This is a genomic window from Streptomyces sp. NPDC126503, from assembly GCF_040302405.1.
Classification (GTDB): domain Bacteria; phylum Actinomycetota; class Actinomycetes; order Streptomycetales; family Streptomycetaceae; genus Streptomyces; species Streptomyces gulbargensis.
Genome location: NZ_JBEORS010000010.1, coordinates 162896 through 220566, shown reverse-complemented (window position 1 = coordinate 220566; position 57671 = coordinate 162896). Strand labels below are relative to the sequence as shown.

General features: G+C 74.6%; 30 protein-coding genes (2 of these 30 running past the window's edge). 14 read left to right on the top strand and 16 right to left on the bottom strand.

Annotated elements, in window-relative coordinates; all coding sequences use genetic code 11:
* The 4 genes from ABTY40_RS16425 to ABTY40_RS16410 all read right to left on the bottom strand — a co-directional run.
* A protein-coding gene (locus ABTY40_RS16425; RefSeq protein WP_352060115.1) for a hydroxymethylglutaryl-CoA synthase family protein crosses the window boundary here: on the bottom strand, positions 1 to 803 show its 5' portion. Its footprint begins 448 nt before the window's first position; 803 of the gene's 1251 nt are visible here — the first part of the coding sequence; it begins with the start codon at positions 801 to 803; its stop codon lies beyond the left edge, outside the window.
* The gene (locus tag ABTY40_RS16420; protein WP_352060114.1) at positions 800 to 23044 is read right to left on the bottom strand and encodes an SDR family NAD(P)-dependent oxidoreductase; all 22245 of its coding nucleotides are present in this window, start codon (positions 23042 to 23044) and stop codon (positions 800 to 802) included. Before ABTY40_RS16420 ends, ABTY40_RS16425 begins: the two co-directional genes overlap by 4 nt.
* A gap of 94 nt (positions 23045 to 23138) precedes the next feature.
* On the bottom strand, positions 23139 to 24680 hold the full coding sequence (locus ABTY40_RS16415; protein WP_352060113.1) for an amino acid adenylation domain-containing protein: 1542 nt from the start codon (positions 24678 to 24680) through the stop codon (positions 23139 to 23141).
* A gap of 6 nt (positions 24681 to 24686) precedes the next feature.
* Positions 24687 to 24932, bottom strand: a complete 246-nt coding sequence (locus ABTY40_RS16410; protein ID WP_345278192.1) for a phosphopantetheine-binding protein — start codon at positions 24930 to 24932, stop codon at positions 24687 to 24689.
* Between the two features lie 135 nt (positions 24933 to 25067).
* Here ABTY40_RS16410 and ABTY40_RS16405 point away from each other — a divergent pair, with 135 nt between their 5' ends.
* A complete protein-coding gene (locus ABTY40_RS16405) occupies positions 25068 to 26378 on the top strand; it encodes an alpha/beta fold hydrolase (RefSeq protein WP_352060112.1) in 1311 nt (436 codons plus the stop codon).
* Positions 26379 to 26414: 36 nt separating this feature from the next.
* A complete protein-coding gene (locus ABTY40_RS16400) occupies positions 26415 to 27164 on the top strand; it encodes a class I SAM-dependent methyltransferase (RefSeq protein ID WP_352060111.1) in 750 nt (249 codons plus the stop codon).
* Positions 27165 to 27207: 43 nt separating this feature from the next.
* Here the strand turns inward: ABTY40_RS16400 and ABTY40_RS16395 are convergent, their stop codons facing one another.
* Positions 27208 to 27918: a PIG-L deacetylase family protein gene (locus tag ABTY40_RS16395; RefSeq protein ID WP_352060110.1), complete on the bottom strand. Its 711-nt coding sequence runs from the start codon at positions 27916 to 27918 to the stop codon at positions 27208 to 27210.
* A gap of 167 nt (positions 27919 to 28085) precedes the next feature.
* Between ABTY40_RS16395 and ABTY40_RS16390 the strand changes: the two genes are divergently transcribed.
* Positions 28086 to 28448 carry a VOC family protein gene (locus ABTY40_RS16390; protein ID WP_345278184.1) on the top strand — a complete coding sequence of 121 codons (363 nt, stop codon included), beginning with the start codon at positions 28086 to 28088 and terminating at the stop codon, positions 28446 to 28448.
* Between the two features lie 71 nt (positions 28449 to 28519).
* Here the strand turns inward: ABTY40_RS16390 and ABTY40_RS16385 are convergent, their stop codons facing one another.
* The 8 genes from ABTY40_RS16385 to ABTY40_RS16350 all read right to left on the bottom strand — a co-directional run bounded on the left by ABTY40_RS16385 (position 28520) and on the right by ABTY40_RS16350 (position 43819).
* The gene (locus tag ABTY40_RS16385) at positions 28520 to 29428 is read right to left on the bottom strand and encodes a DUF6039 family protein (RefSeq protein ID WP_352060109.1); all 909 of its coding nucleotides are present in this window, start codon (positions 29426 to 29428) and stop codon (positions 28520 to 28522) included.
* 16 nt (positions 29429 to 29444) lie between these two features.
* A complete protein-coding gene (fabD, locus tag ABTY40_RS16380; RefSeq protein ID WP_352060108.1) occupies positions 29445 to 31856 on the bottom strand; it encodes an ACP S-malonyltransferase in 2412 nt (803 codons plus the stop codon).
* 4 nt (positions 31857 to 31860) lie between these two features.
* Positions 31861 to 32721: a DUF6039 family protein gene (locus ABTY40_RS16375; protein ID WP_345278178.1), complete on the bottom strand. Its 861-nt coding sequence runs from the start codon at positions 32719 to 32721 to the stop codon at positions 31861 to 31863.
* A gap of 87 nt (positions 32722 to 32808) precedes the next feature.
* Positions 32809 to 34377 carry an MDR family MFS transporter gene (locus ABTY40_RS16370; RefSeq protein WP_352060107.1) on the bottom strand — a complete coding sequence of 523 codons (1569 nt, stop codon included), beginning with the start codon at positions 34375 to 34377 and terminating at the stop codon, positions 32809 to 32811.
* Positions 34378 to 34655: 278 nt separating this feature from the next.
* Entirely contained in the window at positions 34656 to 40877 is a 6222-nt protein-coding gene (locus ABTY40_RS16365) for a beta-ketoacyl synthase N-terminal-like domain-containing protein (RefSeq protein WP_352060106.1), read from the bottom strand.
* A gap of 68 nt (positions 40878 to 40945) precedes the next feature.
* Positions 40946 to 41818: an ACP S-malonyltransferase gene (locus tag ABTY40_RS16360; RefSeq protein ID WP_352060105.1), complete on the bottom strand. Its 873-nt coding sequence runs from the start codon at positions 41816 to 41818 to the stop codon at positions 40946 to 40948.
* 4 nt (positions 41819 to 41822) lie between these two features.
* Positions 41823 to 42590, bottom strand: a complete 768-nt coding sequence (locus ABTY40_RS16355) for an enoyl-CoA hydratase-related protein (RefSeq protein ID WP_352060104.1) — start codon at positions 42588 to 42590, stop codon at positions 41823 to 41825.
* A complete protein-coding gene (locus ABTY40_RS16350; protein WP_352060103.1) occupies positions 42590 to 43819 on the bottom strand; it encodes a hydroxymethylglutaryl-CoA synthase family protein in 1230 nt (409 codons plus the stop codon). The genes ABTY40_RS16355 and ABTY40_RS16350 overlap by 1 nt, the downstream gene beginning before the upstream one ends.
* Positions 43820 to 44043: 224 nt before the next feature.
* Here ABTY40_RS16350 and ABTY40_RS16345 point away from each other — a divergent pair, with 224 nt between their 5' ends.
* The 3 genes from ABTY40_RS16345 (at position 44044) to ABTY40_RS16335 (ending at position 46216) form a co-directional block, all read left to right on the top strand.
* The gene (locus ABTY40_RS16345; protein WP_352060102.1) at positions 44044 to 44841 is read left to right on the top strand and encodes a 4'-phosphopantetheinyl transferase family protein; all 798 of its coding nucleotides are present in this window, start codon (positions 44044 to 44046) and stop codon (positions 44839 to 44841) included.
* A gap of 12 nt (positions 44842 to 44853) precedes the next feature.
* The gene (locus ABTY40_RS16340; protein ID WP_352060101.1) at positions 44854 to 45423 is read left to right on the top strand and encodes a YdeI/OmpD-associated family protein; all 570 of its coding nucleotides are present in this window, start codon (positions 44854 to 44856) and stop codon (positions 45421 to 45423) included.
* 136 nt (positions 45424 to 45559) lie between these two features.
* Positions 45560 to 46216: a Crp/Fnr family transcriptional regulator gene (locus ABTY40_RS16335; RefSeq protein ID WP_352060100.1), complete on the top strand. Its 657-nt coding sequence runs from the start codon at positions 45560 to 45562 to the stop codon at positions 46214 to 46216.
* Between the two features lie 267 nt (positions 46217 to 46483).
* On the opposite strand, the gene ABTY40_RS16330 is transcribed toward ABTY40_RS16335, so the two are convergent.
* Entirely contained in the window at positions 46484 to 47587 is a 1104-nt protein-coding gene (locus ABTY40_RS16330; protein WP_352060099.1) for a M20 family metallopeptidase, read from the bottom strand.
* A 173-nt stretch (positions 47588 to 47760) separates the two neighbouring features.
* Positions 47761 to 48615, bottom strand: a complete 855-nt coding sequence (locus ABTY40_RS16325; protein WP_352060098.1) for an MBL fold metallo-hydrolase — start codon at positions 48613 to 48615, stop codon at positions 47761 to 47763.
* A 373-nt stretch (positions 48616 to 48988) separates the two neighbouring features.
* On the opposite strand from ABTY40_RS16325, the gene ABTY40_RS16320 reads away from it, so the two are divergent.
* Both ABTY40_RS16320 and ABTY40_RS16315 read left to right on the top strand, forming a co-directional pair.
* On the top strand, positions 48989 to 49825 hold the full coding sequence (locus tag ABTY40_RS16320; protein WP_352060097.1) for a hypothetical protein: 837 nt from the start codon (positions 48989 to 48991) through the stop codon (positions 49823 to 49825).
* A gap of 168 nt (positions 49826 to 49993) precedes the next feature.
* Complete coding sequence (locus ABTY40_RS16315) at positions 49994 to 50842, top strand: DUF1206 domain-containing protein (protein ID WP_352060096.1); 849 nt, start codon at positions 49994 to 49996, stop codon at positions 50840 to 50842.
* 106 nt (positions 50843 to 50948) lie between these two features.
* Here ABTY40_RS16315 and ABTY40_RS16310 read toward each other — a convergent pair whose 3' ends face one another.
* Positions 50949 to 51254, bottom strand: a complete 306-nt coding sequence (locus tag ABTY40_RS16310) for a VOC family protein (RefSeq protein WP_352060095.1) — start codon at positions 51252 to 51254, stop codon at positions 50949 to 50951.
* A 498-nt stretch (positions 51255 to 51752) separates the two neighbouring features.
* Here ABTY40_RS16310 and ABTY40_RS16305 point away from each other — a divergent pair, with 498 nt between their 5' ends.
* From ABTY40_RS16305 to ABTY40_RS16280, 6 genes are all read left to right on the top strand, one after another.
* Positions 51753 to 52733: an acyl-ACP desaturase gene (locus tag ABTY40_RS16305; RefSeq protein ID WP_352060094.1), complete on the top strand. Its 981-nt coding sequence runs from the start codon at positions 51753 to 51755 to the stop codon at positions 52731 to 52733.
* Entirely contained in the window at positions 52730 to 52996 is a 267-nt protein-coding gene (locus ABTY40_RS16300; RefSeq protein WP_352060093.1) for a phosphopantetheine-binding protein, read from the top strand. The genes ABTY40_RS16305 and ABTY40_RS16300 overlap by 4 nt, the downstream gene beginning before the upstream one ends.
* Positions 52986 to 54230, top strand: coding sequence for a beta-ketoacyl-[acyl-carrier-protein] synthase family protein (locus ABTY40_RS16295; RefSeq protein WP_352060092.1), 1245 nt, complete (start codon positions 52986 to 52988; stop codon positions 54228 to 54230). Before ABTY40_RS16300 ends, ABTY40_RS16295 begins: the two co-directional genes overlap by 11 nt.
* Positions 54231 to 54477: 247 nt before the next feature.
* Positions 54478 to 55500, top strand: a complete 1023-nt coding sequence (locus ABTY40_RS16290; RefSeq protein WP_502990595.1) for a type III polyketide synthase — start codon at positions 54478 to 54480, stop codon at positions 55498 to 55500.
* Positions 55501 to 55528: 28 nt separating this feature from the next.
* Positions 55529 to 57085, top strand: coding sequence for an MFS transporter (locus tag ABTY40_RS16285; protein ID WP_352060090.1), 1557 nt, complete (start codon positions 55529 to 55531; stop codon positions 57083 to 57085).
* A gap of 110 nt (positions 57086 to 57195) precedes the next feature.
* A protein-coding gene (locus tag ABTY40_RS16280) for an isoprenylcysteine carboxyl methyltransferase family protein (protein WP_352060089.1) crosses the window boundary here: on the top strand, positions 57196 to 57671 show its 5' portion. It continues 61 nt past the right edge of the window; 476 of the gene's 537 nt are visible here — the first part of the coding sequence; the start codon lies at positions 57196 to 57198; the stop codon falls past the right edge of the window.

Genomic DNA, 57671 nt, shown 5'->3' with positions numbered 1-57671 from the left:
AGGTCGGTGAACTCCCGCATGGCCCGGCGGTGCGCGGCCCTGACCATACCGGCGAACGGGGTGTGGAACACGAGGTGGGCGAACGTGCCGTCCAGGGTGACGCCGGCCACCCGGCGCCGGTAGTCGGCGAAACTGCGGACGGTGCATTCCAGGTAGGCGACGAGGGACTGGTCGGCGTCGGCCAGTTCGATGTCGGGGCCGGGCCGGGCGGTGTCCATGGTCTCGAAGCTGTGCAGGCCGAACGCGCCGAGGTCGAGGGTGAGGACGTCGGGCTGTTCGCTGAGCAGCAGGGCGACGGCGCCGCTGCCGGTGGCCAGTTCGGCGTACTCGGCCCGCTCGTCGGCGAGCCCCACGTCGGTGGCGATGAGCAGGACGCGGGCACCCGGTGAGGCTCCCGAGGCGAGGTGGCCGGCGGCCAGCTGGAGCGCCGCCGTCGCCGCGTAACAGGCCTGCTTGACCTCCAGCAGGCGGCAGTGTGCGGGGAGTTGGAGATAACGATGGACGTACGATGCGATCGACTTGCTGTAGTCGACCCCGGACTCGGTGGCCACCAGGACGAGTTCGATCCGGTCGCGGACGGCCGGGTCGAGGTCGTCGAGCATGCCCTTGGCGGCGTTCACGGCGTGGGTGACGGGGTCCTCGAAGGGCAGCGCGACGGAGCGTCCGGTCAGCATCAGGTTGGTGACCCGGCCGGGGTCCAGGCCGCGGCCGGCGGCCAGGTCGTCGGCGGTGATCCAGGCGCTGCCGCCGTACACGTCGAGCGCCTCGATGCCCACGGTCGGGGGACGCGGGTCGGCGGTCATGCGGTCTCCTCTTCGGGTTCCGGCGCGGACCGGTCGGGGGCGCCGGTGGTGGACGCGCGGGTGGTTCCGGTGCCGGAGGGGGTCGGGGTGTCGGAGGCGGCTTCGGTCGCGGCGGTGCCGGGGCCTTCGGCGGGAGCGGGGGCGCGGTCCGGTGTCCGGCCGGTCGCGGCCGAGACCGTCTCCCGCAGGATGCGGTTGACCTCGTCCGCGTGGGTCACGCACGGGAAATGACCGGCGTCGGCCAGTTCCTCGTACCGCGCGCCGGGAATGGCGTCCGCGAGCCGGCGGGCGGTCTCCACCGGCACCACGGAATCCAGCCGGCCCTGGACCACCGCCGCCGGCAGGTCCAGTTCGGGCAGCCTGCGCAGCAGGTCCGGTTCCCCGGCGAACAGGTCCAGGTAGGACAGTCCGACGTAGGCGTCCATGCTCTCGCACCGCAGGAGTCGCGCCGCGAGGTCCGGCAGCCGGGTGCCGTCACCGGTGGCGGCGGCCACGGCCGCCATGTCCTCCGCCACGACGACCTCGAGCCGGTTGACCTCGCCGACGCGGTTGGCGTACCGGTAGGAGCCGCCGATGGTGGTCAGCGAGGCCGCCCGGGCGGGGTGCCGCAGGGCGAAGGTCTGGGCGAGCAGCGCGCCCCAGGAGGCGCCGACCAGGTGCAGGGGCCCGTCGACGCCCAGCCGGTCCAGGGCGTCCGTGAACAGGTCGACGATGTGGTCGAGGGACATCCTGCCGTTGGTACGGGTGGCTCCGACCCCGGGATGGTGCAGGACCACGAGGCGGTGGTCGCCGCCCAGGCCGGAGAACTGCGGGGCGAACATTCCCGCCCCGATGTTGAAGGGATGCATCAGGAGCAGGGTGGGGCCGTCCGTGCCGTGCACGAACGCCTCGACGGTGGCACCGTCCAGGCCGACCAGGTGGCGTCGCACGTCCGGGGTGTGTTCGGTGAGCACGGCCAGGTTGTCCCCGGCCCGCTCGTAGCCGCCGGCGACCGCCTCGCGGACGTCGTCGGGGATCCGGTCGGCCGGTTCGAACCGTGCCCGGGCCAGGGCCATCGGCGTGGCCACGGGCACGGTGGGGTGCAGGTCCACCACGCCGGCGCGATGGCCGAAGCAGTCGGCCAGCCGGTCGGTGAGCGTCCGGGCGTCGGAGTCGGCCAGGCCGATCGGCACCGCGAGCCGCAGCAGCCCGGCCGGGTCGTCGCCGACGTGCGGTCCGCCGCGCACCCCGGTGGTGCGGTACAGCCAGGCGAGCAGGGCGGCTCCGGGCTGCGTCAGCGTACGGAAGGCGTCGTCGCGTCGCGGGTCGAGCAGGACGCAGTGGGTGCCCGGCCCGCCGTGTACGGGAGCGCCGGCCTCGACGAGCCGTCGGTGCAGCTCGCGTACGTGGACGGCGCGGCGGCGCACCAGGTCCCCGGCCACGTCGGTGTCGGCGAGGGCGGCCGCGAGGACGGCCTGCTGCTGCGCGCCGAGGTTCCGGCCGTAGGTGTCCTCGTCCTCGGCCAGGCGCTCGGCCAGGTCGGCGCGGCGGGTGGCGATCAGTCCGCCCATGCCGACGGCGAAGTCCTTCGACAGGCTCAGGGTCACCGCGTCGGCGGTGTCCAGCAGGGCCCGCACGGTTCCCCAGAGGTCGCCCCCTGCCTCCTCCTCGGTGATCGCAAGGGCGTTGTCCACGACCCGGGTGGCGTCCAGGACCAGCGGGACGCCGCGTGCGCGCAGGGTGCGCGCGGTCTCGCGCAGTGCCCCGAGGGAGAGCGGCACGCCGCCCGCGGCGTTGGTGCTCAGCTCCAGGCAGACGAACGTGACGTCGGTGCCGTGTTCGTCCAGCGCGGCGGCGAGCCCGGCGAGCCGTCCGTCGCCGCCCAGGGGGCCGCCGTCCGGCCGGGGGATGCGGACCGGCCGCAGACCGGCCTCGGCCAGCGCGAACTGCCAGGTCGGGAAGAGGTCGTTGTGCAGCACCACTCCCCTGCGGCCCGGCCAGGCACGGCACATCCGCAGTTCGGCGGCCCGTCCCGACGGCGCCCACGACACGTGGGGCAGCGCCAGCCAGTCCGGCGGCGCGGTCGCGGCCCGCAGCGGGTCCGCGACGCGGGCGGCCAGGGCGGCCATCCGGTCGGTGACGAAGGAGTCGGTGCGCTCGAACCACGAGTCGGTGAGGAGGTCGTGCTCCACCTGGTCGTGGCTCAGCAGTACGGGGTTGTGTCCGGACCCGGCCAGGGCGGCGACGCGGTCGCTCGCGGACTCCGCGCCCCGGTCGCCGTCTGCGGAGCCCGCGTGCCGGTCGCTCGTGGAACCCGCGTCCGGGCCGTTGACGGAGCCGGGGTTCGGGCCGCTTCCGGGACCGGGGGTGGGGCCGCTCCCGGGACCGGGGGTCGGGGAGCCGTCACCGTCGCCGTCCCCGCCCGGTCCGTCCTCGGCCGAGTTGGCGATCATCATGATCAGATCGACGGCGTCGGTGCGGCCCGTGACGGGCTGGCAGAGGTAGAGCGGCACCTCGACGGGTCCGAACTTCTTCTTGAACCGGTAGTTTCCCTCGTCGAAGATCGCGACGGAGCGCAGCTCGGCGAGGGCCTGGCGCACGTCCTGCGCCGGGTTGGTCGTGGTGGTCACCTCGACGCCGAAGCTGCCGCCGAAGCTGAGCACTTCGGCACCCTCCGCCGCGAGCCGCCGGACGATCTCGACCAGGCTGAACTCCAGTCCGCCGAGCGGCAGATCGCGGGGGTAGAACTCGACGTCCAGGAGGTAGCCGTTCTCGGCCGGCAGCGCGGCGAGGACGATGGCGCTCAGGAGCCGGTCGTCACGGTAGGTGAGGAAGATCCGGTGCCGCTCGGGCAGTTTTCCTGCCCTGATCAGCTCGCGGGCCTCCGCGACGTAGGCGTTCACCATCTGCTTGCCCTCGGCCCAGCGGTCCACGAGGTCGGCGACGGCCGTGTCCGTCTCCGGGTCCGTACCGCTGACGTACTCCTCGACCCGGTTGTCGCCGTGCCGGCCGAACTTGTTGACGAGGTAGCGCAGTTTGCTCCGCCGGCCGCCGGACAGCGAGAACGAGCCGAGGTCCTCGAGCCGTTGGACGACCCCGAAGGCGGTGGCCAGCATCGGGGTGCCCGCGAGCTCGGTGAGTGGTTCGGTGGACAGCAGGTTCAGCCGGAGTCCGGTGCGCTCGCAGTGGGCGAGCAGTTCGCCGGCCGCGCCGGTGAACCGCTCCGGCGCTCCGGTGTACCGCCACACCAGCACCGAGTCACCGCGCCGGCCGATCGCCAGATAGCCGTCACGGGTGGAGGGGAAGAACAGCAGCGGTGCGATGCTCACTCCGGCGAGTCCCGCCTCCATGCCGTACCGCTGCTCCACCTCGCGCACCAGGCGCGCCAGTTCGGGATGGGCGGCCAGCCCGGCGCGCGCCACGACGAGCGCGGCCGGTCCGGCGGGGGTGGGAGCGGGCGCGGGATCCGCGACCCCGGTGGCGGCGGCCCGGGCGCTGTCGGCGGTGGGGTCCCACGGGGCTTCGGCGAGCCTCGCCACGGCCGCCGCGCCGAACCGCTCGACGAGGTGACCGGCCAGGGCCGCACAGTCGGGGTGGTCGAACAGGAGGGTCTTGGGCAGCGTGCCCAGCGCCGTTTCCAGGGCGCGCACCGAGCGCAGCATGTCCAGCGAGGTGAGCGCCCCGTCGGTGAACCGGCCGTCGGGGCCGAGTTCGGCGCCCACGGCACGTTCGACGGCCGCGCGGACGACGGCGACGGGATCGGGCTCCGGCGCCCCGGCGGGCGCGGGCGGCCCCTCCGCCACGGTGGGCGGCCCGGGCGCGGGCGATGTCTCCGGTACGGTCCGGGACTCGGGCACGGGCGACGCCTCCGGGTCGGGGTCGGGTGCGGGCACGAACGTCGCCTCGGGCCGGGTCGACGACCGGGCCGGCGGCACTGGTTCGGGCGTGGGCGCGGTTGCCGGCGGGACCGGTGCGGGCGCGGGCGCGGTTCCCTCCGCGGGCCGGGCGGGGGCCGCGGAGAGCGGCTCGGGGGCCGGCGCCGCCGCGGTACCCACGTACGCCGCGAGGCCGGCCAGCGTGTCGTGCTCGTAGAGCTCGCTCGTCGGCACGGTGATGCCGTGCCGGTCGTGCAGCCAGCGCACGAGTTCGACGCGCATGATCGAGTCCAGGCCCAGTGCGGTCAGCGAGTCGTGGTCGCCGATCTCGGCGGCCGGCAGGCCCAGCGCGGCGGCCACCCGTTCGCGCAGGGTGCCGGCGCCCGGACCGGTTCGCGGAACGGGGGGCGCCTCGGGTTCAGGCACCGCGACCGGTGCGGACGGGCTCGGGTGCGGGGTCTCCGCGCCCAGTGGCGTCAGCAGGACCCTGCCGTCCGCCGTCCGGCGCGGCCCGGCGTGCACCGGACCGGCGGCGGCACCTTCCGGAGCCCGGTGCGCCGCCGCGGGGAACCAGTGAGCCGTCCGGACGAAGCCCGGTACCGGCAGGGGCACGCGGCCGGGCGGGGCGGGCCAGAGGGCGTCCCAGTCGACCGCGTGACCGGTGCACCAGGCAGCTGCGAGGTCCGCCGGGCCGGTGTCCGTGGGAGCGCCGGAAGCCCTGTCGGTCACGATGCCCCGGTGCACGCCGTGCGACGTGGTGTCGCGCAGCGCGGCGATCAGACCGGCACGGTCGAAGGCCACGACGGCCAGGCGGTACGGCAGTTCCTCCCGTCCGACCTGGAGGGTGTACGCGACCTGGTCCAGAGGGAGGTCCGGCTCCCGGTCCAGGGCGTCGGCGAGCCGGGTGCGGTAGTCCGTGAGCGTGCGCTCGTCACGGGCCGACACGGGCACCACGAGCGGGCCGTCCAGGGGGGCAGGTGGGGCCGTACGGACCGGCAGGCCGCCGGTCTGCAGCACCACATGGGCGTTGGATCCGCCGAAACCGAACGAGCTGACCCCGGCACGGCGGACCGGACGGCCGGTCTCGTCGGGCACCGGCTCCCACGGACGGGCCGCGCCGTCGGCGAGGGCCAGCGGCGTTCCCGCCAGCCTCAGGTGGCGGTTGGGCTGCCGGAGGTGCGGGTTCGGGGGGACCAGGCCGTGGTCCATGGCCAGCACGGTGGTGAGGAGGCCGGCGATGCCGGCCGCCGCCTCCAGGTGCCCGATGTTGGTCTTCACGGACCCGACCGCGAGGTGCGGCGCGGCGGGGGCGGGCAGGTTCCGGTCCTCGTAGAGCCGGGCGTAGGCCTGCTTGAGCCCCTCGATCTCGACGGGGTCGCCCAGGGTGGTGCCGGTGCCGTGGGCCTGGACGTAGCCGATGGTGCGGGGGTCGACGCCGGCGGCGCGCACCGCGTCGACGACGACCTGCGCCTGGGACTGCGGGTTCGGGGCGGTGAGCGAGGGCGAGCGGCCCCCGTGGTTCACGGCGCTGCCGAGGATCACCGCCCGGACCGGGTCGCCGTCCTCCAGGGCGCGGTGCAGCGGCTTGAGGACGACGGCTCCGACGCCCTCGCCGCGGACGTAGCCGTCGGCGGAGTCGTCGAAGGAGGCGCACCGGCCCCGCGCGCTGAGCATGCCGGCCCGGGTGAAGGTGTCGTAGAGCGCCGGGCTCAGGGTCAGGTTGACGCCTCCGGCGACGGCCAGGTCGCAGTCGCCGTCCCGCAGCGCCCGTACCGCGTGGTGCACGGCGACGAGCGAACTGGAGCACGCGGTGTCCACGGCTTCGCTGGGGCCGCGCAGGTCGAGCAGGTGGGAGACGCGGTTGGCGAGGACCGCGTGGGCGACCCCGGTGGCCATGTGGGGCTCCGAGGCAGCTCCCCGGGACGCCATCAGTTCGTTGTAGTCGCCGGTGGCGACGCCCACGAAGACCCCGGTGGCCGTGCCGGCCAGCTCCCCCGGGCGGCGGCCCGCGTCCTGGAGGGCCTCCCAGGTGACTTCCAGGAAGTGGCGCTGCTGCGGGTCCATGAACCCGGCCTCGCGCGGCGAGATCCCGAACGCGGCCGCGTCGAACTCCGCGACGCCGTCCAGGAATCCGGCCCGTACGCCGCGCATCCGCGGGTCCGCGCGCAGCTCGGGGCGGTCGGCCGGGACGGGGCCGATCCGGTCCTGTCCGGCCGCGACGATCTCCCACAGCGCGGTCAGGTCGCCGGCGCCGGGGAAACGGCCGGCCATGCCGATGACGGCGATGGGGACTCCGGTGGTGCGGTCGAGGGCGGACGGCGGTTGCCCGGGTACGGGCGCGGACCGCGGCGCCTGCCGCTCGGGGGCCCGGGGAGACCCGGTGCCGTGGCCGGGATCGACGCCGGTGTCCGGTTCGGCCGGAGCCAGCGGGGCGGCCGGCGCACGGCCGACGTGGGGGTGGTCGTGTACCAGGCGGTCGGCCAGGGCCTCCAGGGTGGGTGCCTCGAAGAGGACGGTGGGCAGCAGGTCGAGGCCGTAGCGGTCGTTGACGCGGGTGATCAGCTCGGTGAGGGAGATCGAGTCGAAGCCCAGCTCCATCAGGTTGGTGGAGAGGTCCACGTCGTCGTCCGACACCATCAGGAAACCGGCGGCGAGGGAGCGCAGCTCCTGTTCGACGGTGCCGGTCCGCGCGGTGTCCGTCCCGGCCGGGGCCTCGGTGGCGGCCGGAACCGCCGCCGGGGCGGGGACGGCCTCTTCCCTCGCTTCCGTCCCCTGGCCCTGCCGTGCTCCGGCCTTCCGGGCTTCCGCCTGCCGCCGGAGGCCCGGTGCGTAGGCAACCACGCCGGGGCGTGGCTCGTCCCCGGCGAGGAAGGCGTCGAAGGCGCGCAGGGCGTCCGGGGACGGCAGGGGGACCATGCCGGAGTGCTGGGCCATCAGGGTGCGGCTGGCCTCGCGGACCGCCAGGCCGCCGTCCGCCCACAGCGGCCACGCCATGGAAACCGTGCGGCCGGAGCACAGCCCGGCGGCGTGCCGGGCGGTCCGTTCCTCCGCGAAGGCGTCGAGGAAGGCGTTGGCGAAGGTGTAGTCGGCCTGCCCCAGATTGCCGGTGGACGCCGCCACGGAGGAGAACAGGACGAGGAAGTCGAGCGGTTCGTCGCGGGTGGCCTCGTCGAGGTGCACCGCGCCCCACACCTTGGGGGCGAGCACCTCGGCCGCCTGCGCCGGGGTCTTGCGCACCGCGAGGGCGTCGCGGGTGACCCCGGCCGCGTGGACGACGCCGTGCAGGGCGCCGAACCGTTCCCGGATCGCGGTGACGAGCTCCCGCACCTGGTGCCGGTCGCCGACGTCGGCCGGGTGGTACATCGCCTCGACGCCGGTCGCGGTCAGCTCCCGCAGCGTCTCCTGGACGGCGGCGTCGGCCGGGCGGCGTCCGCACAGCACGATGTTGGCGCCGTGGCTCGCGGCGAGGTGCCGGGCGACCGTGGCGCCGATCCGTCCGGCGCCGCCGGTGATCAGGTAGGTGCGGGCCGGGCCCGTCGCGGTGGGCGGCGCGGCCGGCGCCGGTGTGTACTCCTCGTACTCCACGGTCTCCCGGCGGGTACCGGTGAGCCGGATCTCCCCTTCGTCGGCGCCGAGGAGTTCGTCCACCAGCAGACGGGCACGGTCCGCCGGGTCGGTGTCGGCCCCGAGGTGCGCGGTGAGGCCGGAGAAGCCGCTGTGTTCCAGGGCGAGCGTGCGCAGCAGGGCGGTGATCGCGGCGTAGGCGGGGCGGGCCCGGCCGGTCGCCGGGTCGCCGGCGTGGGCCACGAGGACGCGCAGGGGTGCCGCCGGGCGGGCCGCCAGGTGCGGTGTGACGAGTGGAAGGACGGTCTCGAAGCCCTTTCGGAGCTGCTCCGTCAGGTCGTCGGCCCCGGTGGGGCAGACGTGGAGGACGGCATCGGCCGGGCTCTCGTCCTGGGCGAGTCCCCAGGTGATCGAGCGGCGGCCGAGTTCCGCAGCCAGCTCGGCGCGCAGTCGCTGGTCGGGGCAGTTGAGCACCACGTGGCGCACGGGACGGCCGGGCCCGGGCGGGCCGGCCGGGACGGGGCGGGGACGCCGGTGGCGGATGTCGACGGCGTCCGGTCCGACGGGGCCGGTCGTGCCGGTGTTCCGCGTGCTGTCCGTGTCGTGGGTGGCGGGTGGGGCGGTGGTGTCGTGGCGGACGGCGGTCAGGCGCAGGCCCCGCAGCGCGAGGACGTGTTCCCGGCCGTCGAAGAGGTCGAGGTCGACGGTGCGTGAGCCGGTGGTGCCGTGCGGGGTCACGTCGCGGGCGTGGACACGGCACCGGGCCGGGAGCGGCCGGACGCAGGTCAGTTCGGTGAATCCCGTGGGCAGGTATCCGGTGGTGCCGTCGAGTACGGCGAGGGCCTGGAGCGCGCCGTCGAGGACGGCCGGGGCGAACCATTGGCCGGGGGACGGGGAGGTGGCGAGATCGGCCAGGCACTCCCCCGGCCCCGCCCACAGGGCCTGGAGCACCTGCAGGCCGGCGCCGTGGTGTACGCCGCCGGCGGCCAGCCGGGCGTAGACGACGGCGGGAGCGACCGGCGGGCCGACCTCCTGAGGGGTCGGGGCGGTCACCTCGGACGGCGGCGGGTCGGGCAGGTGCTCCACGCCGCCGGTGACGTACGCGGCGCCGTCGGGGCCGGTGATCGTGAACGGGACCGTGGGCGCGGGCCCGTGTCCGGCCGTGACCACACGGACCTCGTCGGTGGCGTCGAGGTCGAGGGGCCGCAGCCAGGTCAGGTCGGTGAGACGGATCCCGCCGGACAGCTCGGGCAGTGCCGCACGGACGAGTTCGGGCACGGCGGCGCCGGGCAGGATCCTGCGGTTCCCGACGTGGTGCTCGCGAACCGCGTCGTCGAGGACGCGCAGGGAGACGGTCGCGGTCACGGCCTCGGGCACGGCCCGGGCGGCCGGCGGTGCGGCGGAGGCGGTCTCGTGCGACGCGTGCGCGGCGGGCGGGTTCCGCGGAGTCCACCAGATCCTGCGGCGCTGCTGGGGGTGGCCCGGGAAGGCGGCCACCCGTGGTGGCACGGGCCAGCGGGCGGACCAGTCGACGTGTTCGCCGTCGACCCACCTCCGGGCGAGCTCCGCCCAGCTCCCGGTGCCCGTGCCGGCGGACGTCCCCCGGCCGGGGGCGGCCGTACCGCGCCAGGTGCCGGGGCCCGTCTCCCCCTTGGCGATCTCGGTGAGGCGGGCGACCAGCGCGGGCACGTCGGTGCACAGGACGGCGACGCGTTCGCGGAACGCCGGACGGCCCACCTGACTGGTGTGGGCGAGTTCGCGCAGGCCGGTCCCGGCGGGCAGGCGGGTGGCGAGGGCGGCGGCGACGTCACCGGCGTACTGGGCCAGCAGCTCGGGCGAGCGCGCGGACAGGACGAACAGCTGCTCGGCGTCGTCCGGCGCGGCCGGCTCCCGGGCGGCGACGGCCGGGCGGTATTCCTCCAGGACGACGTGCGCGTTGGCGCCTCCGGCACCGAAGGAGCTCACCCCGGCCCTGCGCGGAGCAGGTCCGGCCGGCCACGGGCGCAGTTCGCGCGGCAGTTCCAGGCGGTCGCCGAGATCGATGCGGGGGTTGACGCTGTCCAGGTTGGCGCAGGGGGCGATGGCACCGTGGCGCAGTTGCAGCAGTACCTTGGTGAGCCCGGCGATGCCGGCCGCCGCCTCCAGGTGGCCGATGTTGGCCTTCACCGAGCCGACCGCGACCGGGCCGGTCTCCCCGGTGGCCGTGGCGGACGCGGGCCGGTCGAACACCCGGCGCAGGCCGGCCATCTCGATGGGGTCGCCGAGGGCGGTGCCGGTGCCGTGCGCCTCGACGTAGCCGATGGTGGACGGGCCGACCCCGGCCCGGCTGAGGGCCTCGGTGATGACCTCGGCCTGCGCGTTGGGGTTCGGCACGGTGTAACCGGAGGTCCGGCCGCCGGCGTTGACGGCGCTGCCCTTCACCACGGCCCAGATGTCGTCGCCGTCGGCGACGGCGCGCCGCAGGGGCTTCAGGAGGACGGCTCCGACTCCCTCGCCGGGGACGAAACCGTCCGCGCCGGCGTCGAACACCCGGCACGTGCCCTGCGGGGACAGCATGCTCAGGGAGCACAGCGAGACGAAGTGCGCGGGATGGATGATCACGTTGACACCTCCGGCGACGGCCGTGTCGCATTCGCCGCGCCGCAGGCTCTCGCACGCCAGGTGCAGGGCGGTGAGGGAGGAGGAGCAGGCGGAGTCGACCGCGTAGCTGGGCCCGGACAGGTCCAGCAGGTACGACACGCGGTTGGCGACGGACCAGTACGAGGAGTGCGCCCCGGTCAGTTCGCCCCGCGGCCACGCGGTGGCGCCGAGCTGGCCGTAGGTGCCGTACATGACGCCCGCGAAGACACCGGTGCGTCCGGTCGCGCGGTCGCCGAGGTTGCCGGTCTGTTCGAGCAGGTCCCAGCAGGTTTCGAGGAACAGCCGCTCCTGCGGGTCGATCGCGACGGAGTCGCGGGCCAGGATGCCGAAGAAGGCGGGGTCGAAGCGGTCGACGCCGTCGATGAAGCCGCCGTTGGCGGTGTAGAGGCGGTTGGGGGTGCCGGGCCGCGGGTCGTAGTGCTCGCGCCACGCGAACCGGTCGGCCGGCACTTCGGTGACGGCGTGCTCGCCGGACGCGAGCAGTCGCCAGAACGCGTCCAGGTCCGGTGCGCCGGGGTAGCGTCCGCTGACACCGATGACGGCGATGTCGTCGGGCCGTACGGAGGGTTCGCCGTCCGGGCGCGGGGCCGAGGGGGCGGCCTGCGGTGAGGCCGTCCCGTCGGTGCCGGTGCGGGCCGCCGTGCCGGGGCGTACCGGGGGCGCGGGCCGTTCGGTGGGCGCGGCCGGTGCCGGTGGCCGCGCGGTGCCGGTGGCCGCGGCCAGCCGGTCCGCCCGTTCCGTGCGCAGGTGGTCGGCGAGGGCGGCGATGGTCAGGTGCTCGAAGAGCAGGGTCGAGGGCAGAGGGCCGAGGTCGGCCTCGAAACGGTCCACGAGGGTGAGGCTGACCAGGGAGTCGACGCCGAACTCGTCGAACGCGGTGTGGTCGCCGAGGTTCTCCGGGTCGTGGCGCAGGACGTCGGCGAAGACGGACCGCACGTACGCGCGGGCCGTCTCCCGGGGGACGGTGACCGCCGGGTCCGGCTGTCCGGCCGGTCCGGTACGCCGGGCGGTGAGCAGGCACGGTGTCGCGGAACCGCCTCCGGCGCCGCCTGTGCCGTCGAGAGCTTCGGCGCTGCCGGTGGCTCCGGTGCGGACCTCGACGTCGTCGAGTCCGGCGGCCCCGGCGGCGGTCCGCCAGGTGTCGGGGGCGAGCAGCGGGGAGTGCGCCAGGCGCAGGTGCGGGTCCTGGTAGCGCCACCAGCCCTGGGTCAGGCCGAACGTGAGGGTGAGGAAGTCGGAATGGCCGGTGGTCTCGTGGACGAGGAGCAGTCCGCCGGGGCGCAGCAGCCGGACGGCGTGGCGCAGAGCGGCCGTGACGTCCGTGGTGGCGTGCAGCACTCCCGCGACGACCACCACGTCGTGGTCGGCGCCGAAGCCCTGGGCGGCGGGGTCCTGCTCCACGTCGAACCGGGTGAACTCCAGGGTGACGGACGGCGGGGCGTCCGCCCGCAGGGTCTCCTCGCCCTGCCGGAGGAACGTGGGCGACAGGTCGGTGAAGGAGTAGGTGAGGGGTGCGGCGCCGGCGAGGGCGTCCAGGACGACGCGGGTGGTGGCCCCGGTGCCCGCGCCGATCTCGAGGACGCGGGCGCCCGGTCCCGTCGCGTCGACGTGGCGGCGGACCCGGGCGGCGAGGTCCCGGTTCACGGCGCGTTCGGCGGGCCCTCCGCCGTAGAAACGGGCGAGCCGGTCGGTGGAGCCGCCGGGGAACAGGACCTCGAGCGGGTTGCGCCGCCCGGCGAGGACGTCCGGCAGCGCGGCCACGCATCGCCGCAGCAGGTCCTCCTCGGCCTCGGGCACGGTGACCGCCGGGACCGGCACCGGGCCGGTGCCCACGAGGTCGGTGCCCTCCCGGCGGACGGCCCCGGCACGTTCGAGGATGGGCAACAGCGCCTCGAACAGGCGGTGGTGGGCGGGCCGCACGCCGAGCCGCGACGCCGTCGTGGCCGCGGGGCACCGTTCACCGGGTGCGGGAAGCGCCCCCGCGGCGGTCAGTTCGGCGGCCAGCAGGGCGCCCGCGAGGACGTCCAGGGGGTCGCGTCCGGTGGCGGATTCCTCGACGACCAGACCGAGGTCGCGGAGGGCTCGCGGTGTCGCCCGGGCGACCAGGGCCTGAGGTGCGCGGGCGGTGAGGATCCGCTCCAGGGCGGCGAATCCGTCGGCGGGCTCGATGGAGCCCACCCCGCTCTCGGCCATCTCGCGGGCCCGGCGCGGGTCGGCGACGGCGCCGACGCTGCCCCAGTAACCCCAGTTGACGACGGTCACGGGCACCGGGCCCGTGGCGTCCAGGGTGTGCCCGAGGGCGTCCTCGACGGTGCTGGCGGCCCCGTAGGCGGCCTGGCCGGGCGAGTCGATGGCGGACACCGCCGAGGAGAACAGCACGAAGTGGTCGAGGGGTTCGTCCCGCAGGACCTCGTGCAGCACCCGGACGCCCCGGTCCTTGGCGCGCATCGCGGCCCGCAGGTCCTCCGCCTCCGCGAAGGCCAGGGTCCGGTCCCGCAGTTCCAGGGCGGCGTGCACGACGGTGGTGACGGGGCCGAAGGAGGCGTGGGCCGCGGCGAGCGCGGCCCGTACGTCCTCGGGCCGGGACACATCGCCCTGGACGTAACGGACGCGTCCGCCGGCCGCCTCCACGGCGGCCAGCCGTTCCGTGACCCTGGCGTCGCTCGCGGGCCGGCGGCCGAGCCAGACGAGGTCGGCGGCCGCCGTGCGGGCCAGGTGGCGGCTGAGGGCGTGGCCGATGCCGCCGGCGCCGCCGACGATCAGGTGGACGCCCCGGGGCCGCCAGGGGGATCCGGCGCCCTCACCGGTCCCGTCGGGCAGGGGGCGGAACACCTGGGTGAGCCACCGGCCCGCCCGGAGGGCGAGCACGGGGTGTTCCGCGGGGGCGCGCAGCAGGGTCTCCGCGTCCACCGCGCTCCGGCCTCCCGCGTCCCCCGCCTGCCGCACGTCCGGAACGTCGAGGCAGCGGACCCGCCACCGGGGGTGTTCGGCCCGGGCGGTGCGCAGGACGCCCAGGACTCCCGCGCGGGCCGGGCGGGTGACCGCGGTCCCGGCCGCGGGCAGCGTCCCGTCGACGACGGCGGTCAGGTCGAGGGGGCGCCGGGCGGCGGGGCCCGCCGCCAGCGCGCGGACGCAGTCGAAGACCTGTGTGACGACGGGGTCGCGGTCCGGGTCCTCGGCGGCTCCTCCGGTCAGGACCAGATGGACGGCGTCCACGTCGGTCCCGGTGAGCAGGGCCGGTCCCTCGGCCAGGGGTGCGCTGCGGCCGTCGCGGCGGCCGGCGAGGGAACGGGCGAGGTCTTCGGCACCGTGCGCGTACAGCACCAGGGTGCGTCCCGGCGGGGCGGGCGCCGGGTCCGCCGTTCCGGGGCGTGCCTGCGTCCAGTGCGGCACCAGCACGGACACCGGGGGCCGGCCGTCCGGCTGTCCGGTGGGGGCGGGGCGGGCCACCAGGCCCTCGATGCGGGCCTGTTCGCGCCCGTCCTCCCCGGCGAGCAGGACGGTGATGCCGTCCGGTGTCCGGCGGACGTGCGCCCAGGCGGGCGGTCCGTCGGCCGGGCGCACCACGACGCGGGCGGCGGCGAAGGGGAGCAGCAGCTCGCCGTCACCGGCCAGTACGGACGCGACCTGGATCGCGCCGTCCAGGGCGGCGACGTCGACGAGGGTGCTCCAGGAAGGGCGGTCGGTGCCGTGCAGCCGGCCGAGTGCCTCGCCGTCGCCCACCCGGACCTCCTCGACGACGCGGAAGGCCGGTCCGTAGTGGAGTCCGGCCGCGTCGAACCGGGCGTAGAGCTCGTGCCCGGGCCGGATTCCGGGGCAGCGCCGGGTGAGGTCGCCGAGGGGGAGGCGGGCCGGAGGTTCGGCGGCCGGCCGCACGGTGGCGGTGGCGATGTCCGTGTCGCCGCGGCGCAGCGTGAGGCGGGAGCCGTCTCTGTCGATGCGGACCTGTTGCGCGGTGCCGACGTGCAGGGGGCGCAGCCACCGTACGCCGGCCAGTTCCAGCGGCCCCTCGTCGCCGGCCGCGACCGCGGCGAGGGCGAGGGCGCCGGTACCGGGCAGCACGGGTGTGTCCCCGACCCGGTGGTCGGTGACCTGCCAGGCCTCCGGGGCCAGCCACCAGGTGAGGCCGGGCGCGGCGGCCTGCTCCGGCCAGTGCCGGGTGCCGCGCAGCGGATGCGGGGGCAGCGGTGTGCGGCGGGCGTCGACGTCACGGAACTGCGCGGCGAAGTCGGGGCTGCCACCGGCCAGGTACTCGTCGGCGAGGCGGCGCTGTTCCGGCGTCGCGTCCGCGAGGGCCGGCTCGGTGCCGTCACGGGCGGCCCGCAGGGCCGCGGCGAGGCCGTGGAGGGTGTGCGCGAGGACGACCGTGCGCTCCGGGTGGTGACGGCGGCCGGCGCACAGCGTGTAGGCCACGTCGGCCAGGTGGGGCGCCGCGGGGACCGCCTCCGCCAGGGCGCCCAGGTGGGCGGTGAGTTCCCGGGGCGTGCGCGCGGAGACGGGGACGACGAAGGAACGCGTGCCGGCGGGCCGCGGCGGCCGGGCGGGGGCCTCGGAGACGACCAGGTGGCAGTTGGTGCCGCTGACGCCGAAGCTGCTCACGGCGGCCACCCGCAGCCCGCTCGGTCCCGGCGGCCAGTCACGGACCTCGGTGACGACGTGGAAGGGGCTGTCGTCGAGGTCGAGCCGCGGGTTGGGCGAGGAGTAGCCGGCCGTCGGAGGGAGCTGCCGGTGGCGCATCGCGAGCAGCACCTTCAGCAGCCCCGCGATGCCCGCGGCCATGGTGGTGTGGCCGACGTTGCCCTTGACGGAGCCGATCGCGCAGGACGCCGCCGGTGCCGCGCCCGTCCGGCGGAACGCCTCGGTGAGCGCCTTGACCTCGATCGGGTCACCCAGGGGGGTGCCCGTGCCGTGCGCCTCGACCAGACCGATGTCGTCCGGGGTCACCCCGGCCCGTCGCCACACCCGGGTGAGCAGATCGGCCTGCGCCCGCCCGTTGGGGGCGGCGATGCCGTTGCTGCGTCCGTCCCCGTTGGCGCCGCTGGCCCGGATGACGCCGTGCACGTGGTCGCCGTCGGCCAGGGCACGGGCCAGCGGCTTGAGCACCACGGCACCGACGCCCTCGCCGAGGACGATCCCGTCGGCGGAGGCGTCGAAGGGCGCGCTGCGCCCGGTCGGTGACAGGATGCCCGCGGCACTGGTCTGGACGTGGATGTCGGGGCTCAGCATCAGCGCGACGCCGCCCGCGACGGCCATCTCGCAGTCCCCGCCGAGGATGCTCTGGCAGGCGAGGTGCACGGCGAGCAGTGACGAGGAGCAGGCGCTGTCGACGGCGGCGGTGGGGCCGGTGAGGTTCAGGAAGTACGAGACCCGGGCGGCCAGCACGGACGGGGCTCCGCCGAGGAAGCTGTGCGCGGTGTCGTGCCGGCCGGCGGCGTGGCGGATCTGCCGGTAGTCGGACTGCGTGCAGCCCACGAACACCCCGCAGGACAGGGGGGTCTCGGGGCCGACCGCGTACCCGGCGTCCTCCAGCGCGCGCCACGACTCGGTGAGGAACAGCCGCTGCTCCGGGTCCATCTCCTCGGCCTCGAGCGGGGACATGCGGAAGAAGGGCGCGTCGAACGCGTCGATGCCGGAGAGGGACGCGGCCCACTTGCTGGTGGTGGTGCCGGGGCGGCCCGCCGGGTCGTAGTGCGCGGCGGTGTCCCAGCGGTCGGGCGGGACCTCCCCGGTGCGTTGCCGCCCGGCCGCGAGGTCGGCCCAGAAGCCGTCCAGGGTCGGCGCGTCGGGGAACCGGCCGGCCATCCCGATCACGGCGATGGCGTGCTCGTCGTGCCGCTCCCCGGAGGACCGCGAAGGTTCGGGGGCGGGGCCGGGTTCCGCCGGGGCCGGCGGAGGCGGGGGCGCGGAGGAGTGGGGTCGCCCGTCCCGTACGGAGGCGCCGCGCAGGACGAGCGGGGGCGCGGAGGGGCGGGACACGCCGGCCTGGGGCCGCGGCTCGGGTACGACGGGCGCGGGTGTGACGGGTGCGGGTGTGGGGGATCCGGGCGAGGGCGGGCCCGCCGAGACGGGTGCGGTGACCACCGGACCGGCGGCGGCCGGCGCGGCCACGGCGGCGGGCCGTACCGCCTCGGGCCGTGCCGTCGGCGTCGGTGTCCGCGTCGCCGGAGGGGGCTCGGGCTCGGCCTGGCGCCGGGGCCGGCTCTCAGGTGTGCGGGCCGCCTCCGGGCGGGGAGCCAGCGCCGCCTCGGTGACCTTCTGCCGGTGCCGCACGGCCGCGGCGACCGCGTCGGCCAGCTCGGGCACGGTCGGACACTGGTAGACGAGCACGGATTCGAGGTGCACGCCGAACCGGGTGGCCAGCGTGTTGGTGACCTCGACGGCGCCGATGGAGTCGAGGCCCATGTCGGAGAACGTCTGCCGTGCGTCGACCTCGTGCGGCGCCAGGTAGAGCTGGGCCGCCACCGCCTCCACGACGGCTTCCTCGACGTCGTCGCCGCTCGGGCCCTGCTCCGGTTCCGGCACGGGAGCGGGCGCGGGTACGACGGGTGCGGGAGTCGGCCGCTCCCGGTCGGGCGGGGCGGGGGCGGTCGCCCCGATCGGCGCGGAGTCGGGTTCGGGAGCCGCGACCGGCGGGGCCGTGTCGCGGCCGAGACGGCTGTGGACCCGCTCGACGGCCTCGCCGCCCAGCACTCGCTCGTGCATACGCAGTTCCCGTTCGATCACGTCGGACAAGGCGGAAGTGGTGCGGCGGGCCAGCTCGCGTTTGAGTTCGGCGGTGGCGGCGCGGGACTGGCGGGCGACGGACTGGGCGTGGGCGAGCGCCGCGGGCAGGACCTCGGCGCGGGGCCTGATGTCGACGGAGGCGCCGCGCTGTGCCAGTTCGGCGCCGGTGAGCGGGCGGCCGGTGTAGAAGAGCTGCTGGGCGACGGCGGTCCCCAGTGCGCGTTCGACGAAGTACGTGGCTCCGGCGCCGGGGGTGAAGCCGTAGGTGAGGAACGGCAGGCTGTAGCGCGCCTCCCTGGCCATCACCACGACGTCGGCGTACAGGCCGAACACCAGGCCGCCCCCGCCGGCGTGGCCCTGGAGGGCGCTGATGACCGGCTTGTCGCAGGCGAGGACGAGCTGGTGCAGGAAGGACACGTCGGCGAACGTGCCCTCCTTGGCCGCCAGCCGGGCCATCGCCTCCGGGGTGGCGCCCATGCTGAACACGTCACCGGTGCCCGTGATGACCACGCAGGACACCGAGTCGTCGTCGGCGGCCGACGTGAGGGCCGCGCGGAAGCCGTCGAGCAGGTCGTCGGTGAACGTGCTCCGGCCCAGCGTGATCAGCAGGATCCCGTCCGGCAGTCGGCGTACGTCGCAGGCGGGCCGGTCCGTTTCCGTCACGGTCTCCTTCTCCCTCTGTCCTGGTCGCTGACCCTCCCCCGGCCCGGCCGGGTCCCACGGCTCCGGCTCCGGCTCGGGCTCCCACACGGTCGGCCGCTCCGGCCGGGCGGAAAGCCCCGGCGGGGGGCCGGGTACGGGTGCGGTTCCGGCGCTCTCCGACCGCCACAGGCCCGGCCAGCAGCGTTCGCCCCGGAAGGGGTACGGCGGCAGGGACACCCTTCGGCGGCCCGGCGGCCGGCAGAGGTCCCAGGGCACGTCGGCGCCGGACGCCCACGCCTCGGCCAGCCGTTCCCACTGCCGCGACGCGACCGCGTCGGTGAGGTCGGCCGGAACGGTGGCGGGTTCCCGTCCCCAGAAGGCGCCCGGTGGCGGGGGGCCTCCGTCCAGGTAGGCGCGCAGTGCGCGCCGGGCGGCGGAGGCGTCCGCGCAGACGACCGCCAGCCGGCGGGCCCGTGGTGTGCGGCCGGTCTGCAGCGTGTGGGCGATGTCGTGCAGGGTCGGTGCCGCCCGGCCCCGGTCCGGTTCCCGGTCCAGGTCGGCGAGGGTGCGGTGGGCGAGTTCGTCGGCGCGGAGGCCGGCCGCGGACGCGAGCAGGCCGAGGTCCACCCGTTCCAGGCCGAGGTCCCGCAGCGGCACGGTGGCCGGTACGTCGTCGGGGCGCACGCCCAGCAGCGCCGCCAGCTCGCGGCGTACCGCGCCCCCGTGCCCGTGCCCGTCACCGTCGTCCAGGACGGCCAGCGTCGCGCGTGCCACACGGGCGAGTTGTCCGTCGTCCTCGGCGGACAGCACCAGCACGGCGGGGCCGTCGGCGGGGGCCGGGGCGGGTGGTGCGGGGGCCTCCTCGACGACGAGGTGGGCGTTGGAGCCTCCGGCGCCGAAGGAGCTGACACCGGCCCGCCGTACGCCCGCCGGTCCCGGCTGCCAGGGTTCGGCGCTCCGCTGCAGCCGGAAGGGGCTGTCGTCGAGGCGCAGCGCCGGGTTGACCTCGTCGCAGTGCAGCGTGGGAACGAGCGTGCGGTGACGCAGCTGGAGCAGCACCTTGGTCACCGCGGCGACCCCCGCGGCGCTCTCCAGGTGACCGATGACCGATTTCACGGAGCCGAGCGAACAGGTGGTGTCGACGCCGGCGTACGCGTCGCGCAGGCCCCGGACCTCGATCGGGTCGCCCAGCGCGGTGCCGGTGCCGTGCGCTTCGACGCAGGTGACGGTGGCGGGGTCCACGCCGGCCGCGGCCAGCGCGCCGGTGACCACCTCCGTCTGCGCGGTGGGGTTGGGGACGGTGAAACCGCTGGCCCGGCCGCCGTGGTTGAGGCGCGAGCCGCGGATGACGCCGTGAATGGGGTCGTTGTCGGCGAGCGCGGCGGCGAGTGGTTTGAGGAGCAGCGCGCCCACTCCTTCGCCGGGCACGTATCCGGTGCCGCCCTCGCCGAAGCTGCGGCAGCGGCCGTCGCGGGAGAGCCACTGTCCCGCCGCGAGTTGCAGGTACTTCTCGGGGTGCGGCATCACGTTGACCCCGCCGGCGAGGGCCCAGGTGCACTCGCCGGCGCGGAGGGCCTGCACGGCCAGGTGGATGGCGGTCAGCGAGGAGGAGCAGGCGGTGTCGACGGCGACGCTGGGGCCGCGCAGGTCCATCCGGTAGGAGACGCGGTTGGCGACGGACGAGTGCAGTGCCAGCGGCAGGGGTTCGTCCGGGGCGTCGTCGACGAGCTGGAAGTGGGAGGACATCACGCCGACGAACACGCCCATGCGCCGGTCGTCGAGCCGGTCGGGCCGGTGGCCGGCGTCCTCGACGGCCTGCCAGGCCGTGGTGAGGAACAGTCGTTCCTGGGGGTCCATCCGTTCGGCTTCCCGCCGGGAGATGCCGAAGAAGGCGCGGTCGAACCGGTCGATGCCGTCGAGGAATCCGCCCCATTTGCCGTACGTGCGGCCGGGGGTGTTCGGTTGCGGGTCGAAGTACCGGTCGTGGTCCCACCGTTCGGCCGGGACCTCGGTGACGCAGTCGCGTCCCGCCCGCAGGTTCTCCCAGAACTCCGCCAGGTCGGCGGCCTGCGGGTAGCGTCCGGCCATTCCGATGACGGCGACGGCGTCGGCGTCGTGGCCGGCGGGCTCGGGGCCCGGCGGTGCCGGCCGGGCGGGGGCCGTGTCCGTCCGCGCGGTGGGCCGCTCCCCGGTTCCCGCCTCGGCTCCGAACGGTTCGAGTCGCGGTTCACCGTCCGGGGCCGGGCCGAGGGCCGAGAGGATGCGGTCCGGTTCGCCGTACCCGATCAGGACGTGCCGCCGGTCGGTGGCGAGGGCGCCGCCGAGGGCCTGGAGGGCGGCTTCCGTCGGCATGGGCAGCAGGCCGTGGGTGTCGTGGTCCTGCCGGAGGGCGTCCTCCGGGGCGGTCATGCCGCCGTCCGCCCAGTACGGCCACTCCACGGCGAGGCTGCGGCCGGGGCCCGTACGGTCCCGCATCAGGTCGGCGAGGGCGGCGTTGGCGTAGGCGTAGTCGCACTGTCCCGGGCTGGGCAGGGTGGCGGCGAGGGACGAGAAGGCGACGAAGATTGCCAGGTCGTCCGAGGCAGTGGCCCGGTCGAGCAGGGTGACCGCCCGGGCCTTGGCCGCCAGGACGGCGGCGGTCCGCTCGGCGCTCTTGCGGAAGAAGACGCCGTCGTCGACCACACCGGCGCAGTGGAACACCCCGTCGAGCCGCCCGTGCGCGCCGCGGGCGGTCCCGGTCAGGCGGGAGACGTCGGCCGGGTCGGAGAGGTCGGCCCGCACGTACCGGGCGGTGACGCCGAGCTCGCGCCACGCGGCGATGTGCCGGGTGATCTCGGCGGACTGCTCGCTGCGGGCGGCCAGGGTGAGGTGGGCGGCCCGGTGTTCGCGGGCCAGCCAGTCGGCGACGTGGAGACCGATCCGGCCGGCTCCCGCGACGAGGTACGAGCCGCCCGGCCGGATCGGCGCCCCTTCGGGGCCGGGGAGGGTGACGGGCCGGTGCCGGCGTACCAGGCGCCGTCCCCGGTGGTGGCGGACTTCGGGTTCGGCCGTCGCGTCGTCCAGTTCGGCGAGCAGTGCCGCGACGTCGGGCGGGCCGTCAGGGACGGCCACCGAGCGGCAGCGCAGGGAGGGGACTTCGGCGGTGACGGTGCGCAGCAGGGCGCCCAGTGCGCGGTGGTCGGGGTCGGCTCCGGCGCCGTGCAGGGCCAGCAGCCGGTGCGGTCCGGGCCTGCGGCTGTCGACGACGGCGCAGGCGAGGGTGAGCAGCCGGTCGTAGGGGGCGGGTGCGGGCCAGGTGGCGTCGACGAGGACGCCGGGGTCGAGTCCCTCCGCGGCGAGTCGCCGCAGCAGGGCGGTGACGGCGGCCCGGTCCCGCTGGTCGACGCGGTGTCCGCCCTCGGGGACCGGACCGTCCTGGACCACGGGGATGATCCGCAGGTCGGGCCGGGCGGCGCGCAGCGCTTCGGCCCACTCGGCGCCGAACACGACGATGTCGCCGCCGCCGGTGGCCGGGGCGGGGTCGGGTGCCGGTGCCCAGACGGGTTCGAAGGCGCAGAGTTCGCCCGCGGGGGAGGGCGGGGGCACCGGAGGGGCCGGGGTGGCCGCTGGGGGCTCGCCGTGTTCCGCGACGAGGTGGGCGGCGACGGCGTCGACGGTCGTGTATTCGAAGAGGAGGGTGGGATAGAGGGGGGCGCCGACGAGCCGCTCCAGCCGCTCGGTGGCCTTGAGCACGTCGACCGAGTTCAGGCCGAGTTCGTAGAAACCGACGTCGGACGGAATGTCCGCGGCGGGCCGGCCGAGGTGGTCGGCGAGCACCTCGCGGACGCGGTCGGCCATACCGCCGCTCCCGCCGGGCTCCCGGAAGGTGGCCGGCGGTTCCGCCGGTTCCGTGGGGGTGTCCCCCGCCGCCGCGGGCGTCTGTGGCGTCCGGGGGGTCCGTGGGGGCTCCGGGGTCCCGGACGAGGGGACCGGTCCGGACAGGGGGGCCGTGATGCGGGCCCCGGGGCGCAGGCGCTTGGAGGCGAAGCCGACGATCTCCGCCACCGGACGGCCGTCGGGTCCGTACACGTAGATGTCGTTGCTGAGCAGTTCCCCGGAGTCGGTGAGCCGTTCGACGGACGGCACGTGCACCAGGGCCGGTCCGCGCAGGGGGCGGACGGCGCGGAAGCGGCCGACGAACATCGGCACGAAGGGGTCCGCGCCGGCTTCCGACCGGCAGAAACCGAGCAGGGTGGCCGCGTCCAGCCGTGCGGGGTGCAGGTGGTGGTCCTCGTCGCCGCCGGAGCCGCTGGGGAGGTCGATCTCGGCGAGCAGGCCGTCCGGTCCGCGCCGGACGGTGCCCGAGCACGTCATGCGCGGCCCGTGGTGCACCTGCTGGGCGCGGGCCCTGGCGTACACGGCCGCCATGTCGCCCTCGTCGCCGGGGGCGTGGCGCACGCCGGGGGCGAGAGCGGGCAGCGGGCGGTCGGTCCAGCCCAGCCGGCCCCGGAGGTTCTCCACCCAGGGTTCCTCGGGCCGGCCGTCCCCCACCGGCCGGCTGGTGGCGCGCACGGTGGCCGTCCCGCCGGCGACGCCCTCGATGACGATCCGCAGCTGCCGGCCGGTGTCCGGGGCGGTGGTGACGGGTTCGGTGAACAGGACGTCCGTCAGCTCGGCCCGTTCGGGGTCGAGGCCGCGGGCGTCGAGCATCCGCCAGATCACGTCGAAGAAGGCGCTGCCCGGCATCAGGCAGACGTCCCGGAGCCGGTGCTCCTGGACGACGAATTCGGTCGGTTCCAGTGCGACCTCCGCTTCGACGCGGGATCCCGGACTGAGCATTGACTACCTCCCGTGCGCGATCCGTTGTGGCCCGGACCGGGACAGCTTCGTGGGCGAGGGGGCCGGCGCCCGCTCAGATCTGAGCGGACCGGTGTCACGATGACTGCATCGACGCCAGCCGCCGCTCGGCGTCCCGGCGCAGATGAGGGCGATCGACCTTGCCGTTGGCGTTGAGGACGGGCGCGGGCACCCACCACAGCAGCCGGGGCATCATGTAGGCGGGCAGGCGCCGGGAGGCCCGGCTCAGCACCTCCGCCTGGGTGACGGGTTTCCCGCCCATCAGGCAGGCGACGAGCTGCGGGCCGGTGGTGGCGCCGACGGTGAGGACGGCCACCTCGGCGCCGGGGGCGGCGGCCCGCAGCGCCGCGGCGACCTCCCCCAGCTCCACGCGGTAGCCCTGGATCTTGACCTGGCTGTCCGCCCGGCCGAGGTGGAGCAGCCCGCCGCCGGGGGCGCGACGCACCCGGTCGCCGGTGCGGTACCAGCGCCGTCCCGCGTGGTGGAGGAAGCGGTCCTCGTCCTCGGCCGGGTCCAGGTAGCCGGAGAACACCTGCGCGCCGCGCAGGCAGAGTTCCCCGGTGTCGGCGGGCGTTCCGTCCTCGTCGACGACGAGGGTGTGCACGCCGGGGAAGGGTTCCCCGATCGGCACGGTGGCGTCGTCCGGCGCCTCGTCCGCGGCGCTCCAGCGGTGTCCCGTGCAGGCCACGGCGGCCTCGGTCGGGCCGTAGAGGTTGTCGATGACGGAGCCGGGCGCCGCCGCGTGCCAGGCGCGGGCGGTGCCGTGGGTGAGCGGCTCGCCGCAGAAGAGGGTCGTCCTGACGTCGGGCAGGGAGCCGGGGCCGAGGCGTCCGGCGAGGCGCAGTGAGGCGGCCAGGCTCGGGGTCGCGTGCCAGACGGTGATGCGGTGTCCGGTGAGCCGGGCGGGCGCGAGGGCCTGGAGGCGGTTGAGGACGTGCAGGCAGGCGCCGGACCCCCAGGCGAGGAACAGCTCGCTCATCGACAGATCGAAGGTGAGTTCGTGGATCTGGCTGAACCGGTCACCGGGCCGGAAGTCGTGGCGGTCCAGGGCGGCGGCGACGAAGGCGCTGACGTTGCGGTGCCGTACGGGAACGCCCTTGGGGGTGCCGGTGCTGCCCGAGGTGAACATCAGGTAGGCGAGGTCGTCCGGGTGCCGTACGGCCGGGCGGACCGGTCCGGGCGGGCCGGGCCTGCGGAAGCGGGGCCCCCGGGCCGGGTCGGGCAGGTCGGTGGCGAGGACCGCGTCGGGCCCGAGCACGGGCAGCAGGGTGGTGAGACCGGCCGCGCCGGACGCGTCCACGACGACCGCGTCGAGACCGGCCGCCTCGGCCACGGCGGTGAGCCGGTCCGGTGGCGCGTCGGGCGCGAGGGGGACGGCGCAGGCACCGGCGCGGAGCGCGGCCAGGAACCCGGCGCAGGCGGTGACGCCGCGGGCCGCGAGGATGCCGACGCGGCGGCGGCCGTCCGCGGCGAGCGGGCCGGCCAGGGCCGACACCTCGCGGTCCAGCTCGTCGTAGGTGAGGGTCCGTCCGCCCGCGCACAGGGCGGGGCCGTCGGGGGCGAGGGACCGGCCCCGGTCGAACCAGTGGTCCAGCAGCGAACCGCCGTCGGCGCCCATCGTCCCTCAGCCGTTCGCCAGCCGGTCCAGGACCGCCCACAGCGAGCCCGGAGTGCGGAAGGTGGCCGGGGCGATGGCGTGGTCGGGGAAGGTCACACCGAGGATGTCCTCCAGGGTGTCCATCAGCACGACCGTGGCGACCGAGTCGAGCCCGACCGCGGCCAGCGGCAGGTCCTTGGGAACTTCGGGTTCGTGCTCCAGCGCGGGCAGCTGGGCACGCAGGATCTGTTCCAGTGTCTCGTACGCGACCATTCCGCGACGCCCTTCCACTCGGTGACCCCCACAGCGAACCGGCGCGCGGCGGAGGGTGCCGCTCACTACTGAGCGGCACCCGCACGGGGGCCCGATCATGCTCGGAGCGCGGCCGAGGAGGGGGAGGACCGTGCCATGCCCGAGACGCTGGAGGCGTTCCTGTCCGCTGTGCACCGGACGTGCACGGAGGTGACGCGGAAGGCACCGGACTACTTCGCCACCCGTCCGCTGCGCGCGACACGTCCGCCCGCGGGAGCGGTCGAGGCGGTGCGTGCCGCGTTCGGGGCGGCGCTCCGTGAGGCGGCCCGGGAGGAGTTCACCGCCGTGGACGACCTGCTGGACCGCCGCCGCGCCGGCTCCGACGGGTCCGGCGCCCGGCGTGGGCACGGGGAGGACTGGGCCGGGTGGCGCCGGCGGCTGGACCGGCGGTCGGCGCTCCGCTCCGCGCGGGCCGCCCGGCTTGCCCGGACCATGGACCGCCGGGAGGTGCGGAGCGCGGGGTACCGCGTCCGGTACAGGGCCGGCGGGCAGGGGCCGCTGGTGGTGCTGCTGACCGCCCTCGGATACACCGACGAGGTGTGGTACCCGCTCGCCGAGCGGCTGTTGCCGGGCCGGCGGGTGGTGATGTGGGACGCCGAGGACGCCTCCGAGCCGATCGCGCCGGCGGATCGCCGGCTGGACCTCGTCGACGCGGTGCTGGCCGCCGAGGGGGTGCGGGCCTGTGATGTGATCGGCTGGTGCTCGGGCGCTCAGCTCGCGGTGGAGTACGCCCTCGGCCGGCCCCGGGCGGTCCGGGCGGCGGTACTGCTGAACGGCTCGTATCCGCGGGCGGCCACGGACCCCGCCTCCGCCTACGAGCGGAATCTGGCCGCGGTGTGCGCGTCCGTGGCCGCGCGGCCCCACCGGGCGGAGCGTGCGCTGCGGATGCTGACCGGCGCGTCCGGGCCCGGTCCGCTGCCCGCCGACGAACGTCTGGCGGCCGTGGAGGTGCTCGCCCGCGTCCCGCCGGGGCTGGGTCCGGTGCTGCGCCACCCGTTCCGGGACGCCCCCGCTCTGGTGCGCTACAGCCGGATGCTCGACGAACTGTGGCGGCGACCGCTGCCCGAGCCCGCTCCGGGGGCGCCGCCGCTGCTGTCGCTGGCCGCCGAGCTCGACCGGGTGGCCGCGCCCGAACCCCCGGCCGCGCTCAGGCCGTTGCTGGCGGGCCGGCACGGCGTACTCGCCGGGGCGACGCACTACAGCCTGCTCGAACGCCCGGAGGCCGTCGCGGACGTGTGCCGCGCCTTCCTCGACGATCCGGCGGGGCCCGTGCCCGTCGCCGGCGGCGCGGAAGAGGTCCGGTGGGCCTCGGGCGACCGCCCGACGCGGCCCGCCGGCGACCCGGCCGCGCGGGAGCGGCAGGTCGAACCTCTCCGTGCACCGGGCCGCGGAGGAGCGACCCGGTGAACCAGTCCATGAACCGCATCACGTGGGAGTGACACCATGAACCAGTCCGTGAAGTTCGACAAGCTGGCCGCGACCTACGACGCGGCCCGCGGGGGCGAGGGGCGCGGTCACATGACCGCGGCCACCATCTCCCCGCACCTGGCGCCCGGCTCCGTGCTGGAGGTGGGGGTGGGTACGGGCGTGGTGGCGGCCGGGCTGGCCGCCCTCGGGCACACCGTGCACGGTGTGGACGTCTCCCGGCCGATGCTGGACGTCGCCGCGACCCGCTTCGACGGTGAACTGACCGTCGCCGACGGCATGGCGCTGCCCTTCGACGACGCCTCGCAGGACAACGTGGTGTACGTGCACGCCCTGCACCTGATGCCGGACATGGCGGGGGCGCTGAAGGAGGCCGCCCGGGTGCTCCGGCCCGGTGGCCGGGTCGTCGTCCGGCACGGCGACCCGGTGTCGGAGCCCGACGACCTGGTCCTGATCCTCCGTCAGGTGCAGGCGCGGCAGCCGGACCGCCCCGACGCGCCGGACGCGGTGCGCGCGGCGGCCGAGGCGGCCGGGTTGCGGATGCGCGAGCAGGGCATGCGGCCGGAGTACGAGAGCGGGATGAACCCGGAGACCTTCATCGCGCTGATCACCAACCGGCAGGTGCCGTTCCTCCAGCGGCTCTCCCCCGAACGTGCGGCGGAGGTCGTCGAGCCGATCCTGGCGCAACTGCGCGCGCTGCCGGATCCGCAGCGGGAGCGCCGCCAGTCGTGGTCGTGCTGGCTGACGGTGGCCGAGAAGACGGCCTGACCCCGCCGCGGAGGCCCGCGGTGGTCCTGCGGCGGTCCCGGCGTCAGCAGGGGATCAGTTCGAAGGCCACCGCGGGCACTCCGCCGAAGCGGACGCCGGTCGCCTGCGCCTGCCCCGCCACGGCGGGGCGTACCGCTTGCCGGGTGTAGCCGAGCCCCTGGAGGTAGGTCTCGTGGGCTTCCAGTGAGGCGACGGCGGCGTCCAGGCCGGTGGAGATGTCGACGGCATGGGTGGGGGCCGGCGAGTTCGCGACGGCGAGGTACTTCACCGACCACGGTTCGCCGGCCTCGGGCCGGATCCAGCGGTTCCCGGCCTCGGCCACGGCGTCCAGCGCGCAGCGGCCGAACTCCCGGTGGTCGGGGGCGTTCCAGCGGCCTGTGCCGGTCCGCTCGTGGTGGTTGAAGACCACCACGAGCTGGGGGCGGTGGCGGCGCAGTGCCGCCACCAGGTCGGCGCGCAGCCGCTCGTCCGCGCGGACCGCGCCGTCGGGGTGGTCGAGGAACTCGACGTCCCGCACGCCGACCCGGCGGGCCGCCTCACGCTGTTCGGCCTCCCGGATGCCGGCCGCCTCGGCGGGCGGCACGGCGTCGATGCCGGCCTCGCCCCGGGTGGCCAGCAGGTAGGAGACGGTGTGTCCCTTGCGGGTCCAGACGGCGACCGCTCCGGCCGATCCGAACTCGACGTCGTCGGGGTGGGCGGCCAGGACGAGAGCGTTCTCCCAGTCCTCGGGCATACGTTCCAGATTCTCGCTCATGAGGCGACGGTAGGGCGGGATCGGGACGCCGAATGCTCAATTGTGGGCTGCCTGTTCGACGACACGGGACACATCGTGATGCGTCCCGTGCCGCATCTCCGATATGCAAGACTGCGTGCGGGGAAACCCGTTGAGAAGTACCGACCGAAAGACCGAGAGGTGGATCGATGACAGCGATTGCCGAGCCCGGGGCCGTCACCTTAAGTTGTTCCGACCCCGAATCGCTCGCGGAGTTCTACGCGAGGACGACCGGCTGGCAGAAGGTTTTCAGCAGCGAGTCGGCTGCCTATCTCGCCGGCGAGAACGGCATGAAGATGGGCTTCGTCAGGATCGAGGGGTTCGAGCCCCCGACCTGGCCGGAGGCCGGGAACCGCGTGCACCTCGACTTCAGCGTTCCGGACCTGGAGAAGGCCGAGGCCGAGCTGCTGGCGCTCGGTGCGACCAAGCCCGAGGACCAGCCGGGCGAGGGGAAGTGGACGGTCCTGCTGGACCCGGCCGGCTACCCCTTCTGCATCACCACGATGGTCTGACCGGATCCTGACGGCCGTGTCCCCCGGCGCCGGCACGCGCCGGGGGACACGGTGGCCGGGGCCGCCCGGGGTCAGGCGAAGACGCGCGGCACCAGGAGGCTGTCGCGGGTGGAGTCCTGGAGGATGATCTTGTCCCAGGTGCCGCCGCCCCGCTCCGGCGAGATCCAGTCCTGGATGTAGGACGCCCGGGGCGCGTTCGGGTCCGGGCTGGCGTCGAGGGCCATCAGCTCCTGGTAGGCGTCCACGTCGGCCATGTGGATGAAGAAGTGCAGGCGGTCCATCTGCCCGAACGCCTCCTCGAACAGGAGCACCGTGGTGCGGCCCCGGGCGTTGAGGTTGTAGGTCTCCGCGAGGGTCCGGGCGAGGACCCGCGCCTCGGCGCGGTAGGCGTGCGCCGCCTGGGCGGTGCGGTGCATGAGCAGGCCGGACGAAGCACTGGTGATCAGGGACTCCACCGGCAGCGAGGTCTGCCGTGCGGCCGGCAGCAGCTGGAACCGGCCGCGGCCGTCGACCACCTCCACCGGGTTGACGTCCGCCTTCATCATGGCCTCGGTGGCGGTGCCGAAGATGCCCCACCGGTGGGGCAGCAGGACGGTCTCCCGCACGCTGCCCGCCTCGAACAGTTCCTCCCAGCCGTCGTCCTCCCCGGACGCGAGGCCGAGGACCCCGCTCCCCCGGTCGGCGCCGCGCTGGGTCAGGGCGGTGTAGTCGCTCATCGAGCGCAGGTGGACCAGCCAGTGCAGCCGGCCCCGGACGCCGAAGGCGTCCTCGTAGCTGAGCGCGGTGGCGACGCCCTCGTACCGCTCGTTGAAGCTCTCGGTGAGGGCTCGGGTCGCGGCGCGGGCGCGCGGTCCGTGGCCGGCCCGGATCTGCGCGGTGCGCCACAGGACGACCTCGGCGGAGGCGGTGTCGAGGGTCTTGTCGGGCGGCGTGCGCACCTGGTGCTGGGCGGTCGTCGTGGTGGGCAGGACATCGTCCATGGGTGGTTCCCTTCGCTCAGGAGGGCGGGTGGGGCGCGGCGGGCGCACCGGCCGCGGCCAGTACGTCCGCGGCGCCGGTCATCAGGAGGTCGGCGATGGCGTCGACGTCGCGCCGCCGCCAGGATTCGAGGGCGGTGCCCTCGACCAGCCGGTTGAAGGCGCCCATCGCGGGACCGCAGTGGATCTGGTAGTTGGCGGTGTTGTCCTTGGCGCCGTCGAGCGCCGCCCGGGTGGAGTCGGCGAAGTACCAGCGGAAGACGAGCGCCATCCTGCGCCGCGGGTCGCGTTCGGCGTCACGGGTGATCTGCGGGCGCCCGGTGTCCCGGTAGTGCCGTACGACCTCCTCCCACACCTCGGCCACCGGACGGCGGAAGCAGGTGCGTTCGAGGACGGCGAGCGTGCGGGCGTCGACGGCCTCCAGGCCCTCGTGCCGCCGGTACAGGTCGAGCAGCTGGTTGGCGCGGGCGGGGAACATCGTGCCCCTGCGCACCACCTGCACCCGGGAGCCGATCTCGAACAGGTCCCCGGCGGGGGCGTAGGCGACGTCCTGCACGTCGAGTCCGGCGAGCAGGTCCTTGACCGCGTCGGAGGTGCCGGCCTGCGGGCTGCACTGGTTGACGCTGCCGGTGAGGACGAAGTCCGCGCCGAGCAGGAAGCACGCCGCCGCGGCCTCCGGGGTGCCGATCCCGCCCGCCGCGCCGACCCGCACCGGTTCCCCGCCCGTGGCGTGGGCGGCCCGGTCGCGCAGCCGGCGCAGGGTGGGGACGAGCGCGAGGGCGACGCCCTGGTCGGTGTGGCCGCCCGAGTCGGACTCCACGCACAGGTCGGAGGCGACCGGCAGTTCCGCGGCGACGGCCGCCTCGTCGCGGGTCAGCGCGCCCTCGGCGACCAGCGCGGCCAGCAGTCCGGGAGCGGGCGGGGCGAGGAACTGCCGGGCCACCTCGGGGCGGGACACCTTCGCGAGCACCTGGCGGGCCGCGACCGGCGCCCCGGCGGCGTCGCGGCGGGCACCCTTGGCGCGGAACAGCACCAGCGGCGCGGTGACGCGGGTGAAGGCGGCGGCCTCGACGTGGCTCACCCCGCGGCGCAGGAACAGGTCCACGGTGGCCCGTTCCAGCTCGGCGTCGGCCATGTCGTGCAGCAGGTTCATGCCGAAGGCGGCGCCGGGCGGCAGTCTCCGTTCGATGTCGTCGAGCGCGGCGCCGATCCGGTCGAGGGACAGGCCGCCGGTGCCGAAGAAGCCGAACAGTCCGTGCTCCGCCATCCGTACCACCAGATCGGTGGAGGCGATGGCCTGGTACATCGATCCGGCGACGTACGCGTGCCGGGTGCGGTAGACCTCCCGGAACCGGGCGGAGCCGAGCGTGGTTCCCGGACGGTGGGCGGCACGCCCGCCGTCACGGGACGGCGCGGCCGTGGCCGCGGGCGGCGGGGGCGCTGCGGGCGGTCCCTCCGGGGCTGCGGCCGGCACGGGGCCGGCGGTACGTACCGGCCCGGCAGCGGATGCCTCACCGGCGCGGGCCGGTGCCGGGCGGGCCGGTGCCGGGTCCGCGGTGCGGGGCGCGGGCGACGCGCCGCGCCGCGCGGCGCGCACCTCCTGCCAGAAGCCCGTGAGCGTCCGGCCCCGGCCGACCTCCCACACCTCCTCCACCCCGCTGTCCAGCAGGTGGGCCATGGTCTCGGTCCAGCGGACCCGCGAGCGGATCTGCCGGCCGAGCAGGTCGGCGACCGGTGTGTCGCGGGGATACGGCCGGGCCGTCACGTTCGCGATCACGGGCAGGCGCGGGGGCGAGAGCTCCACCCGGGCCAGGGTGTCCGCGAACCGCCGGGCCGCCGGCGCCATGTCGCGGGAGTGGAACGCCGCGCTCACCGGCAGCGGCACGCACCGGACCGCCGGGTCGGCGGTGGTGAGCAGGCGGGTGACCGCCGACACGCCCTGCGGCGAGCCGGAGATCACCACCTGCGTCGGCGCGTTGTCGTTGGCGATCTCGACGTCCTCGCGGCCCGCGGCGGCCAGGACCCGTTCCACCTCGGTGAGGCCGGTGCCGATGACGGCGGCCATGGCGCCGCCGTCGGCCTCGCCCATCAGCCGGCCGCGCTCGGCGACCAGCCGCAGTCCGGTGGCGAAGTCCAGCACCCCGGCCGCCATCAGGGCGTTGAACTCGCCGAGGCTGTGCCCGGCGACCACGTCGGGCTCGCCCCGTTCGGCGCGCTGCGCCAGGTAGGTCAGCGCGTGGACGGTGAAGAGGGCCGGCTGCGCGTACCGGGTGAGGCGCAGCCGGTCGCCGTCGTCGCGCAGGCACAGGTCCCGCACCGAGTAGCCGAGGATGTCGTCAGCGAGGGCGCAGTGGTCGGGGAAGGCGTCGAACACGTCGGCGCCCATGCCCCGGCGCTGGCTGCCCTGCCCCGCGAAGAGCAACGCGCGCACGGCGTCAGAGCTGACGGGGGACGAGGAGGGTGTCGGTGACTCCGCCGGGCACGAACGCGTCGGCGCCGGTGCCGCCGCCCTTCTCGGGGGAGATCATCTGCCGTTCGACCAGTTTGCGGAACTGGGGGTCGCGGTCGGGCAGGTTGCGCAGCTCCTCCCACGCCTCGAACGACGAGAGGTGGATCAGCATGTGCAGCCGGTCCATCGCGCCGAAGGTCTCCTCGTAGAGGTAGGAGGTCACCTTGCCGCGCAGGTTCTCGTTGACGTAGTTCTGCCAGGCGAAGGCGTAGTAGCGCGCCTCCTTGCGCATGGGGTAGCGGGCCTGGGCGACGCGGTGCACCATCAGCGGGGCGTTGGCGGAGTTGAGCTGCTCCTCCGGGGGCACCGAGGTCTGCCGCCAGGCCTCGGGCACCCACGCCTCGTGGTGGTCGTCCTCGCCGTAGTCCAGGCCGTGCTGGGGCACCAGGATCTGCTCGGTGATGCTGCCCTGCACCACCGCGTTGCCCCAGCTGCCGAAGCCGCGGTCGTCGGCGACCACGTCGTCGTTGAGCAGGATCTTGGTGGTCTCGTCGTGGTCGACCATCTCCAGGCTGGCCGCGTAGTCGGCCGGGCTCTTCATGTTGATGAACCAGTGGTGCTGGGCCTGGTCGCCGAACGCCTTCTGGAAGAAGAAGAACGTCATGCCGTTGAGGTCGGCCTTGTTCATGTGCTTGAGGACCTCGCCCACGAAATTCAGGCCCTCTTGTTCATGTCCCGGCTTGAAATGCGCGTAACGCGAGATGATGAATCCCGCATTGCCCGAGTGCAGCAGTTCACTTTCAGGCCGGTCGACCTGGTGGCTGGCCGGCCTCATGATGTCGGTCACCGCGATCTCCGCTCTTCGTCGGATCGGATGTGCCGACACTAAGAGGAACGGGGATCGCGGCGACGCACAGTTTTGCGCAGACGCCTTTCAGCGTTCTTCGCCGACGGCCTTCTCCTTCTCCGGAACGTCGTCGGCGGTGCCGTCCTCGGGCGGGGACGACTCGGGCATGAGCAGGGACAGGACGAGCGCGAGTACGGCGAACGGAACGACGGTCAGGAACACCGCGGCGAGCGCCTCGCCGTACGCGCCGACGACGATGTCCCGTTGCTCCCTGGCCAGGCCCTTGATGGCGTCGACGCTGCCCAGGGTCGCCTCGTTCAGGCCCTCGCCGCCCGGACCGGCCCGGTCGTCCAGCAGCGCGGCGAACCGGCTGTTGAGGACGGCGCCCAGCAGTGCCACGCCGATGGCGGACCCGAGCCGCTGGAAGAAGCTGACCGCCGCGGTCGCCGCGCCGATGTCCGCCGGGGCCACGACGCCCTGCACGGCGGTGATGACGGGCTGGAGGGTGAAGCCCGCGCCGATGCCGAAGACGACACCGAGCAGGATGACGAGCCAGCTGGGCGTGTCCGCCCGGATGAAGCCCAGCGGGAGCATGGTGATCACCAGCAGGGCCGCGCCGGCGACGGGGAAGACCTTGAAGCGGCCCGTGGCGCTCATCCGGTTGCCCGCGTGGATGGAGGCGAAACCGACGCCCATCATGGTGGGTACGACGGCGAGGCCCGCGGTGAACGGCGACATGCCCTTCACGGCCTGGAAGTACACCGGCAGGAACACCACGCCGGTGAACAGGGCCAGACCGGCGATCATGCTGTAGGCGGAACCGAGGGAGAACAGCCGCAGCTTGAACAGCACCATGGGGACGACGGGTTCGGCGGCGCGCCGCTCCACGAGCACCAGGGCGACGCTCAGGACGACGGTGACGGCCACCAGGCCGAGCGACAGCGGATCGGTCCAGCCCCGCTCACCGCCGGCCCAGCTCAGGTAGAGCAGCAGCGGGGTGGTGGCGGCGACGACCAGGGTGGCGCCGAGGTAGTCCACGGTGCGGCTGCGGCGTTCGGCGGTGATGCCGCGCAGGGCCGAGGCGGTGACGACGAGGGAGAGCAGGCCCAGCGGGACGTTGATCAGGAAGATCCACCGCCAGCCGATCGCGTCCACCAGGGCGCCGCCGACCAGGGGGCCCGCGAGGGTGGCGATGCCGAAGACGCCGGCGACCATGCCCTGGTAGCGGCCGCGGTCGCGGACCGGGACGACGTCGGCGATCACCGACAGGGCGAGCGCGTACAGCGCTCCGGCGCCGAGGCCCTGCACGGCGCGGGCCGCGATCAGCTGGGTGATCTCCTGGGAGACTCCGCACAGCGCCGAACCGAGGATGAAGATGCTCGTCGCCACGACGAACACGATGCGGCGTCCGAACTGGTCGGAGACCTTGCCCCAGACGGGGGTGCTCGCCATGGAGGTCAGCAGGTAGGCCGTGATCACCCAGGCCAGGTTCTCCAGGCCGCCCACGTCACTGACGATGCTGGGCAGGGCCGTGCTCACCACGGTCTGGTCCAGCGCGGACAGCAGCAGGCCGGTCATCACGCCGATGATGGCGCGGTTGATCTGCCGCTTGCTCAGTTCCGGCCCGGAGGAGACCGGCGGATGCGACGTCGTCATGGGCTGTCGAGGGCCCGGCCCGTGCGGGACCGGCCCCCGTCCCCCTTCCCGTTCCGAGCCCGCGGGTCCCCCGCGCGACTCACCGATGATCTTCTTCTCACGGTCCGCGAACCGGGCGCCGCCGTCCCGGCGGCCTCCCGTCGCCACCGGATTGGGGCATGGCACTGGCGCGGGACGATACCGTCCCCGCCGGACGGCCGTACGGATTTCCCGGCCATCCGGCCGTGTCCGCCGAGAGATGTCTCATAACGTCCACCCGGCGTCGGTCAGGGGTTTGATCACCGGAAGGTCAGACGCAGCGCCGGCCGTGGGACCGGTTCGGCGGCCTGACCGGCCGGCCGGTCCAGCCACAGCCGCCGCCGCTCGAAGGCGATCGGCGGCCTGCTCCTGCGGCGTTCGCCGGCCCGCTCCAGCTGGGCCGGAGGGACCTCGGCGACCACGACGTGGGCGTTGGTGCCGCCGAAGCCGAAGGAGCTGACCCCGGCGACCCGGGGCCGGCCGGCCAGCGGCCAGTCCCGCACCGTGGTGGCCAGGGCGAACGGCGAATCGTCCAGGTCCAGGCGCGGATTGGGCGTCTCGCAGTGGAGGGTGGGCGGCACCTCCCCGTGTTTCACGGCGAGCAGCGCCTTGAGCAGACCGACCGCGCCGGCCGCGTGCAGCAGGTGGCCCACGTTCGTCTTCACCGAGCCGAGCAGGCAGCGTCCGTCGCGGTGGTCCCGGTCCTCGTCGAAGACGGTGCGCAGGGCACGGAACTCCAGTGGGTCACCGATGGCGGTGCCGGTGCCGTGCGCCTCGATCATGCCGATCTCGGCCGGCTTGCGTCCGGCGTCGCGCAGCGCCCGCCGGACGGCGGCGGCCTGGGCGGCCGGGTTCGGCGTGGTGAGGCCCATGGTGCGGCCGTCGTTGGTGACCGCCGAGCCCTCGATCACCCCGTGCACGGGGTCGCCGTCGCGCAGCGCCGCGTACAACGGCTTGAGCAGCAGGACGACGCTTCCCTCGCCGGGGACGAAACCGTCGGCGCGCCGGTCGAAGGCGGCGCACCGGCCGGTCGGCGACAGTGCGCCCGCCGCCGAGAACTCCAGGTACGGCGCCTCGTCCAGCAGCACGCTGCTGCCCCCGGCGATGGCCATCGTGGTCTCCCCGCTGCGCAGGCTCTGGCAGGCCAGGTGGATCGCGACCAGGGAGGAGGAACAGGCGCTGTCCACGACGAGGTGCGGGCCGCGCAGGTCGAAGTGCTGGCCGACGTGGGAGGCGACGAAGTTCGGGTCCGACTCCGGTACCTCGGCCCGTATCCCGCCCCGCGCCGCGTAGTCGGTGCCGCGGGCGCCGGCGAAGACACCGACCTCCCGTCCGGCGAGCTCGGGCCCTTCCAGGCCGGCGTCGCGCAGGCAGTCCGCGGTGGTCTCCAGGAACAGCCTGATCGTGGGGTCGAGGCAGCGGGCCTGGTCGTCGGTGAGACCGAAGTGTCCCGCGTCGAACTGCTCGATGCCGTCGACGAATCCGCCCCATTTCCCGACGGTGTGGCCGGGTTGCCGTACGGCCCGGTGGAAGCGGGCGGTGTCCCAGCGCTCGGGCGGTACCTCACCGACGGCGAGGTGGCCCGCCCGCAGGTTGCGCCAGAACGTGGCCACGTCCGGGGCTCCGGGCAGCCGGCACGCCATGCCGATCACGGCGATGGTGTCCCGGTCGGGCTCGGGGGCGGGCAGTCGCCGGGGCTCGGCGGAGGCCCGGGCCGCCGCCGGGACGTCGGACGGGCCTGCCCCGGGTACGCCGGTGGTGCCGGGTGACGCGGGCGCGTGGGAGGGCGGGCCCGCCACCGGCATGGGTGCGGGTGCGGGCGGGCCGGACGGGGCCTCCCCGGCCGGAGGGGGTACGGGCGGGGTCCCCCCGGCGGGGAACGGCCCGGTGGTGGAGGGGGCGGCGGCCGAGGGGCCCGGGGGCGGCTCCGGCCGGTCGGTCGCCGCCGGCTCGGGCAGCAGGGGGCGCAGACGGTCGGCGAGGGTGCGCAGCGTGCTGTACTCGAGCAGAAGTGCCGGGTCGAGGGCCCGGCCGACGTGCTGCTCGATCGCGTCCAGGAGTTCGCCGAGCATCACCGACTCCACGCCCAGTTCCGCGAATTCGGCGGAGGGGTCGAAGTCGGCCGCCGGGATGCCGACCACGCCGGCGAAGATGTCCGTCAGCCAGCCGGGGACGGGCCGTGGGCCGGCCGGTTGGGGAGACGGGGCCGCGGGCGCGGCCGGGGTCACCGGCGTCGGTGCGGCCTCCGGGGGGAGTGCGGCCCCTGGGGCCGGGGGGCCGGAGTCCGCGGGCGCCGTGCCGGGCAGCCGGAGCAGTTCGGTCGGGTCGGCGGCGTGCAGGGGGCGCAGGGCCACCACCGGGCCGCCGGGCAGGGCGGAGACGACGTGATCGAGGGCGCGCAGCGCCTCGTCGTCCCCGGCCGCGTCCAGGCCGAAGCGCGCGCCGGGGTTGCCCGCGCCGGTCCGTGCCCCGCTGTCGCGCCACATCGGCCAGGCGACGGAGTGCAGCCAGGGGGTGTCCGGCGCGTGCCGTGCGGTGAAGTCGTCGACGAAACTGTTGGCCGCCGCGTACTCCAGCACTCCCCCGGCGACGGGCGGCACCACGGCGGACAGGGACGAGAAGGCCACCAGGAAGTCGGGCCGGTCGGGGAGGCACAGCTCGTAGAGGACTTCGAGGGCCTCCGCCTTGGGTTCGAACACCCGGCGGATGTCGTCGCGTTCCCGTGTGGCGAAGGCCCCCACGGGCGGCGTCACGGCGGCGCAGTGCACCGCGCCCCGTACGGGTCCGCTCTCCTCCCGTACGCGGTCGAGAAACGCTCCGAGGCCGGCGGCGTCCAGCAGGGACCCCCGGTGGACGTGGACGCGGGCCCCGGCCTTCTCCAGGGCGCGGACGGTCTCCACCGCCGCCCGGGCCGCCGCGTCGAGGCCGGGTGCGTCCCACCGGTCGGCCGGGGGCAGGGAGCGGGCGCCCAGCAGAGCGAGGTGGCGCGCTCCGCGGTCCACGAGGTGGCGGGCCACCCGGGCGCCGATGCCCCGGGTGGCGCCGGTGAGGAGGTAGGTGCCGTAGTAGTCCAGCCGGGGAGCCGGGGTGTGCGCGCCGGTCAGGGGGGTGAGCCTCGGGAGCCGCAGCTGTCCGGCGCGGTGCACGGCCTCGCCGTAGGGGTTGCCGGGAAGCGCGGACAGCAGTTCGCCGGCCTCGGCCGCGGGCACGGGACCGTCCGGGTCCAGGTCGACGGTGATGCCGGTGAGGTGGCCGCTCTCGGCGCCCAGGAAGCGTACGAAACCGGCCAGCCGTGCTCCGGCTCGGGGGCGCGGCCCCGGTTCTGTGCCTTCGGTGTGCCGCCCCCGGGTGGCGTGCAGGACGTGCAGCGGCCGGGTCCGGCCGGCCGCACGGCGTGCGGGGCCGGTGGCGGCGAACCGCTGGAGCAGGGCGAGCCGTTCCTGCCACGGTCCGGGGTCGTCGGTGGTCCGGTCGACGTCCGCGAGGTCGAGGACGGCCGCGAGGTCGGGGTGGGCGGCGAGGGCCCGGTCGGCGAGTTCGGCGCCGGAGGTGCCGGCGAGGGTGGCGTGGGCTTCGGACGCGCCCGCGTCCTCCCGGATGAGGAACACCCGCCCGGCACCGGCGCGGGCGACCACGGCACGGGCCAGCGCGGCGCTGCCGGGACCGTAGACGCACACCAGGGGGCCGGGCGGAGTGCCGGGCGGGGTGACGGGGCCGGCCGGGTGCCAGGTCTTGCGGTACAGCGGCAGGGCGGTGGCGTCCGGTTCGGCCGGGAGGGGCGCGGTGGTGGGGGGTGTGACGGGCGAGTGGGACGGTTCCGGCAGCCAGCAGCGCATACGGGCGAACGGGTAGGCGGGCAGCGGCACGACACGGGGGCGCCGTCCGGCGGGCGGTGCGATGCGGACGGGGCGGCCGGTGACCCACTGGCGGGCGAGTTCCTCCGGGTCGCCGTCGGCCACGGCGGCGGCCCGCGTACGGTCCGAGGGCGCCCGGCCGCGGTGGACGGCGGCGGTCGGGTCGCCGTCCAGGTGGCGTCGCAGCCGGTCGGCCAGTTCGCCGACTCCGCGGACCACCAGCGCGGCGCGCTCCCGCAGGTGGTGGCGTCCTTCGGCAAGGGTGAAGGCGAGGTCGGCCAGGTCGGTCGCCGGGTGGTCGCGCAGGTGGGCCAGCAGCCGGGTGACGACCTCGCGCAGACGCTCCTCGTCGTAGGCGGAGAGCAGGATCGGGGTGGGGACGGGCGGCGTGGGTTCCGCGGGGGCGTCCGGAGCCAGGTGGGCAGGGGGTTCCTCCAGGACGACGTGGGCGAGGGTGCCGCCCGCGCCGAAGGAGCTGATTCCTGCCCGCCGGGGTGCGACGCCGGGCGTGTCCCAGGGCTGGAGCGAGCGTTGGACGCGCAGCGGGGAGCGGTCCCAGTCGATGTCGGGGTTGAGTTCCTCCGCGTGCAGGGACGGTACGAGTGCGCGGTGGGCGAACTGCAGGATCACCTTGGCCATTCCGGCCAGCCCGGCGGATGCCTCGGCGTGGCCGATGTTGGATTTCACGGAGCCGATCGGGAGGGTGGCGTGGCCTCGGCCGTCCCCGGCGAAGACGCGGTGCAGGCCGTCGGCCTCGATGGGGTCGCCGAGCGCGGTTCCGGCGCCGTGCGCCTCCAGGTAGCCGATGTCCGAGGGGTCCAGGCCGGCGTCCCGCAGTGCCTGGCGGACCACGTCGGCCTGGGCGGTGGGGCTCGGCACGATCCAGCCGTTGGTGCGGCCGGCGTTGAGGACGGCGGTGCCGGAGACGAGGGCATGGACCCGGTCCCCGGCGGCTTCGGCCGCGGACAGCGGCTTGAGGAGGAGGGCGCAGACGGCCTCGGCGGGCACCATGCCGTCGCCGCCGCGGCCGAAGCTGCGGCACAGGTGGTCACCGGAGGCGCCGCCCAGGCGGTCGATCTGGCGGAACTTGTTGGGGTGCAGGGACAGGTTGGTCGCGGCGACCACGGCGGCCTCGCACTCCCCCGCCCGCAGCGCGCGGGCCGCGAGGTGCAGGGCGACCAGCGACGCGGAGCACATGGTGTCCACGGTCATGCTGGGGCCGTGCAGGTCGAAGGCGTACGACACCCGGTTGGCGATGCCGGCGACCGTGGAGCCGCTGTCGGCGGCCGGGCCGAGCAGGCTCTGCTCGACCCCGAAGTAGGGGTACTCGTTGTACATGGAGCCGACGTAGACGCCGACCCTGGAGTCGTGGGTGGCACGCAGCCGTGACGCCGGGTACCCGGCGTCGTCGAGGGCCTCCCAGACCACCTCCAGGCACAGCCGTTCCTGGGGGTCCATGAGTTCGGCGTGCCGGGGGGTGATGCCGAGGAGCAGCGGGTCGAAGCGGTCCACGTCGGCGAGGTAGCCGCCGTGCATGAGGTGTGCGGGCCAGCCCGGTCGCAGGCGGTCCTGCGGGACGGGGCCGACGGCGCAGGTTCCGGTCCGCAGCAGGTCCCAGAACTCCGCCAGGGAGGCGGCCCCCGGGAAGCGGCCCGCGATGCCGACGACGGCCAGCGGCTCGGCACCGCCGCGTGCCCGTCCGGCGGGGGTAGGGGCCGGGGTGCGTACCGGCGGGGGCGGGGGCGGGGCGTCCGCCCGGTCGGTCCCGGTCACCGGGGCCTCGGACTGCGCACCGGGCTCCGGGCGGGCCGGCACGGTGGCCGGGGGCGGCGCGGGGTGACGGGCCGCCAGGACCTCGGCGACGTCGGCGAGGGTGGCGTACTGGAAGAAGAGGGTACGGCTGCGCTCCCCCAGGTCCTCCTCCAGGCGGGAGTTCAGCCGGGTGATGAGGAAGGAGCTGAGGCCGAAGTCCTCCAGGGGCACGTCGGCGAGGACGTCCTCGACGGGGACCCCGGCGGTCTCGGCGAACACCCGGCGCAGGTACTCCGTCGCCCAGCCGCCGTCGGCGGGTGCCGGTCCGCGCGGTGCCCCGGCTGCCCCGGACGCGGACCTTTCCGGTGGGGGACCGCCGGGACCCGTACCCGCCGGATCCTCCTGCCAGGCTTCCGGAACGTCGTGGTCGTCGCGGCCGCCGGGGTCGTCGAACGGGTAGGCCGGCAGCGCCACCCGGCGCCGCGGGGCGGGCCACAGGGCGCGCCAGTCCACGTACCCGCCCGACAGCCACACCGCCAGCGCCTCCTGGGGGTCGGACACGGCCGTCGGCTCGGCGGTGTGCGGGGAGGCGAGGTGGCCGACGACCGAGCGCCGGACCGCGGGCGACGGGCGGCCGTGGGCCACGTCGTCGAGGGCGGTGCGCAGTTCCGCGAGCGTGCCGCACAGGACGGCGAGCCGGTGGCCCAGCGGCACCCGCCCGGTCTGTGTGGTGAAGGCGAGGTCGGGGAGGGCGGGTGCCCGCCCGGTTCCCCGCGTCTCGTCGAGGTGGTCCCGGTAGAGCCCGGCGAGACGCACGAGCCGTTCCTCGTCCGCCGCCGAGAGGAGGACCATCTGAGCCTTCGCTTCGTGCACCACGTTCACCCCTGTCGTCCGACGGCCGGTGTCCGCAGCCGAAGCTAGCGGCGCCGCGGCGCCGCCCCCGCTCACTCCTGAGCGTCACCGCCGGCCCCGGCCGTGACGAGCGGTGCCGTGCAGGCCGCCCACAGCTTGGGAAGCAGCCCGCCCGATCCGGCCTGACGCAGCCGGGTGACGCCGGCCGCGCTCAGGTACGCCATGCTGTCGGCCCAGCGGACGGGCCGGTACAGATGCTGGGCCAGCAGCTCGGCGAGCCGTTCCGGCCGGTGCGGCCGGGCGGTCACGTTGGAGACGACGGGGATCCGCGGGGCCCGGAAGGTCACCTCGGCCAGCGCCTCGGCGAAACCGGCGGCCGCCGCCGCCATGTACCGGGAGTGGCCGGGGTTGGGGGCGTCGATCAGCGTCGCCCGGCCGGTGCCGGCGCGGCGTACGACGGCCGCGAAGGCGCGCAGCGAGTCGGTGGGGCCGGACAGGACGGTCTGGTCGGGGGCGTTGAGGTTGGCGAGGTCGAGGTCGGCGAAGCCCTCGGTGGCCAGGAGGTCCGTCAGCGCGTCGGCGTCGAGCCCGGTGACCGCGAGCATGCCGCCGGGCACGGGGCACTGGGAGATCAGCCGGGCGCGCAGCAGGACCAGCCGCAGTGCGGTGACGTAGTCGATGCTGCCCGCGTGGCAGAGCGCGGTGAGTTCGCCCATGCTGTGCCCCGCCAGGTAGGCGGGCTCGGGTTCGTCGAGGGCGGCGAGATGGGTGAGGACGAACAGGGTCGGCTGGGTCCGGGTCAGGTGCCGCCCGTCGGTGCCGGGTTCCGCGGTGAGGACGGGCCTCAGGGCGTGGCCGAGGAGGTCCTCGGCCTGCTCCACGCGGTCCGGGTACCGGTCGAGGAGCTCCGCGCCCTTCGGTCCGCGCAGCGCGCCCTGCCCGGGGAAGGCGAGGGCCGTCAGCACGTGTCTACACCTCCCACGGCATCCTCTGGTGGCGTACGAAGTTGTCGATCCTGGTCCGGACGACAGGTGAGTCGAGGAGCCGTGCGAACACCTCGCCGGCGTGGTCGCGCGCGGTGTCGGGAAGCGGGGCGAGACTCGTGCAGTACGCCTTGGCCTCGGCCACCGTGGGCCGGTCGATCTTGGTGAGGCGGCCGAGCAGTCGGCGTCGCTGCTGTCCGTGGGCGCCCTCGAGTACGTCGACCAGTCCGAAGGCCCGCGCGTCGGGAGCGGTGACCGTCGCGGTGGTCAGGGTCATGGCGTACGCCCGCTGGAAGCCGACCCGGCGCATGAGGAACGGCAGGATGGTGCAGGGCAGCAGCCCCCAGAGGGCCTCCGGCAGCGCGAAGGTGCTGCGCTCGGTCGCGAGCACCAGGTCGCAGGCGGCGGCGAGGCCGACACCGCCGCCGAGCACCTGGCCGTCGACCGCGGCGAGGACGGTGACCGGAACCTCGGTGATGCGGCGCAGCAGGTCGAAGAAGTCGCTGCCGCCCTGGGACCGGTCACCGTCGGAGAGTTCGGCGAGGTCCATGCCGGAGCAGAGCGTGCCGCCCGTTCCCTCGATGACGACGGCGCGGGTCCTGGGGTCGGCCGCCGCCGTTTCCAGGGCGTCGCGCAGCAGGCCGACGTCGGCGGCGGTGAGGCTGTTCCGCCGGTGCGGCCGGTTGACGACGAGGCGGACGACGGGCCCTTCCTGGTCCATGAGGACGGCGGGACCGGTGGTGTGTGTGGTCATCAGGTCCACCTGTACTGGCGGTGATAGCCGTCGATGCGGTCCAGCGTCAGCAGGCCGCGGCCGGTGAATTCCTTGCCCAGTTCGCCGTAGGAATCCAGGTCGAAGTGGGCGTCGCGGACCCCGAACTGCGCCCGGTCGCCGGCGGCGGCGACGGTGTCGTACTCGGCGACGGTCAGCGGGCGGCGGGCGGCCAGGGCTTCCTCCACCCCGAATCGGGCGAGGTCCTGGACCGCCGAGGGGTGGACGACGCCGCTGAAGAACTCCGAGGCGCAGCCGGATCCGTACGAGAACAGGCCGACGCGCCGTGGTTCCGAGAAGTCTCCGTGCCGGATCAGCGAGCACAGCGCGAGGTAGAGGGAGGCGGAGAAGATGTTGCCGACCTCGGCGCCGTACTCCATGGAGGGGCGCACCCGTCGTTCGTAGTCGGTGTCGACCTCGTCGCGGCCGGCCCCCCGCTGCTGGCGCAGCAGGCGCCGGTGGGCGCCGCGCACCATCCCGACGAACGGGGTGTGGAAGGCGAGGTAGGAGAAGCCGTCGACGATGTCGGCGCCGTCGACGCGGGCGCGATAGGCCTCGAAGGAGCGCTGGAGGCATTCCAGGTAGGCCAGCATGGACACGTCCTGGTTGACGATGTCGATGCCGGGGCCGGGGCGGAAGGTGTCCATGACCTCGAAGGTGTGGCAGCCGTTGGCGCCGAGGTCGAGTTCGAGGGTGGTGGCGTCCTTGCCGACGAGCATGGCGACGGCTCCGGCGCCCTCGGCGCCCTCCCATTGTTCGCCGAGCGCGGGGACCCCGGCGGAGTCGGCGGCCACCACCAGGGCGAGCGCGTCGTCGTAAGGGCTGGCGTGCACCATGCCCGCCGCGGTGTGCAGGGCGGCGGTGCCTCCGTAACAGGCCTGTTTGACCTCGAAGGACCGGCAGCGCGGCCCCAGTTCGAGGTAGCGGTGCACATAGGTGCTCAGGGACTTGCCGAGATCCACGCCGGACTCGGTGGCCACCACGACCGCCTCGATGCGGTCCCGTTCGGCGGGGGTGAGGCCGCGGACGAGCGGGAGGGCGGCGTTGACGGCGTTGGTCACCGCGTCCTCGAACGGCATGTTGACCGATTTCCGGCGCATCATCAGGTTGCCGAAACGGCTCATGTCGTGGCCGCGTGCCTCGTACAGGCTCCTTATGTCGACGCAGACCCGTCCCACGTACGGGTGGAGGGCTCTGATTCCCACGCCCATGCGGCTCTCCCGTCTGCCGGAACGCACCGGCGTCCGTCTGACCGGGAGCCGATCATGCCGGGGGCGGCCCGGGGGCGGCTGCACACTATTGCGCAGTCGGGGGCCGGTCCGGCGCTGAGACTGGCGCAGGTCGGTCATCCGGAAACGGAACCTTCCCTTACGCGCGTCGCGGATCTCGGGATGGCGCGTACGGGGGGTTTTCAGGCGGCTCGTCCCGTGTTCGGATGTTCCTGCGAAGGGGGGTGCTGGCGATGCGAGACGGCCGGCAGGTGGCGCACGTGTGGTGCCGGACGGTGTCCGAGGAGCCGGGGTCCGGCGGCGGACTGCGTCCGGCGGACGTCGAGTGGGCCCTGAGCACCTCAGAGCTGCAGCGCAGGGAAACGTTACGCCGTTCGTCGGACCGCGCCCTGTTCACCGCGGCCTGGGGGCTGGTGCGCCACGCCCTCAGCGAGGTCGAGCCCCGGGTCGGTCCCCACGAGTGGCGGTTCCTGCGCTCCGGCCTCGGCCGCCCGGAGGTGTACGCCCCCGAATGGTGCCGTTCCCTGCGGTTCAACCTGTCCCACACCGACGGGACGGTGGCGTGCGTGGTCACCCGGGACCTGCGGTGCGGCGTGGACGTGGAGCGCCCGGTCCGGACGCTCCCGCTGCACCGGCTGACCCGGTCCGTGCTGTCACCGCGCGAGCAGCGGGAGTTCGACGCGGCCCCCGCGGGGCGGCGTCGTGAGCTGTTCTTCCGCTACTGGACCGTGAAGGAGGCCTACCTGAAGGCGATCGGAAGCGGGATGCGTTTTCCCATGACGGCCTGTGAGTTCGACGTCGGGACCGGCCGGCCCCGGCTGCGTTCGCTCGGCGCGGGAACCGAGCACGCCCGCTACACGTTCCGGCAGTGGGCCGGACGGGACGGCGCGATGCTCGCTGTCGCGGTTCAGGGCGTCACCGGTCGCGGGCCGGAGCGGGACGTCGCGGTACGGGTGCGGACACTCCGGCCCCGGGAAGGAAGTCCGCAGCCCCCCGCCTTCTGATTGGATCACCGCATGAGCGAACCAACCATCCCTTTCGAGGATCAGACCCAGTGGGAACAGTGGCTGGAAGAGAACCACGAAAGCGCAGCCGGGGTGTGGGTGAAGATCGCGAAGAAGGCCAGCGGCCTTCCCAGCGTCACCTACGCCGAAGCCCTCGACGCCGCCGTCTGCTTCGGCTGGATCGACAGTCAGCGCGACAAGGTCGACGACCTGTACTGGCAGCAGCGTTTCACCCCGCGGGCCAAGAAGGGCCCCTGGTCCCAGGTGAACCGGGAGCGGGCCGAACGACTGGCCGCGGAAGGCCGGATCCGGCCGGCGGGACAACGGGAGATCGACGCCGCCAAGGCCGACGGACGGTGGGAGGCGGCCTACGCCTCGCAGAGCAAGATGACCGTCCCGGACGACCTGCAGGAGGCTCTGCTGGAAATTCCCGAGGCGGCGGAATTCTTCGCCACCCTGAACAGCAAGAACAGGTATGCGATCCTGTATCGCGTACAGAGTGCCAAAAAACCCGAGACACGCGCCAAGAGGATTGAGAAGTTCGTCACCATGATGGCGAACCGCGAGTTGATTTATCCGTGACGATCCGTGGGCGGGGCCCGGCACGTCCGGGCCCTGGCCACCCCTGCCGTCACACCGGCAGACACAACGGGGAGGGGTTTCGGTGCAGCACGCTCGACTCGGCAAGTCCACCCTTTACGCACACCTGCTTCAGGTCGTGGACAGCCGCAAGATCTCGTTGACCCTCATCGATCTGGAGCGGGGTTACAACCTCTACACGTGCGGCGAGAACATCGACGACCTCTTCCTGATCGTCCAGGGCGGCATCAAACTGACCACCAGTGCGCACAGCGGGAAGGAGTGCATACTCGACATATGTCGCCGCGGCGACGTCTTAGGCGCGCTTTCCCTGCTGCCGTCCGTGCACGAGGAATCCGCGACGGCCATGCTGGACAGCCGGGTGCTCCGCATCAACCGCCGGGAATTCGTGCGCGTTCTGCGCAGCGATCCCGATCTCTTCCAGATCTGGAGCCATCATCTGGCCCAGCGGATAAGGCGGCGGGAAAGCACGATCAAGCATCTGGTCACCATGAAATGCGAATACCGCCTCGCCGCGATCCTGCTCCACCTCTCCGAACGCTTCGCCGGCCAGAAATCCCAGTGGCAGCACATCGACGCCCGGATCACCCACGACGAACTGGCCGCCATGGTCGGCACGACCCGTTCCCGCATCGGCTTCTTCCTCAAGAACTTCAGCATTCGCGGGCTCGTGAAGCGTCTGCCGGACGGCACGCTGCTCGTCAACTCCGGCACGATTTCGGCCTTCATCGCCACGGATCCGAACGAGTCGGAACCCGTGCTCCAGCACGCGTGAGTTCAGGTCGGTGCCTTCTCGCGGTGAAAGCCGGAGAAACTCCGCGTCGCGGCCTCGTCCTCGTACGCGCCCCGCGCGCTCACCGACGACCATGTCACCCCGCGGGCGATCGGCCGCATCGGCAACGAGGCATGACCGACCGTCCCTGGGGCAGCCCGGGGAGACGCTTCCCGGTCGCCGACTCCGATGCCGTCCCGCCGCGATGCCACCTGTCCCTGCCCGCCAGGTCTGGGGGTGAGGGGCGCGGCGGGAAGACGCAGGCGGTGCTCAGTTCCTCGGGGTGTCGCGGATCGCGGTCACCAGGCCGCCCACGAGGCGGGCCCTGTCGGCCATCGCGTCCACCACCAGGTATTCGTGGTCGGCGTGGGCGCCGCCTCCGACGGCGCCCAGGCCGTCGAGGGTCGGCACGCCCAGCGCCGCGGTGAAGTTGCCGTCGCTGCCGCCGCCGACCGACCGGCCCTCGATGCCGGGCTGCAGCCGCTGCGCCATGGCGAACAGCTCCGCGGCCGCGGACTCCGGCATGGGCGGGCGGCTCACCGCGCCCCGTACGTCGAGGCGAGCACCGGCGAGGTGCGGGGTCAACGCGGCGAACGCCGCTTCGACCCGGTCCTTCTCCCCGGACGACTCGACGCGCACGTCGACCAGTACCGTCGCCCGCGCCGGCACCACGTTGTCCGAGGTCCCGGCGGTGGCCACCGTGGGAGTCACTGTCGTTCCCACCTCGGGCCGGTTCATCGCGGCGATCGCCAGCACCTGGTGGGCCGCCTCGACGAGGGCGTTCACACCGGCGGCAGGCTCCAGACCGGCGTGCGCGGCACGCCCCTCGATGTCCAGCCGGAAGGTGCCGCAGCCCTTGCGGCCGGTCTTCAGCCCACCGCCTTCGGCGGAGCCCTCGCACACGAGCACGGCGCCGCACTCCAGCGCCAGCTCCTCGATCAGCGCGCGTGAGGTCCCCGAGCCCACTTCCTCGTCGGCGGTCACGAGGATCTCGACGCCCGACAGGTCGTCCAGCGCGGCCAGCCCGTGCACCGCCTGCACCAGCCCGCCCAGCATGTCGAAGACACCGGGTCCCGTCGCATGCCCGTCGGCCACCCGGAACGGGCGGGCGGCCAGGGTCCCCTTGGGGAACACCGTGTCGTGATGTCCGAGGACGAGAACCCTCGGGGTTCCGCCGCCGGACCAACGGACATGGGTTCCCGCGTCGCCCGGCAGCAGGGCCGCCTCGCCGCCCAACCGCTGCTCCAGGATCGCGGCGACCGCCGTGGCCGACTCCTCGAGGGCTTCCAGGTCACGGGAAGGCGACTCGATCTCGACGAGCCGCCGGAGGTCGGCGAGCATCGCCTCGGTGCTGATCTCAGTGCTGTGGTGCATGTCCCACCTTCAGGCTCGGGGAACAGGGATGACGGACGGACGAGCCTACTGACAGGCGCCCGCGACGATATGGAGTGGGCGCCCCGGTGCCGCGAGGTGCGCGACCCTCCCGGGGCCGCGGCAGCGGCAGGACGATGCCGCCACTCCGGCCGGTGCCGATGCCACGGCCGCGCTCACACCGGGTGGAACGGCTCCGTCAGATGCGGTGTCGCCAGGTGCAGCGTGACGGCGGGGTCGCGGCCGAGCATGCGCCGCCTCGAAAGCCGTGCGGCCTCGGGGTCGACCTCGTGCGCGTACGCGAGATCGGGGTGGAGGAGCTGGAGCGCGTGCACCAGGAGGTCGCCGGTGACGAGAGCCTGCTCCCGCCCGTCGGTGACCAGCACGCTCTGGTGTCCGGGGGTGTGACCGGGGGTGGCGACCACGCGCCCGGCGCGCAGCGGGGTGTCCCCGTCGAGGAGCCGCAGCCGGCCGGCGGCCGCGAGCGGATCGGTGAGGGTCTCGCGGAGCTGCGGATTGAGCGTGTCGATGGCGTCGAACTCGGTGCGCTGGAGGAGGTACGCGGCGTTCGGGAAGTACGGGCGGCGGGCGGCCGAAGCGTCGCTGTCCGCCGTGCCGCCCGCGGTCGGGACGGCCGTCTCGGTCACGACCGCCCACCCGACGTGGTCCGTGTGCAGATGTGTGAGCACCACCGTGTCGACTTCGGCCGGGTCGATGCCCGCGGCGGCGAGCGAAGCGGGGAGCGCGCCGGGCACGGGCGCCCACGAGGCGGCCGGACCGTCGGCCGGACCGATGCCGGCGTCCACGACGGTGAGCCCTCTGTCGCCGCGGATGGCGTACGCGCGGAACTGCAGCCGCCAGCGGCCCGCGGCGTCGACCGCGCCCGGGTCGTAGCGGTCGGCCTCGGCCCACTGAGCGGCCGTGGCCTCGGGGAAGGCCTCGGCGCGCGGGGCGAAGAACGGGCCCTCGCCGTCGGCCAGGGCGATGATCTCGGTCGAGCCGATCCGGAGGCGGGGAGCGCTGAGGGGCATGGCCGTGATCCTGCCACGGCTTCCGCGGGGGTGAGGACCCACCCCGGCACCGTGCCGTCCGAGGTGAACGGTGGGCGGCTTCGGGGAAGTTGACCTCGGTGGCGGCAGAAGCCGCTCGGCGTCGCGGTGCCGGCCCCCGGAAGGGCGGGGGCGTGGAAGGCGCCGGCGTACCGGGCGGCGGTCTTTCGCCCCCGGCGGCCTCGGCGGACGTCGCCGGCATGCAGCTGGTGTTCCCGTAGGAGCTGCCGACCTGCGTCCGTGGGCCCGGCGGTACGCCTCGGGCCTCCAGACCGGACGGCCCGTACGTGCGGCCCGGTCATGGGCGCTGCGGGAAGGACCCCGCCGTCCCCGCCCGGCCCTTATGCTCGGACGCATGTCGATCGCCTCGCCCCTGCCGGTCCTGCGCTCCGCCGATGGCGCCCTGCTCCGATTCGACGGAGATGCGCTGGTTCTGAGCCGGAAGACCGAGGAAGCCCGGATTCCCCTCCTGGCGATCGCACGCGTCCGCTCCGAGGGGCGCAGCCTCGCGGTCGAACTCACCGCCCCGTCCGGGACGGTGGCTGCCGTACACCGTGTCGACGACGTGAGCGAGGCTGCCGCTCGCCTGTTCGCCGAAGCCGTCAACGCGGTGCTGCCGCCTGAGCGTCCCGCGGGCGCCGACGGCTCGAAACTCGTCACCCTCCGCGCGGTGACCGAGTCCCAGCAGGAGAGGGACAAGCGCAGGCGCAGGCGGTGGGGCATCGCTGTCGTCCTCGTGTGTGCCGGTCTCGCCGTGGCTGTCGCCGCCCATGGCGTGTGGACCTTCGCGTTCTTGATCTTGCTGATCGGTCCCGTCGGCGCGTTGCTGACCGCGGTCGGTGCCGACATGGTGCGCCTGCGGTACCGCTCCCGGTACCTGCTTCGCCACGGCATCACCGTCGAAGCGAGGCGAGTCGGCGAAACGAGCGTTCTGGGCGGTGAGTTCGGGGTGTTCGTGTACACCGACATGCACGGCGTGGACCGCAGCCTGAACGTCAAGAGCCGGTCCGCGACGGTTCAGGTCGCCTATCACCCGGACAAGCCGGGCGTCGTGACCGAACAGGGTTCACGGTCCAGCCGCGCGAGCGACACCGTCGCCGCCCTGTGCTTCCTCGTCTTCGGGCTCGTCGTCGACGCGACGGTCATCGGCGTGGCGATCGGTTCCTTCCAGGGCATGTACCCCGGCTACTGAGACGGTACGGACCGGAGCCCGGGTTCGCGCCCCGCGAGCCCCGCACCGACCGGCCGGCGCTCCCCCGCCGCCCGGGCGCGGCCGGTGTGCGTCGCGTGGTGGCCCGCGATGTCCTGTCCACCGCCGCGGACGGGGTGTCGGACGCCGAGGCCGGGGCATCGGGGGTGTATGGATGCGAAGTCAATGGCGCTACGGGGTCGGGGCCGAGCCAGGCGTGCGGCCGACAGCACGGCGATGGCCGTCGCGGCCCGCGCGGGTTTCACCGCCCGTGGGCTGATCTATGGACTCGTCGGCTTCATCGCCCTGCAGATCGCCTTCGGGACCGATGGCGGTGGCGGGCATCAGGCCGACCGCGGTGGCGCCCTGAGCGAGCTGGCCGGCCGGCCTTTCGGTGCGGCGCTGCTGTGGGGCGTCGGTGTCGCGTTCGCCGGGATGGCGCTGTGGCGTCTGTCGGAGGCGCTGTTCGGCGGGGCGGGTGCGGACGGCACCAAACCGTCCAAGCGGGTGGCGGCAGCGGCCCGCTTCGTCTTCTACGCCTTCGTGTCGTTCACCGTGTTGTCCTACGCGGTCGGGAACACCGGCAGTGGCAGCGGTTCTTCCGACAGGCACACCGACGACGTCACCGCCAAGGTGCTGATGTGGCCGGGCGGGCAGTGGATCGTCGGTGCCGCCGGTGTGGCGGTGGTGGGGGCCGGGTTGTGGATCTCTCTGCGGGCCTTGGCGAGGAAGTTCCGTAAGCATCTGCGGACCGACGCCATGTCGCCCCGGGCCCGGAAGGTCACCGACGTCCTCGGGATGGTGGGCGGTACGGCCCGTGGCGTCGTCTTCGCCGCCGCGGGTGTCTTCGCCCTCGTCGCGGCCGTGCAGCATCAGCCCGGCAAGGCCAAGGGTCTGGACGACACGTTGCGTTCGTTCGCGGATACGCCGGCGGGGCCCTGGCTGCTCACCCTGATCGCGCTCGGCCTCATCGCGTTCGGCGCCTTCTCGTGGTGCTACGCGCGCTGGCGCGAGGTCTGAAGGACGGCCGGCGCGGCACCGGCCGGCTGTCCGGCTGTGTCGCGCACCGCCTTCCCGGACCACCTCCCACCGGCGGTGACAGCGCCCCGGGCGGTCTGCCCGGCGGTCACGGTGCGTTCGGTCCGGGCACCGTGAGGACGACCGTGCGGCCGTCAGGGTCGGCGAGGGTGTGCCGGCCGGGCGGGCGGCTCGTGGCTCCGGCCGGCGCGGTCAGCCCCAGGCGGAGGTAGCCGGTGGGCGGGCGGCGGGTGGCCGGGTAGAGCTCCAGCACGGTGCCGTGGGCGAGCGTGGCCGCGTAGTGCACCGGGCCCGTGCCGTGCCGCTCACGTACCAGCGCGAGGCCGAGACCGCTGTAGAAGTCGCGGCACGCGTCGAGGTTCTCGGTGTAGAGAACGATCAGATCGTTGTTCACCTGCGTGCTCCTGGGTGTCCGGGGTGGCCGCGAGAAGGTGTGCTCGAAGATACGCACCACCGCAGCGGCCGACTCACCGCCCCGGGGTGCTCGACCTGCGGGCAGGGACCGCCTCGCACAGGCGCCGGGAGACGGCGGGCCCCCGGAGCGGCACGGGAGGAATCGCGCGCCGGGGGCGACCGGCCGCCGGCGGTGTCACGCTTTCGCCGTCCTGACCTCGGCCTCCGGCCCGAGGAGCCTGAGGGAACGATTCTCCGCCGGGCGGCCGGTCCCGCGTTCGGCCACTACGGCGGCACGGGGTGGGCCACCCCCTGCCGTACGCGGCGTGTGAGCTACCTGGAGCATCCAGCCGCTCCGCTCGTACCCCGGTGAGGTGACCCCGGGAAGAGTCGGCCGCCACCCGTGCCGGGGATGGTGGAGGGTCGTTGCCCGACCAGCCGTACGCCTCGACGAACCGGTGTGCGGCCATGGCTGTGCGAGACGAGCGGGAGCGGATGGATGACTGAGGCCGCTGCGGGAGCGGCGCGTGTCCTGCGGGAGCTGGAGCCGTCGGTGGAGCGCCTGCTGGAGCGGCATCTGGACGCCGCACGGGACTGGCTCCCTCACCAGTACGTGCCGTGGGGCGCGGGCCGGGACTACGACGGGCCGCTGGGCGGGACGGCCTGGGCGCCGGAGCAGTCGGCGCTGCCGCGCGCCGTCCAGGACGCGCTGGTCGTCAACCTGCTGACCGAGGACAACCTGCCCAGCTACCACTTCGAGATCGCCACCCGGTTCGGCCGGGACGGGGCCTGGGGTGCCTGGGTGCACCGGTGGACGGCGGAGGAGGACCGCCACGCGGCGGTGCTGCGCGCCTACGTCCACGCCCGCCGGGCCGTGGACCCCGTCGCCCTCGAAGAGCTGCGGATGCGGCACGTCGGGACCGGTTTCCGGTCCGATCTGCCGACGCCCCTGCACTCACTGGCGTACGTCACCGTCCAGGAACTGGCCACCCGGCAGGCGCACCGCAACGCCGGCGCGGCGTGCGGGGACGCGGCCGGGCAGAAGCTGATGGCGCGGATCGCCGCCGACGAGAACCTGCACATGGTCTTCTACCGGGATCTGTTCGCCGACGCGCTCGCCCTCTTCCCCGACGCCGCCGTCACCGCCCTGACGGACGTGCTGGTCGATTTCGAGATGCCCGGCGCGACGATTCCCGGCTTCCGGGCGAGGGCGGCGCGCATCGCGGCCTCCGGCATCTACAACCTGGACGTCCACCTCGAGTACGTCGTGGCTCCCCTGCTCCGGGCGCTGAAGGTGGCCACCCTCCCCGGCCTGGGGCCGGCCGGCGAGCGGGCGAGGGAGCGGCTCCAGCTCCACGTCGGCCGGCTGGGCGCCCAGGCCGCCCGCGCCCGGGAGCTCTTCGCGCGCATGAACACCGACGGACACACCGACAGGCACACCGCGGACACCGCGGGACGCGAACAGGAGGCACAGGTATGAGCCAGGCGGTCGGGGACACCCTTCCCCAGGAGCTCGTCACGTTGTTGACCGACCACTTGGACGTGAAGGCCGCTCCCGGCAGCCTCACGCCCTCGACCAGCTTCGAGAGTCTCGACGTGGACTCGCTGGCCCTGATGGAGCTGGTCGTGGCCGCCGAGGAGGAGTTCGGGATCGTGCTGCCCGAGGAGACCCTGGACCTCTCCCCCGCGTCGACGCTCGCCGAGGCGGCCCGCGCCTTCGACGAGGCGCGCCGTGCCCGCTGAGATCGCCGTCACCGGTCTCGGTCTGGTCACTCCGGCGGGCCACACACCCGAGGACAACTGGACGGCGCTGTGCCGGGGCCGTTCGCTGGCCGCCCGCGACACCGAACTCGCCGGGCTGCCCGTCGACTTCTCCTGCCAGGTGACCGGGTTCGACGCCGCCGGCGAACTGGGGCGGCCGCTGGCCCGGCGTACGGACCGGTTCATCCAGTTCGCCCTCGCCGCCGCCCGCCGGGCCGTCGCCGACGCCGGCCTCGGCGGCGACCTCGGCCCGGGCGACGGCGCTTCCGGGGGGCTGGGCGAGCGGGTCGGGGTCGTCCTCGGGGTCGGGTCCAACTCCCTGAGCACGTACGTCCCGGAGTTCGGGCACCTCGGCGCGGACCGTCCCGACCGGGTGTCGCCGCTGGCGCTGCCGCGCAGTGTTCCCAGCATGGCCGCGGGCGAGGTCGCCATCGACGTGGGCGCGCGGGGGCCGAACTTCACGACCGCGAGCGCGTGCGCCTCCGGTGCCACCGCCCTCGGGGTGGCACGCGACCTGCTGCGGTCGGGGACCTGCGACGTCGTCCTCGCGGGCGGCAGCGAATCGGCCCGCTCGCGGATGACGGCCACCTGCTTCACCCGTATGCGCGCGCTGTCCCGCCGGCGTGACGAGCCCGCGCTGGCCTCCCGGCCGTTCGACGCGCGGCGGGACGGTTTCGTCCTCGGCGAGGGCGCCGCCGTCCTCGTCCTGGAACGGGCCGCCGACGCACGCGCCCGCCGTGCCCGGGTGCTCGCCGTGCTGCGGGGATTCGGAGCCGGTGCCGACGCCCATCACCCCGTCGCCCCGCATCCGCACGGGGACGGCGCCGTGCGCGCCATCCGGGCCGCGCTGCGGGACGCGGACTGCGGCCCGGAGGACGTCGGGCACGTCAACGCGCACGGCACCGGTACGCCCCTGAACGACGCGGCGGAGGCCGCCGCCCTCACCCGCGTCTTCGGGGACGCCGCGCCGCCGGTCACCGCGGCCAAGGGAGTCGTCGGCCACGCGCTCGGCGCGGCCGGTGCCGTCCAGGCGGCCTACACGGTGCTCGCCCTGCGCCACGGCACGGTGCCCCCTGTCGCCAACTTCGAGGGGCAGGACGGCGATCACAAGCTCGACATCGTGGCGGGACGGCCCCGCCCGGCCGCCGGCGCGGGCATCAGCTGTTCCTTCGGCTTCGGCGGTCAGAACGCCGTTCTGCTGCTCACCGCGGACTAGCCGGTCACGCCACCCCCACTCCCCACCGCTATCGCCGCCACCGCCGGCCGGACGACGCAGAACGCCAGGGAAGGCCACAAACCCCATGCCGACAAGCCGGACGACCACGATCCCGACGACCGCCATGCCCATCACCGGCACCCCGACGGCCACGCGTCCCGACGGCTGGGGCCCGAGCGTTCCGGGGCCTCGCGTGACGGCGATCAGCACCGCCGTGCCTGCGCACCGCTTCGCCCAGGAAGAGATCATGGAGGCGCTGGCCGGTACGACTCTGGGGCGTTCCCGAGCCGGCCGGCTGATGCTCCGCAAGATCCAGTCCAACGCCGGCGTGGCCACCCGCCATTTCGCCCGGCCGCTGGCGGAACTGCGCGCCCTCACCGACTTCACCGACGCCAACCGCGTGTGGCTCGACACCGCCCTGGAGCTCGGCGAGCGGGTCCTCACCGAAGCCCTGGAGACGGCGGGCGTGCGGCCCGGGGACGTGGACGCCGTGATCAGTACGACCGTCACCGGACTGGCGGTACCGTCCCTGGAGGCCCGGCTCGCCCACCGGATCGGTCTGCGCCCGGACGTACGGAGGATTCCGCTGTTCGGCAACGGGTGCGCGGGCGGCGCCGCCGGACTCGCCCGGCTGCGCGACTACCTGCTCGCGCACCCCGGGCACGTCGCCGTACTGCTGTCGGTCGAACTGTGCTCCGTCGCGTACCAGATACAGGACACCTCGATGGCGAACGTCGTCGCCGGCAGTCTCTTCGGGGACGGCGCGGCGGCCGTCGTGGCCACCGGAGCACGACGGCACCGCGAGAGCGGCCGGGGCGGCGAGGGCGGCGGTCAGGGCACCCCGGAACTGGTGGACAGCCACAGTCATCTGGTGCCCGATTCCGAGGACGTGCTCGGCTGGGAGATCGGCTCGCACGGCCTGCGGATCCTGCTGTCCCCCGAGGTGCCCGCCCTCACCGCGGAGCACCTGCCCAAGGCCGTCCGCGAGCTTCTCGGCGCGCACGCCCTCACCCCCGGGCAGGTCGCCGCCTGGATCGTCCACGGCGGCGGGCCGAAGGTGCTCACCGCCGTCGAGCGGGTTCTCGACCTGCCGCCGCACGCGCTCGAACCGACCCGGCGGTCGCTGGCCGACAAGGGCAACCTCTCCTCCGCCTCCGTCCTGCACGTACTGGAGGCGTACATGCGGACGCCTCCGCCCGCCGGCGCCCCCGGTGTCGTCGCCGCCATGGGCCCCGGGTTCTCCATCGAACTGGTCCTCACCCGGTGGTGAACACGAGAGACGAGGAGGCCGCCCGCCCATGACGTCCACGCCCGCCGTCCCGGCCACCGCCGCCGTCGTACTCGACCCGGCGACGCGCCGCCGCGTCCTGACCTGCATGTGTCTGGCCCTGATGCTCGTCGTGGCCTTCATGCCCGCGCTGAACCTGGCGCTGCCCGACATCGGACTCGACCTGTCGGCCTCCTTCACCGCGCTCACCTGGATCGTCGACAGCTACACGGTGGCCCTGGCCGGCCTGGTGCTCCCCCTCGGCGCCCTGGGGGACCGTGTCGGGCGCCGCGCCGTGCTGGTCGCCGGGACGGTCGTCTTCGGCGGCGCCGCGTTCGCCGCCGTGGCGTCGTCCAGTACGACCGCCCTGATCGCTTGGCGCGCGGTGATGGGCCTGGGCGCCGCGATGATCATGCCGGGGACCCTCTCGACCGTCACCGCGGTCTTCCCGCCGGAGCGGCGCGGCAGGGCCGTGGCGATCTGGTCCGCCTGCGCGGGTGTCGGCTCCATCCTCGGCATGCTCGCCTCCGGAGCCCTGCTGGAGTGGTTCTCCTGGAGGTCCATCTTCCTGGCCGGCGGCTGCGCGGCCGCCGTCATGGCTCTGGCGAGCGTTCTCTGGGCCCCCGAGACGAAGGATCCCTCGCCCGGCCGCTTCGACACCACCGGCGCCGTCTGTACGGCTCTGGCGCCCGGGGCCCTGGCGTACGCCCTCATCGCGGGCAACGAGGAGGGGTGGGGCGCCCCTCACGTCGTGGCCGCCCTGGCCGTCTCGGTGATCGCCGGCGTCGCGTACGCGGTCCTGGGGAGGCGCGCCGAGAATCCCCTGCTGGATCCGCGTCTCTTCGGCGTGCGGGATTTCGCCGCCGGCAGTGTGACGCTCACCGTGCAGTTCATGGTGCTCTTCGGCTTCTACTTCGTCGGGCTGCAGTACCTGCGGCTGATCCTGGAGTACGGGCCGCTGAAGTCGGCGGTCGCCCTGGTGCCCGTGGCCCTCGTCGTGGTGCCCGTCTCGCTCGTCGCGCCGCCCCTGGCACAGCGGTACGGCGTGCGCGCGGTGCTCGCCTGCGGTCTGGGGCTGCTGGGCTCCAGCCTGGTCGCCCTGTCCCTGCTCACGGCCGCCTCCGGTTACGTCCCCTTCCTCGGCAGCCTCCTGCTCGCCGGGCTCGGCCTCGGCCTGACCGGGCCCGTCGGCACCACGGCGATCACCGGTTCCCTGCCCGCCGACCAGCAGGGCGTGGCATCCGCCGCCAACGACGCGACCCGTGAGGTCGGCGCGGCCCTCGGCGTCGCGCTCATGGGCTCGGTCTTCGGCAACCGCTACCGCTCCTCGCTCACCATGGACCTCGGGGGGCTCCCGGAGGCGGCGGCCGACGCCGTACGCCGTTCGCCGGTCGGCGGGCTGTACGTCGCGGGCCGCCTGGGGCCCCGGGGAACGGCGCTCGCCGAGGACGTGAGGAACGCGTTCATGAGCGGCATGTCCGCGGCGGTCGTCGCGGTCGCGGTCGTCACGGCCGCCGCGGTCTGCGTCCTCTGCACGGGCGGGAGGCGGCGGAAGCCCGGTGGGTTCGCCGGCCGCGCCGAGGCGTAACCGGGGCCGCGGCGAGGAGGGCGGACGAGGAAGAGGCCGTCCGGAGGGACGGAAGCGGTGTCGGGTCCGGTGGTACGAGATTGCGAGAAGCGGGTCGGAGGCGTACGGACATGGCGATTGCCGGAACGGTGACGGTTCCGCCCGGGCTCCTGGTGCTCGTCGCCGCCGTGTGCTGCGTGCGCGTGGGCGAGCTGTCGCTGGCGCGGCGCAACACCCGGTGGACCGCCGCGCGTGGCGGTGTGGAGTACGGATCCCGGTCCTACCCGGTCGTGATCGTTCTGCACACCGGGCTGATCCTCGGCATCCTTCTCGAAGTCACCCTCGCCCACCGCCCGTTCGTCCCGCTGCTCGGCTGGTCCGCCGTGGCGGCCCTCGTCCTGGTACAGGCGGTACGCGGGTGGTGCATGCGCGCCCTCGGTCCCCTCTGGAACACCCGGATCATCGTCGTGCCCGGTCACCCCCTCGTCCGCCACGGCCCGTACCGCTTCATGCGGCACCCCAACTACACGGTGGTCGTGCTGGAGGGCATCGCCCTGCCGATGGTGCACGGCGCCTGGCTGACAGCTGCCCTCTTCACCTTCCTCAA

Excerpts from the sequence above, each read along its gene's own strand:
- ABTY40_RS16420 (WP_352060114.1), bottom strand. The coding sequence starts at position 23,044 with ATGCTCAGTCCGGGATCCCGCGTCGAAGCGGAGGTCGCACTGGAACCG.
- ABTY40_RS16415 (WP_352060113.1), bottom strand. The coding sequence starts at position 24,680 with ATGGGCGCCGACGGCGGTTCGCTGCTGGACCACTGGTTCGACCGGGGC.
- ABTY40_RS16410 (WP_345278192.1), bottom strand. The coding sequence starts at position 24,932 with ATGGTCGCGTACGAGACACTGGAACAGATCCTGCGTGCCCAGCTGCCC.
- ABTY40_RS16405 (WP_352060112.1), top strand. The coding sequence starts at position 25,068 with ATGCCCGAGACGCTGGAGGCGTTCCTGTCCGCTGTGCACCGGACGTGC.
- ABTY40_RS16400 (WP_352060111.1), top strand. The coding sequence starts at position 26,415 with ATGAACCAGTCCGTGAAGTTCGACAAGCTGGCCGCGACCTACGACGCG.
- ABTY40_RS16395 (WP_352060110.1), bottom strand. The coding sequence starts at position 27,918 with ATGAGCGAGAATCTGGAACGTATGCCCGAGGACTGGGAGAACGCTCTC.
- ABTY40_RS16390 (WP_345278184.1), top strand. The coding sequence starts at position 28,086 with ATGACAGCGATTGCCGAGCCCGGGGCCGTCACCTTAAGTTGTTCCGAC.
- ABTY40_RS16385 (WP_352060109.1), bottom strand. The coding sequence starts at position 29,428 with ATGGACGATGTCCTGCCCACCACGACGACCGCCCAGCACCAGGTGCGC.
- ABTY40_RS16370 (WP_352060107.1), bottom strand. The coding sequence starts at position 34,377 with ATGACGACGTCGCATCCGCCGGTCTCCTCCGGGCCGGAACTGAGCAAG.
- ABTY40_RS16355 (WP_352060104.1), bottom strand. The coding sequence starts at position 42,590 with ATGACCACACACACCACCGGTCCCGCCGTCCTCATGGACCAGGAAGGG.
- ABTY40_RS16350 (WP_352060103.1), bottom strand. The coding sequence starts at position 43,819 with ATGGGCGTGGGAATCAGAGCCCTCCACCCGTACGTGGGACGGGTCTGC.
- ABTY40_RS16345 (WP_352060102.1), top strand. The coding sequence starts at position 44,044 with ATGTTCCTGCGAAGGGGGGTGCTGGCGATGCGAGACGGCCGGCAGGTG.
- ABTY40_RS16340 (WP_352060101.1), top strand. The coding sequence starts at position 44,854 with ATGAGCGAACCAACCATCCCTTTCGAGGATCAGACCCAGTGGGAACAG.
- ABTY40_RS16330 (WP_352060099.1), bottom strand. The coding sequence starts at position 47,587 with ATGCACCACAGCACTGAGATCAGCACCGAGGCGATGCTCGCCGACCTC.
- ABTY40_RS16325 (WP_352060098.1), bottom strand. The coding sequence starts at position 48,615 with ATGCCCCTCAGCGCTCCCCGCCTCCGGATCGGCTCGACCGAGATCATC.
- ABTY40_RS16320 (WP_352060097.1), top strand. The coding sequence starts at position 48,989 with ATGTCGATCGCCTCGCCCCTGCCGGTCCTGCGCTCCGCCGATGGCGCC.
- ABTY40_RS16315 (WP_352060096.1), top strand. The coding sequence starts at position 49,994 with ATGGATGCGAAGTCAATGGCGCTACGGGGTCGGGGCCGAGCCAGGCGT.
- ABTY40_RS16305 (WP_352060094.1), top strand. The coding sequence starts at position 51,753 with ATGACTGAGGCCGCTGCGGGAGCGGCGCGTGTCCTGCGGGAGCTGGAG.
- ABTY40_RS16300 (WP_352060093.1), top strand. The coding sequence starts at position 52,730 with ATGAGCCAGGCGGTCGGGGACACCCTTCCCCAGGAGCTCGTCACGTTG.
- ABTY40_RS16290 (WP_502990595.1), top strand. The coding sequence starts at position 54,478 with ATGGAGGCGCTGGCCGGTACGACTCTGGGGCGTTCCCGAGCCGGCCGG.
- ABTY40_RS16285 (WP_352060090.1), top strand. The coding sequence starts at position 55,529 with ATGACGTCCACGCCCGCCGTCCCGGCCACCGCCGCCGTCGTACTCGAC.